The 42,634-nt window shown below is 63.3% G+C and carries 41 protein-coding genes, 1 tRNA gene and 1 other RNA gene; 17 read left to right on the forward strand and 26 right to left on the reverse strand.

What is annotated here, in order from left to right; all coding sequences use genetic code 11:
• Positions 1-177: 177 nt before the first annotated feature.
• Positions 178-942, forward strand: coding sequence for a DeoR/GlpR family DNA-binding transcription regulator (locus A3728_RS16335; protein WP_067925961.1), 765 nt, complete (start codon positions 178-180; stop codon positions 940-942).
• 186 nt (positions 943-1,128) lie between these two features.
• The gene (locus tag A3728_RS16340) at positions 1,129-2,076 is read left to right on the forward strand and encodes a hypothetical protein (protein ID WP_067925964.1); all 948 of its coding nucleotides are present in this window, start codon (positions 1,129-1,131) and stop codon (positions 2,074-2,076) included.
• 113 nt (positions 2,077-2,189) lie between these two features.
• Here the strand turns inward: A3728_RS16340 and A3728_RS16345 are convergent.
• The 14 genes from A3728_RS16345 to A3728_RS16410 form a co-directional block, all read right to left on the reverse strand.
• Positions 2,190-2,279: transfer RNA gene (locus A3728_RS16345), tRNA-Ser, on the reverse strand.
• 47 nt (positions 2,280-2,326) lie between these two features.
• The gene (locus A3728_RS16350) at positions 2,327-3,046 is read right to left on the reverse strand and encodes an alanyl-tRNA editing protein (protein WP_067925966.1); all 720 of its coding nucleotides are present in this window, start codon (positions 3,044-3,046) and stop codon (positions 2,327-2,329) included.
• Positions 3,043-5,424: a DUF3772 domain-containing protein gene (locus A3728_RS16355; RefSeq protein ID WP_067925968.1), complete on the reverse strand. Its 2,382-nt coding sequence runs from the start codon at positions 5,422-5,424 to the stop codon at positions 3,043-3,045. Before A3728_RS16355 ends, A3728_RS16350 begins: the two co-directional genes overlap by 4 nt.
• An 8-nt stretch (positions 5,425-5,432) precedes the next feature.
• The gene (locus A3728_RS16360) at positions 5,433-6,467 is read right to left on the reverse strand and encodes a cysteine synthase A (protein WP_067925970.1); all 1,035 of its coding nucleotides are present in this window, start codon (positions 6,465-6,467) and stop codon (positions 5,433-5,435) included.
• A 19-nt stretch (positions 6,468-6,486) separates the two neighbouring features.
• The gene (locus A3728_RS16365) at positions 6,487-7,614 is read right to left on the reverse strand and encodes an NUDIX domain-containing protein (RefSeq protein ID WP_067925973.1); all 1,128 of its coding nucleotides are present in this window, start codon (positions 7,612-7,614) and stop codon (positions 6,487-6,489) included.
• Positions 7,615-7,618: 4 nt separating this feature from the next.
• Positions 7,619-8,059, reverse strand: a complete 441-nt coding sequence (locus tag A3728_RS16370; RefSeq protein WP_067925976.1) for a TrgA family protein — start codon at positions 8,057-8,059, stop codon at positions 7,619-7,621.
• 25 nt (positions 8,060-8,084) lie between these two features.
• Entirely contained in the window at positions 8,085-9,296 is a 1,212-nt protein-coding gene (locus A3728_RS16375; RefSeq protein WP_067925979.1) for an SAM-dependent methyltransferase, read from the reverse strand.
• 75 nt (positions 9,297-9,371) lie between these two features.
• Positions 9,372-10,796 carry a cryptochrome/photolyase family protein gene (locus A3728_RS16380; RefSeq protein ID WP_067925981.1) on the reverse strand — a complete coding sequence of 475 codons (1,425 nt, stop codon included), beginning with the start codon at positions 10,794-10,796 and terminating at the stop codon, positions 9,372-9,374.
• A gap of 118 nt (positions 10,797-10,914) precedes the next feature.
• Positions 10,915-12,141: an aminotransferase class V-fold PLP-dependent enzyme gene (locus tag A3728_RS16385; protein ID WP_067925983.1), complete on the reverse strand. Its 1,227-nt coding sequence runs from the start codon at positions 12,139-12,141 to the stop codon at positions 10,915-10,917.
• 75 nt (positions 12,142-12,216) lie between these two features.
• A complete protein-coding gene (locus A3728_RS16390; RefSeq protein ID WP_067925985.1) occupies positions 12,217-13,860 on the reverse strand; it encodes a BCCT family transporter in 1,644 nt (547 codons plus the stop codon).
• 235 nt (positions 13,861-14,095) lie between these two features.
• On the reverse strand, positions 14,096-15,085 hold the full coding sequence (gene acuI / locus A3728_RS16395) for an acryloyl-CoA reductase (protein ID WP_067925989.1): 990 nt from the start codon (positions 15,083-15,085) through the stop codon (positions 14,096-14,098).
• Between the two features lie 78 nt (positions 15,086-15,163).
• Positions 15,164-16,267, reverse strand: a complete 1,104-nt coding sequence (locus A3728_RS16400) for a dimethylsulfoniopropionate demethylase (RefSeq protein ID WP_067925992.1) — start codon at positions 16,265-16,267, stop codon at positions 15,164-15,166.
• 31 nt (positions 16,268-16,298) lie between these two features.
• Positions 16,299-17,006: a DUF1326 domain-containing protein gene (locus A3728_RS16405; RefSeq protein WP_067925997.1), complete on the reverse strand. Its 708-nt coding sequence runs from the start codon at positions 17,004-17,006 to the stop codon at positions 16,299-16,301.
• Between the two features lie 3 nt (positions 17,007-17,009).
• Positions 17,010-17,798 carry a DUF2182 domain-containing protein gene (locus A3728_RS16410; protein WP_067926007.1) on the reverse strand — a complete coding sequence of 263 codons (789 nt, stop codon included), beginning with the start codon at positions 17,796-17,798 and terminating at the stop codon, positions 17,010-17,012.
• A 79-nt stretch (positions 17,799-17,877) separates the two neighbouring features.
• On the opposite strand from A3728_RS16410, the gene A3728_RS16415 reads away from it, so the two are divergent.
• From A3728_RS16415 to A3728_RS16435, 5 genes are all read left to right on the forward strand, one after another.
• Positions 17,878-18,615, forward strand: coding sequence for a FadR/GntR family transcriptional regulator (locus A3728_RS16415; protein WP_067926009.1), 738 nt, complete (start codon positions 17,878-17,880; stop codon positions 18,613-18,615).
• A 264-nt stretch (positions 18,616-18,879) separates the two neighbouring features.
• Entirely contained in the window at positions 18,880-20,925 is a 2,046-nt protein-coding gene (locus A3728_RS16420) for an ATP-binding protein (protein ID WP_067926011.1), read from the forward strand.
• A 21-nt stretch (positions 20,926-20,946) separates the two neighbouring features.
• Positions 20,947-21,292, forward strand: a transfer-messenger RNA (tmRNA) gene (ssrA, locus tag A3728_RS16425).
• Positions 21,293-21,337: 45 nt separating this feature from the next.
• Positions 21,338-21,931, forward strand: a complete 594-nt coding sequence (locus A3728_RS16430) for a CIA30 family protein (RefSeq protein ID WP_236628094.1) — start codon at positions 21,338-21,340, stop codon at positions 21,929-21,931.
• Between the two features lie 111 nt (positions 21,932-22,042).
• Positions 22,043-22,531 (forward strand): SspB family protein, encoded by a 489-nt coding sequence (locus A3728_RS16435; RefSeq protein ID WP_067926012.1) that lies wholly within the window; start codon positions 22,043-22,045, stop codon positions 22,529-22,531.
• A gap of 6 nt (positions 22,532-22,537) precedes the next feature.
• On the opposite strand, the gene A3728_RS16440 is transcribed toward A3728_RS16435, so the two are convergent.
• Positions 22,538-23,092, reverse strand: a complete 555-nt coding sequence (locus tag A3728_RS16440) for a hypothetical protein (protein ID WP_067926017.1) — start codon at positions 23,090-23,092, stop codon at positions 22,538-22,540.
• Between the two features lie 154 nt (positions 23,093-23,246).
• On the opposite strand from A3728_RS16440, the gene fumC reads away from it, so the two are divergent.
• From fumC to A3728_RS16455, 3 genes are read left to right on the forward strand one after another with little or no spacing between them, the layout of a single operon-like run.
• Positions 23,247-24,641: a class II fumarate hydratase gene (gene fumC / locus A3728_RS16445; RefSeq protein WP_067926024.1), complete on the forward strand. Its 1,395-nt coding sequence runs from the start codon at positions 23,247-23,249 to the stop codon at positions 24,639-24,641.
• Positions 24,638-24,829: a DUF4169 family protein gene (locus A3728_RS16450; protein WP_067926028.1), complete on the forward strand. Its 192-nt coding sequence runs from the start codon at positions 24,638-24,640 to the stop codon at positions 24,827-24,829. The genes fumC and A3728_RS16450 overlap by 4 nt, the downstream gene beginning before the upstream one ends.
• Positions 24,826-25,059 carry a ribbon-helix-helix domain-containing protein gene (locus A3728_RS16455; protein ID WP_067926031.1) on the forward strand — a complete coding sequence of 78 codons (234 nt, stop codon included), beginning with the start codon at positions 24,826-24,828 and terminating at the stop codon, positions 25,057-25,059. Before A3728_RS16450 ends, A3728_RS16455 begins: the two co-directional genes overlap by 4 nt.
• Positions 25,060-25,086: 27 nt before the next feature.
• On the opposite strand, the gene A3728_RS16460 is transcribed toward A3728_RS16455, so the two are convergent.
• The 4 genes from A3728_RS16460 to A3728_RS16475 form a co-directional block, all read right to left on the reverse strand.
• The gene (locus A3728_RS16460; protein ID WP_067926034.1) at positions 25,087-25,980 is read right to left on the reverse strand and encodes a fructose bisphosphate aldolase; all 894 of its coding nucleotides are present in this window, start codon (positions 25,978-25,980) and stop codon (positions 25,087-25,089) included.
• Between the two features lie 67 nt (positions 25,981-26,047).
• Positions 26,048-27,400, reverse strand: coding sequence for a cytochrome P450 (locus tag A3728_RS16465; protein WP_067926037.1), 1,353 nt, complete (start codon positions 27,398-27,400; stop codon positions 26,048-26,050).
• Positions 27,397-28,665, reverse strand: a complete 1,269-nt coding sequence (locus A3728_RS16470; RefSeq protein ID WP_067926041.1) for a hypothetical protein — start codon at positions 28,663-28,665, stop codon at positions 27,397-27,399. Before A3728_RS16470 ends, A3728_RS16465 begins: the two co-directional genes overlap by 4 nt.
• A 54-nt stretch (positions 28,666-28,719) precedes the next feature.
• Positions 28,720-29,472, reverse strand: a complete 753-nt coding sequence (locus A3728_RS16475; RefSeq protein ID WP_067926044.1) for a cytochrome c biogenesis CcdA family protein — start codon at positions 29,470-29,472, stop codon at positions 28,720-28,722.
• 93 nt (positions 29,473-29,565) lie between these two features.
• Between A3728_RS16475 and A3728_RS16480 the strand changes: the two genes are divergently transcribed.
• Positions 29,566-29,793 carry a sulfurtransferase TusA family protein gene (locus A3728_RS16480; RefSeq protein ID WP_067926047.1) on the forward strand — a complete coding sequence of 76 codons (228 nt, stop codon included), beginning with the start codon at positions 29,566-29,568 and terminating at the stop codon, positions 29,791-29,793.
• A 73-nt stretch (positions 29,794-29,866) separates the two neighbouring features.
• On the opposite strand, the gene A3728_RS16485 is transcribed toward A3728_RS16480, so the two are convergent.
• Positions 29,867-32,743 carry an Rne/Rng family ribonuclease gene (locus tag A3728_RS16485; RefSeq protein ID WP_067926049.1) on the reverse strand — a complete coding sequence of 959 codons (2,877 nt, stop codon included), beginning with the start codon at positions 32,741-32,743 and terminating at the stop codon, positions 29,867-29,869.
• A gap of 545 nt (positions 32,744-33,288) precedes the next feature.
• On the opposite strand from A3728_RS16485, the gene A3728_RS16490 reads away from it, so the two are divergent.
• On the forward strand, positions 33,289-33,600 hold the full coding sequence (locus A3728_RS16490; protein WP_067926050.1) for a hypothetical protein: 312 nt from the start codon (positions 33,289-33,291) through the stop codon (positions 33,598-33,600).
• A gap of 37 nt (positions 33,601-33,637) precedes the next feature.
• On the opposite strand, the gene A3728_RS16495 is transcribed toward A3728_RS16490, so the two are convergent.
• Genes A3728_RS16495 through purC form a run of 5 tightly spaced genes read right to left on the reverse strand, consistent with a single transcriptional unit; the run spans position 33,638 to position 38,459 of the window.
• Complete coding sequence (locus A3728_RS16495) at positions 33,638-34,972, reverse strand: sigma-54-dependent transcriptional regulator (protein WP_067926051.1); 1,335 nt, start codon at positions 34,970-34,972, stop codon at positions 33,638-33,640.
• Between the two features lie 5 nt (positions 34,973-34,977).
• Positions 34,978-36,738, reverse strand: coding sequence for a sensor histidine kinase (locus tag A3728_RS16500; protein WP_067926055.1), 1,761 nt, complete (start codon positions 36,736-36,738; stop codon positions 34,978-34,980).
• A gap of 36 nt (positions 36,739-36,774) precedes the next feature.
• Positions 36,775-37,443 carry a phosphoribosylformylglycinamidine synthase subunit PurQ gene (gene purQ / locus A3728_RS16505; protein ID WP_067926059.1) on the reverse strand — a complete coding sequence of 223 codons (669 nt, stop codon included), beginning with the start codon at positions 37,441-37,443 and terminating at the stop codon, positions 36,775-36,777.
• Positions 37,443-37,673: a phosphoribosylformylglycinamidine synthase subunit PurS gene (gene purS / locus A3728_RS16510; RefSeq protein WP_067926062.1), complete on the reverse strand. Its 231-nt coding sequence runs from the start codon at positions 37,671-37,673 to the stop codon at positions 37,443-37,445. The genes purQ and purS overlap by 1 nt, the downstream gene beginning before the upstream one ends.
• A gap of 24 nt (positions 37,674-37,697) precedes the next feature.
• On the reverse strand, positions 37,698-38,459 hold the full coding sequence (gene purC, locus A3728_RS16515; RefSeq protein ID WP_067926065.1) for a phosphoribosylaminoimidazolesuccinocarboxamide synthase: 762 nt from the start codon (positions 38,457-38,459) through the stop codon (positions 37,698-37,700).
• A gap of 212 nt (positions 38,460-38,671) precedes the next feature.
• On the opposite strand from purC, the gene A3728_RS16520 reads away from it, so the two are divergent.
• Both A3728_RS16520 and bmt read left to right on the forward strand, forming a co-directional pair.
• Positions 38,672-38,989, forward strand: coding sequence for a DUF1476 domain-containing protein (locus A3728_RS16520; RefSeq protein WP_067926068.1), 318 nt, complete (start codon positions 38,672-38,674; stop codon positions 38,987-38,989).
• Positions 38,990-39,111: 122 nt separating this feature from the next.
• The gene (bmt, locus tag A3728_RS16525; RefSeq protein WP_067926071.1) at positions 39,112-40,125 is read left to right on the forward strand and encodes a betaine--homocysteine S-methyltransferase; all 1,014 of its coding nucleotides are present in this window, start codon (positions 39,112-39,114) and stop codon (positions 40,123-40,125) included.
• Here bmt and A3728_RS16530 read toward each other — a convergent pair.
• Positions 40,122-41,204, reverse strand: a complete 1,083-nt coding sequence (locus A3728_RS16530) for a PA0069 family radical SAM protein (RefSeq protein ID WP_067926084.1) — start codon at positions 41,202-41,204, stop codon at positions 40,122-40,124. The two genes, bmt and A3728_RS16530, sit on opposite strands and share 4 nt — an antisense overlap.
• A gap of 193 nt (positions 41,205-41,397) precedes the next feature.
• Here A3728_RS16530 and A3728_RS16535 point away from each other — a divergent pair, with 193 nt between their 5' ends.
• The 3 genes from A3728_RS16535 to A3728_RS16545 all read left to right on the forward strand — a co-directional run.
• On the forward strand, positions 41,398-42,102 hold the full coding sequence (locus tag A3728_RS16535; protein WP_067926074.1) for a corrinoid protein: 705 nt from the start codon (positions 41,398-41,400) through the stop codon (positions 42,100-42,102).
• A gap of 67 nt (positions 42,103-42,169) precedes the next feature.
• A complete protein-coding gene (locus tag A3728_RS16540) occupies positions 42,170-42,349 on the forward strand; it encodes a hypothetical protein (RefSeq protein WP_067926077.1) in 180 nt (59 codons plus the stop codon).
• Positions 42,346-42,634 (forward strand): DUF1638 domain-containing protein (locus A3728_RS16545; protein WP_150120858.1); only part of this gene is annotated, 289 nt, incomplete at its 3' end. The genes A3728_RS16540 and A3728_RS16545, both read left to right, overlap by 4 nt.

The raw sequence follows: 42,634 nt of genomic DNA on the forward strand, positions 1-42,634 counted from the left end.
CCAGCGAAGTAGGGAAAACAAATGTTTTTCGTTTTTATTCGTTTTTGGACTAGAAACCCAAGTGGCGATTCTTGTCAAGGGATCGTTGGGCAGTGGGACGGGTTGCATTTTCCCACCTCCTGCCGATGCTAGGGACGTCGTCCGTCGGGACACATGAAACAGGATGACCCACCGCCGATGTCGCAAACCTTTCGCCACCCCGAAATCCTCGAAATCGCCCGCCGCGAAGGCAAGGTCACCGTCGAGGGGCTCGCCACGCATTTCGGCGTGACGTTGCAGACCATCCGCCGGGACCTCACCGACCTCGCCGAGGCGGGGCGCCTCGAACGGGTGCATGGCGGCGCCGTGCTAACCTCGGGCACCACCAATATCGGCTATGAGGAGCGGCGCTCGCTCAACCTCGCCGCGAAGCAATCCATCGCCCGCGCCTGTGCTGCCCGTGTGCCCAACGGCATATCGCTCTTTCTCAACATCGGCACTTCGACCGAGGCCGTGGCGCAGGAATTGCTGCACCACGAGAACCTGCTCGTCGTCACCAACAACATGAATGTCGCCAATATCCTCGTGGCCAACCCCTCATGCGAGATCGTCGTGACGGGGGGGCAGCTGCGCCGTTCCGACGGCGGCCTCATTGGAACGCTGGCCGCGGAAACCATCCGCAAATTCAAGTTCGACATCGCGATCATCGGCTGTTCGGCCCTGGATACGGAAGGCGACCTGCTCGATTTCGACATTCAGGAAGTCACGGTCAGCCAGACGATCCTGCGCCAGTCCCGCAAGACGTTCCTTGTCTCAGACCACACGAAGTTCGCCCGCACCGCCCCGGCGCGCATCGCCTCGCTCGCGGATGTGGATGTCTTCTTCACCGACAGCCCCCTCCCGCGGGAACTCGTGCAGTCCTGCCGTGACTGGGGCACAGAGGTCAGCATCGCCGAGGATTAAGGGCGGCGCGGCGAACCTTTTGGCGACCCGCGCAGGACGGCGCGAATTTGGCCCGCCACTCCGCAGGGGCCTAAGTTCCGTTCGCCCAATCAGATCCACTGTCTCAAACGTGAAGGAACAGCGCCAAGGTGCTCGCGTTGGCCCGTATCGTTGCCAAATATTTAACCAGTTAAAGGGAGAACCAGTATGCAATCCGATTTCCTACCGATCCTCCGCGCGACCGCCGCCGGTGCGGCGGCCCTTCTCGGCGCGACTACCTTGTCTGCGCAGCAGAATGAGGACCCCGGCGCGATGAGCCCGGCGCGCGGATACCTCGAGGCGCACCGCGACGTGCAGGCCCCCATCAAGCTCCTTGGCGGCCCGATCCTTACCAGCGTTTCGCAGGAGGGTGGCACCGCACATGCAGCGCTCCCCGCCCCCCGTGAGTTGGACGAGGTCGTCTTCGGCACGCCGGAACACCCCCTCGCGACCGGTGGCTTTCCCATGATCGAAGGCCTTCCGCTAGGGATGCGCGCCGAAAAGGACGGCGCATTTTCCGCCACGAAGGAACCGACCCCCTTCGGTGACAAACACCAAACCTTCAAGAATGCCCGGCTGCAACTGGATGCGACCGACGTCACCGCCACCGACGCCGCAAGCAGTGAGGACCGCGTCCAGATGGTTGCAAGCTGGGAGGACGACGAAGGCAATACCTATTCGGTTCAATGCTGCGAAAAGCTCGAGTCCGTGGGTGGCCAGCACCCCACCTTCGGTGGTGTCGTGACGAACCACATGCTGCACGGTTTTACCAGGGTGGGCACGCCGCTCTTCCCAACGTTGTTCGCCGAAGTCGGTTTCTGGGGTATGGGTGAAATCATGAAGAACGGTGAGGTCATCGACAGCCCCCGCCCGATGCACGGCATGCTGACGGAATACGCACGGACGGAGAACTACGATCTGGTCTTCGATGAGAACGTCGATCCCAGCAAGCGGTATTTCCACATCATGGTTCCGCCTGTAGTCCCTGCTGATGGCGGCGGGTTGGAGAACAAGCCGGTCAAGACCGGGTTCAACCTGCCCGAGGGCAAGGAACTGCCCTTCTGGCACGTGATGTTCGAAGACCTTGAAGTGAACGCCGAGCGCGCGGGCGAATAACCCCCGGCAATGGCAATTTTCGGCGGGGCCTGGGGCCTCGCCGGTCGCTTTTGTCGCGGCAACAAGGGTATGGGTCGACCGGGGCCGGGTCGGAAATATACAGGAAAAGTTTCTGGCGGAGCGACAGGGATTCGAACCCTGGAGACGGTCTCCCGCCTACACACTTTCCAGGCGTGCGCCTTCGACCACTCGGCCACCGCTCCGTTGGGGGGCGGTTTAGCGTGAGGCCGCACCCGAGCGCAAGCGGTAATCAGGCATCCAGATGCAGATATACACGTCGGTTCATCCGGCCCCGGTTTTCGATGCGCCCCAGGCGCAAGGAACCGATTTCACCGGTGCGCGCCACATGGGTTCCGCCGCAGGGTTGAAGGTCCACGGGGGAGTTGCCTTCGCCGATGCGGACAAGGCGGATGGCGTCCTGTCCACGGGGCGGTTTGACGGCCATGGTCTTGACCAGCTCGGGCCGTGCTTCCAGATCCGCCGCGGTGATCCAATCCTCGTTCACCCGCATGTCCGCAGAGACATGATCGTTCAGCATCGCCTCGATCGCCGCCACATCCTCAGGGGGTCCCGGCATATCGAAATCGAGCCGCCCGTAGGTGCCGGAAATCTGGCCGCCCGTCACGCCGAAGGGCAGCACCACGGAGAGCAGATGCAGCGCGGTATGCACCCGCATCATCCGGTGCCTGCGATCCCAGTCCAGCGTCTGCACCACATGGGCCCCCACGGGGGGCATGGGCACCGGCTCAGAGGGCACCAGAACGATGTCCTCCCCCGGGCCGCGCAGCGTGGTCGCGATGGGCAGGCGGCAGTTGTCCCAGTCGAGACGCCCGCTGTCGCCCGGCTGCCCCCCGCCCGTCGGGTAAAAGAGGCTCGCGTCCAGCACGATGCCCCCCTCGGGCGTGTGGGAGACCACGCGCGCGGGCGCCTCACGCCGATAGGCGTCTTCGCGGAACAGGGGCCGGGTCATGCCTTGTCGTCATCCGCGATGGGGGCGGATGGCGCATCTGCAGCGGCCTCCCCGCTGACCTGACGCGCGCGCAGGGCGTCCTGCAGCACCTCGGGGTTGCGCAGCCAGAGGTCACGCTGCGCGAAGGGAATCTCGATCCCCTCGGCGACGAAGCGTTCGGCGATGGAATGGTTGAGGTCATTCTTGACCGGCATCGTCCAGTTCACATCCCGCAGGATCGCGCGAATCTCGAATTCCAGCGAGTCCGCGCCGAAGTTGACCAGCAGAACGGTGGGCGGCGGATTCATGAGCACCATGGGATGCGCTTCGGCGATCTCGCGCAGGATGCGATCCACCTTGCGGGTATCGGTGCCATAGGCCACCCCCACGGGCACGATGACCCGGCCAACGGTGTTGCCCCGGGTGAAGTTCGTGACCGTTCCGCTGACCAGATCGGCGTTGGGCACGATGACGTCCGTGCGATCGAAGGTCTCGATCCGGGTGGAGCGTACCGAGATATCGCGGACATAGCCCATCTGGCCGCCCACCTCGATCCAGTCTCCTTCGGAGATCGGCCGCTCGATCAGCAGGATGATACCCGAGACAAAGTTGCTGACGATGTTCTGCAGGCCGAAACCGATCCCCACCGAAAGCGCACCGGCGACGATGGCGAGCGAGGAAAGGTCGATCCCCGCCCCGGTGATCGCCAGCACCGCCGCAAGGAAGATACCGAAGTAGCCAAGACCCGAAACAATGGCGTTCTGCCCGCCGATGTCCATCTTGGTCTTGGGCAGCACATTGCTGCGCAGCGCGCTCTGGATCACGCGGGTCAGGATGTAGCCGAGGGCGAAGATCACCGCGAAGGTGAGGAAATCGGTGGGCGAAATACGGGTTTCGCCGATCGCGAAGCCCCGGCTGAACTGCCCCCAAAGCTCCGCGAGGTCGCTCACCCGGGCCCCCCATGCCAGCGCCAGCAGCGGGGCGACGAGCATCAGCAGCAACATGCCGAAGAGCACCGGCATCAGCGCGTCCCGCGCCTCCGCCCCCTGCCCGGTCAGCGCGCCATAGACATCGGCGCTGAACCGCTGCAACGCCATCACGAGCCCGAGCAGTACCAGTGTCAGCACATAGGGCTGCAATATCGCCTCTCCGGCGTTGAAGTACCCGATGGCCTTCAGCACTGGCGCGGCGATGGCAACGACTACGGCACCGAGGCCCAGACCGTTCACCACCCGGCTGAAGGTCGACACGCGCGGCGTATCGTCCGGTGTATCGGCAGGAGCGGGATCGGCGTAGTGGCGCAGAATACGGCCAATCTGGAACAGGGAAAACGCGATGATCAGCGTGACCGGGTAGGTGACGACAGCCAGCGCGCCTTCGTCACTGGTGGCAAACTCCATCACGGTGCGCAGGACCACGTCGATCACGATGGCGGCAGTGATCGCACCGACGTAGAAGCGCCCCTTTTGCCGGGATCCCTGATCGACCAGCAGCAGCGCCTCGTCATCATCGCGGGAAAAGACCCGCTCCGACACCCAGCGGAACCCGAGCATCAGCGCGCCCACGGTAGGGATTAGCGCCAGCAGATCGCTGCCGCGGGGGCCGAAATAGCCGGTCATATCAGCCGCAAGCGCCAGCGCTACGATGCCGATATAGGGCAGCAGGATGCGCAGCAGCGACACCACGAAGCGCCAGATGCCCAGGCCCCGCGCGCCCTTCCGGCGCAGGCGGCCCACGATCATCGTGGCCCAGACTTGGCCCCGCAGGATCAGAACGAGGCCCAGCAATGCGGCAAAGAAGATGAGCGGCAGCTTCTGGCGAAGATCGTCTGCCGCGCGGTCGGTGGCCGGTGTCTCGGTCTGCCAGATGAGCTGCAGCCCGCGCTGCAGATGAACCAGCGCATCGTCCCAGAGCATGGGATTGAACGGCGATGGCCCCAGTTGCAGCAAGCGCGCCGCCTGCCTTTCCCGCAGGATGGCATCGATCTGCTCGATCAGGCCGTTGGCTTCCAGAAAGGCAGCCTCCGCCGTCTGGACCGGGGCGAGAAGCGTGTTCAGTTCGGCGGTCAGCTCCGCGCGTTTGGAGGCCACGTCAGGCGGTTCGGCATCGGTCTGCTCCCCTTCCGCCGGGGTGCCGAGCGCCGCGATCTGGTCGCGCAGGATCTTGATGCGGTTCGCGTTCAGCCCGCTCGCGGCCTCGAACTCCGCCCGATATTCGGTAAGCCGCTTGCGCATGGCTTCCAGCGCGGGGTCTTCGGCGGTTTCGTTCTCCACCATGGTGGCGGCGCGTTTGGAAAGCGTATCCCAACGATCCTCATCGACGCCCGGCACCTCCTGCGCCAGCGCAGGCGCCGTGCATAGCACCACGATCAGCCCAAGGGCCGCGATCAGACGGGTCATGATATGTCTCATACGTCTTCGAAGACGCCGGGTATGGAGGCAGGGGCGCGGTCCAGCCAGTCAGGCGTGGGCAATCCCTTTTCCCGCAGGAAATCGGGGTTGAAAAGCTTCGACTGGTAACGCGTGCCGAAATCGCACAGGACTGTCACGATGGTATGGCCGGGGCCAAGGTCCTTCGCGAGGCGGATGGCACCGGCCACGTTCACGCCCGAAGAGGCGCCAAGGCAAAGGCCCTCATGCTCCAGCAGGTCGAAAACGATGGGCAACGCCTCCTCATCGGGGATGTTGTAGCTGTAATCCGGGCGGAACCCTTCGAGGTTCTTGGTGATGCGGACCTGTCCGATGCCTTCGGCGATGGAGCCGCCTTCGGCCTCTAGCTCACCGGTGGTGTAATAGCTGTGCAACGCCGCCCCGTCCGGATCGGCCAGCGCGATTTTCACGCCCTTGGGCTGCAGGGCCATCGCCACCCCGGCGAGTGTGCCGCCCGAGCCCACGGCGCAGCAGAATCCATCGACCTTGCCGCCGGTCTGCTCCCAGATCTCGGGGCCGGTGGTTTCCACATGGGCCTGCCGGTTTGCGGTGTTGTCGAATTGATTGGCCCAGATCACGCCTTCTTTCGTGGTCTGGGCCAGCTCCTTGGCCAGCCGTTCTGAATAGCGCACGAAGTTGTTGGGGTTGCGGTAGGGCGCTGCAGGCACCTGAACGAGTTCCGCCCCGGCAAGGCGCAGCATGTCCTTCTTTTCCTGGCTCTGCGTTTCGGGAATGACGATGACGGTCTTGAACCCCATGGAGGCCCCGACAAGCGCAAGGCCGATCCCGGTATTGCCGGCGGTGCCTTCGACGATGGTGCCACCCGGCTTCAACTCACCCCGCGCCAGCGCATCCTGAATGATATAGAGCGCCGCGCGGTCCTTGACCGACTGGCCGGGGTTCATGAATTCCGCCTTGCCCAGAATTTCGCAGCCTGTCTCCTCGCTTGCTCTGCGCAGTTTGATCAGTGGCGTGTTTCCTATGGCCTCGGCCAGATCCTTCGCGACGTGCATGACAGCCCCCAGTGTTATTTCATCCCGATGTAGCGTTCCCCCCCGCCGACCTCAAGCGTGCGCGGTGCCGTGCAAGCCAATAGGCGGCGATAACCAGCGGGCCGTTGGCGGCCTCCTGCCGGTCGCAAAGCGCCATCAGCGCGTCGAAATCCAGAAGATGGGAGCGGATATCCTCATGCTCGGCATCGAGACCGGAAACCCCGGTCGCCGCATCAGGAAGATCCGCCAAACCTACGAAAATATGGAAAAAATCGGTCGCCGACCCTGGGGATGCATAGACCTCTGCCACGGGTTCCAGCCGGCCCAGTTCAAGGCCCGCCTCCTCCATCGCTTCGCGGCGCGCGGCCCCCTCTGCGGTCTCTCCGGGGTCGATACGACCCGCGACCGGCTCCAATTGCCAGACGGCACGATCATGCCGGGCAAGCGGGCCCATGCGCATCTGTTCGACCAGCAGGACCCTGTCCCGCACCGGATCGTAGGGCAGGACGAGCGCGGCATCCGTTCCGATGAAAACCGCCCGCTCCACCGGGGCGGACATGCCCCCGGCGAAGGTTTCATGGCTCAGATGCCATTCCTCCAGCGCGAAGAAATTCGCATAGACCCGGTCGACCCGCGCCACATCCACCCTGCCCTTCAGCGTGTTTGCGCCGTGTTTCGAACGCGCACCATTCACCTTGGCCGCCGCGCGTGCGCGGATCATCGGGAACATGCGCGCGACGGTCTCGCGGTCCTTGTGGCCCATGTAGGACATGACTTCGCGCGCGGCGTGACAGCTGAGCGCACCCCAGTCCCGCTCCCAATCCTCCAGCGACCAAGGCTCCTCCGCCGTCCAGAGACCGGGTTGCGGAAAATAGACTTGCGCCTCCGATCCGTTTTCGAGTGTCACGACCGCCAGATCATAGGCAAAGCTGCCTTCGTAGAAATCGAGCCGCGCGATATCCTCGGGCGACAGATCGCGCAGCAGCACGCCGGGGGCCCGGGCACCGGCCTGGGGCGCGATGGTGGGAAACGGGCCTTCGGCCACCCCGCGTACCTCGTGATCCGGCAGGGCCGTCGGGGTCAGGTCAAGCGTTTCCCGGCCCCGCCCCAACACGATTTCAAGCAGCGGCAAATGACGCAGCGTGCCGTAGAAAAAGAGATTTGCCATGTGATCAGCGCCAGCGGTTTCCTGCGAATTCGGTCAGGAGCCCGCTTACCACCGCCCCGATCAGAAGCACCACCCCGATCGGTACGGTTGCGATGATCAGCGCATATTCCGCGCCGATCTCGAATATCGCGGTCAGCGCTTCGAGGGGGCCGTCGTAACGGTTGCGCATGGCAAGTCGCACCATTTCGTTCGTGGCCTGAACGCCGATCCCCCAGAGCATCAGCAGAAACACCCCCGTCAGACCATTGTTGATCGCCGCCGTGGTCCCCCGGCCCGCGCGTTTGCCCATGGCGACCCAACCGACGAGAAGGCCGAGACCGATGTTGATGGGAATGAAATACCCGAAATCGGTATTCTCCGGCATGAGCGGCATGACCATCCCGGAAACCACGTAAGCCAGCACCGCCAGACAGAGCGCTGCGACCAGACGAGCGGCTGTAGGCATGGGGCAGATCCTTCGGTAGCAGCCCTCAGACGGGCCGCCTTACCGTAATCTGCGTCACATCGCAGTTTCCACTGTCAAATGTCGCAGCACAGGAAGTGAGGTAAAAATTCCACATCCGGCGGAAACGGTCATCGAAGCCCAAGGCCGCGATCTGGTCCCAGCGGTCATTGAAGGTTTCATGCCAGCGCCGCAGGGTGATGTCATAGCTCTTGCCGAATTCGATCGACCGGTCGACCACAAGGCCCGCGCGCGTCACCTGTGAGCGAAGCGCCGAGGGGCTGGGCAACATGCCGCCCGGAAAGATGTATTTTTGGATGAAATCCACACCGCGCTTGTAGACCTGCCAGCGGCGGTCCTGCACGGTGATGATCTGCAGCGTCGCCGCCTTGCCGGGTTTCAGCCGCTCGCGCAGCGTGTCGAAATAGGCGGGCCAGTATTTCTCTCCCACGGCTTCGAACATCTCGATGCTGGCGATGCCGTCATAGCTGCCACGCTCGTCGCGGTAATCCTGCAGCTTGAAATCGACCTGTCCGGATAATCCTGCCTTTTCAATACGGTTGCGCGCGTATTTGATCTGCTCTTCGCTGATCGTGAGCGCCGTTACCTTCAGCCCGCGCTCCTTCGCGGCATATTCCGCGAAACCGCCCCAGCCGCAGCCGATCTCCAGCACGTGATCGCCGGGCTGCGCACCCATCTGATCCACCATGGAGGCATATTTGGCGGTCTGCGCCGCCTCCAGCGAAAGCTGTGCGCCTTCATCGAAAAGCGCGCTGGAATAGGTCATCGTATCGTCGAGCCACAGCCCATAGAAATCATTGCCCAGATCGTAATGGTAGCTGATGTTCTTGCGGGCCTGTGCCTTGTGGTTGCGCTGCAACCAGAAGCGGAACCGTTCGAAAGTGCGCACCAATCCCATGCCGGGAAAACCGTCGTAGATCTCTTCGTTGCCCGCATGAACGAGATCCATGAACGCCTGCAGATCCGGCGTGGACCACCATTCGTCCAGATAGGCATCGCAGAAGCCCAGATCACCTTCGCGGATCAGCCGGGCAAACAGATCGTCGTTGTGGATGCGCAATTCCGCCACCGGGCCGGGCCGGGCCCCTTCGGCGCGAAACACGCGCCCGTCGCGCAGAACGAAATCCACCCGCCCGTTTTGCAGGTCTTTCGACTTGGCAAAGACCTGCGGAAAATAGCGCGGCAGGTTGTCCTGCCCGTCCGTGGTGGTGAAGATCATGTGCGCTCCCGTTGGCGTCATTTTGATTTTTCGATGAGGCGCAGCGATACTACCCGCGTGCCCCGGATAAACAATTTAAAAGTCCCGGCCTTCATAGATTTCGAGCGCCCGCGCCCGCCCTTCCGAAAGCTCCACGACGGGATCCGGATAAGGGTCGGACGGCGCCATGCCCCAGCTGCGCGGAATCGCGTCGAAATAGGCCAGCGCGTCCTCATGGGGCTTTGCGCGCCCTTCGGCAATCCAGCGCGAGACATAGGCGCGGTCCGGATCGAACTTTTCAAGCTGTGTTTCGGGGTTGAACACCCGAAAGAAGGGGGAGGCATCGGGCCCCGATCCGGCTGTCCATTGCCAGCCAAGCGCATTGTTCGCCGGATCCCAGTCGATCAGGCAATCTTCGAACCATTTCTGCCCGATGCGCCAGTCCGTCAGCAGATGCTTGGTCAAATAGCTGGCCACGATCATCCGCGCGCGGTTGTGCATCCGCCCCGTCACATACATCTCGCGCATGGCCGCATCCACGAAGCGGATCCCAGTGCGACCCCGCTTCCACGCCGTGACCTCTTCCGCTTCCCCGTCCTGTTTCCAGGGAAAGGCGGTCCATTCCTCGCGCCAGGCATCCGTCAGCAGCCGCGGTGTGTGATGCATCAGGTGATAGGCAAACTCGCGCCAGACCAGTTCCTTCAGGAAAGTCTCCGCCCCGCGCTTGCCTTCCTCCATTGCCCGCTGACCGGCATGCCAGCACTGATGGGGGCTGATTTCACCCAGGCTCAGGTTCTCCGACAATTGCGAGGTGCCGTCTTCGGCGGGCATATCCCGGGTCTGCTTGTAGTCGTCGATGATGTCGCTGATGAAATACCCCAGACGCGCCTGGGCGCTTTTCTCTCCCAACCGGACGAAGGGCCGCAGTATGTCGCTGCCGCGGTTCATGCCCGCATCCATGCGCCAGTCTTCCAGCGCATCGCTGCGCGGCCAGTCTGGGGGCGGGTTCAGCGTCTTCGGGCGCGGGCGCGGTTCCTCCACCGGGCGCTGCTTCACCGCGTTCCAGAAGGGTGTGTAAACCTTGTAGAAACCGCCCTGCTTGGTCTCCACGCTCCAGGGTTCGAACATCAGATGCCCGCCAAAGCTGCGCGCCTCCGCGCCCTTCTCCTTCAGCGTCTCCTTGATCCTCGCATCCCGGGCCACGCTGTCGGGATCGTAAAGCCGGCTCCAGTAGACCGCGCCGGCACCCGTCTCTTCCATCAGTTGAAGAATCGCCTCCAAGGCGCTGTCGTTGCGGCGCAGGATCAGCCGGGAGCCTTCCTGCGTGAGGCTTTCCGACAGGCAGGAAAGGCCGAGGCCAAGCCGCCACAGCGGCGCGACGCCCAGCGATTGCGTCAGATCGTCGAGGATGAAGACCGGAATGACCGGCCGCCCCGTATCGCAGGCGGCGGTCAAGGCGGCATGATCGCTCAGCCGCAGATCGCGCCGGAACCACACAAGTATCGGAGTTTGGTCGGACATTCACCCTCGCCTGTCGATTGAGTGGCAAACTAGCGCAAAGCCACCGCCGTCAACAGGGCAAGCCACGCGTCAGGGCCGCAAGTAGTTTCAGCGCGGTCGAAGGCACAGCGACCCACGCTTAAAGAACACGGTCCAGCGCATTGATCAGGCTGTCTATTTCATCCTTTGTCGTGTAGTGGGTGAAGCTCAGCCGCAGCACCCCCTGCGCCGGGTCCACGCCCATCGCCTGAAGGGCGCGACCGGCGTAAAAGTCGCCCCCGCCCGTCATGATCCCGTGTTCCGCCAGCCGCGCGGCGGCTTCCTCTCCGCCGCTGTTGAGGGCCAGGGCCACCGTCGGCGCACGCCCTTCGGCGCGCGAAGGCCCCAGCAGACGCAGCGAATTCCGTTCGCTTACCGCATCAAGAAGGGGCTGCAACAGTTTGATTTCATGATCCCTCATGAGGTCATGCACCTTCGCGGCTCGGGTCCTGTCGTCCGCGTCCGCTTCCCCACCATGATGGCGATACAGGGCGTCAACGTAATCGGCCATACCGGCACAGGCCGCGACCTGCGCGTGGTCCGGCCCCGCCGGGGTGAACCGTTTGTAAAGCGTGTCTCCGTTGAAGACATGCCCCTGATTGGGCAACCACGCGCCAAGCCCTTCACGGATCGCCATGATCCCCTGATGCGGACCATAGGTCTTGTAAGCGGAAAAGAGGTATACGTCCGCCCCCATGGCGCCCACGTCGGCAAATCCGTGCGGCGCGTAGGAAACACCGTCGACGCAGGCATAGGCGCCTGCGTCATGCGCGATTTTCACGATCTCCGTCACCGGGTTGATCTCTGCCACCACGTTCGAACAATGCGGGAAGCAGACCAGCCGCACCTTGTCGTCCAGCAGGGGCTTCAGATCCTCGGGGTCCAGGTGCCCGCTGTCGGGGTCGATCTTCCACTCCCGCACCTCGAAACCACGGTCCGCCAGCCGCCGCCACGGGCCGGTATTGGCCTCATGATCCTGGTTCGTCACGACGATCGCATCCCCGGGCCGCATCTTCTGCGCAAAGGCCTGCGCCAGCACATAGGTATTCTGGGTGGTGGAAGGCCCGAAGGAAAGCTCATGCGTCTTCACGCCCAGCATGGCCGCCAGCCGCCTGCGCGCCTCGTCCATCTCTTCGCCCGCAAGGCGGCTCGCCTCGTAGGGGGCATAGGGCTGCACCTTGCGCTGCGTGTAGAACCGGGTGAGCCGGTCGATGACCTGACGACAGGTGAAAGACCCGCCCGCGTTCTCGAAAAAGGCCTGCCCCTGCAGGGATGGCTCGGCGAAGGCGGGGAACTGGTCCCTCACGAATGCGCTGTTGAGTTCCATTGATCGCTCCCTCCCCCTCGCGAAAACGGGCGCCCCGCAAGGGACGCCCGCCAAGACCTTCTCATGTCCGGAAGGTCACTTCAACTCGGCACGCTCACTCTGCAAGCCCTTGAAGATGCACCAGCACATGGCCAGCAGGACCACAGTGAACAGCAGGCCCGTGGAAATCACCATGGACTGCAACGCCGCAAGCCCGCCGCCGATCAGCAGCGCAATGGCCACGGCACCTTCGAAGATGCACCAGAAGACCCGCTGCGGCACCGGCGCGTCGACCTTGCCGCCCGCGGTGATCGTATCGATCACGAGGCTGCCGGAGTCCGACGAGGTGACGAAGAACACCACCACCAGCAGGATCCCCACGAAAGAGGTGATCGAGGCAAGCGGCAGTTGATCCAGCATCTTGAATAGCTGCAGTTCCAGTGCCGCGTCCTGCGCCCCGGTATAGCCTTCGGACAGGACCTGATAAATCGCCGTACCGCCGAAGATGGACATCCAGAGCACGCAGACGATGCTGGGGATGAGCAAGACGCAGATCACGAACTCCCGCACGGTACGGCCTCGGCTGACGCGGGCGATGAACATGCCCACGAAGGGTGACCAGCTGATCCACCACGCCCAGTAGAAGGCCGTCCAGCCTTGGGAATAGTTTACGTCGGCGCGACCGAAGGGGTTCGAGAGGGCCGGCAAAAACTGGAAGTAGGCGAGAAGCGAATCCCAGAAAAAGGCGATCAAAAAGGCAGTCGGCCCCACGATCAGGGTGAAGAGCGCCAGAAGTGCGGCCAACCCCATGTTGATCTCACTGAGAACCTTTACCCCGCCATCGAGGCCGCGCAGCACCGAAATCAGCGCCACGGCGGTAATCGCGGTGATCAGCACCACTTCGGTGGTCTGGCCCATGGGCACGCCGAACAGCTCATTGAGGCCGGCATTCGCCTGCGTCGCCCCGAAACCGAGCGAAGTGGCAAGCCCGAACAGGGTGGCGAAAACCGCGATGATATCGATGATATGCCCGGGCCAGCCCCAGACCCGCTCCCCCAGAATGGGATAAAAGGCGGAACGGATCGTCAGCGGCAGCCCCTTGTTATAGGTGAAAAGCGCCAACGCCAGTGCGACGGTCGCGTAGATGGCCCAAGGGTGCAGCGCCCAATGATAGATCGTCGCCGCCATACCGAGCCGGACCGATCCGGGTTCATCCCCCGTCATGGCGCCAAGCGGGGCCCAGTCCGACCGCAGCCCATTCTCGCCCACGGTGGTTTCCCCGAAGGCAGTGGAAAAATGCGTGAGCGGCTCGGAAACGCCGTAGAACATCAGCCCGATGCCCATGCCCGCCGCGAACAGCATCGCGAACCAGCCGAGGTAGGTGTAATCCGGCACCGCCTTGTCACCCCCCAGCCGGACCGAGCCGTAAGGCGTCACGATCAACAGCAGAGCGAACAGCACCACGATGTCCGCCGCCCCGATCAGGAACCAGTCGAAGTTCTTCGTGGTAAAGGAGAACATCGCCGAGAAGGCCGCCGCCGCCTGATCTGGCAGGACGATGGTATAGAAGACAAAGGCCACGACGGCCAATCCACTGATGAGAAAGACGGGGTTGTGAATGTCCACGCCGAACGGACCGATGGTGGTTTCCACGTTGTCCTGACCGATCTCGTAATCGGTCTGGATCACCTCGGAGGTTCCGTCCGGGGCAGGTATGCCCTGTGCGGTCGTATCTGTCATGAGTGTCCCTTTCAATTCCGGGCGCCCGCTTGCCCGATTGATCCCGGACGGGGCGCACTCTGCTCCCCAGCATAGGCCAATTGACACTTGTCTCAACCGATCTGCTGAAAAGAGCACTTCGCGGGGGTCCATCACACCCCGGAAAACCACCCCGCGCCCGCACCGCTGAACGACAAAAAAGGGCGGATGCACCGTGCATCCGCCCTTTCCTTGCGTTTCAGCAGAAGGCCTGACTTCAGCCGTTGACGTCGACGACGACGCGCCCGCGAACCTGACCCTTCAGGATGTCCGCACCCAGCCCCGGCAGGTCCGACAGGGTTGCGGGCTGGACCATGGCCTCCAGCTTGTCCATCGGCAGATCGCGCGCGATACGCTCCCATGCACGCAGACGGTTTTCATAGGGCTGCATGACGCTGTCGATACCCAGCAGGTTCACCCCCCGCAGCAAGAAGGGGATGACGGTCGCGGGCAGTGAAGCACCCCCGGCAAGGCCCACCGCCGCGACGGAGGCCCCGTATTTCATCTGCCCCAGAACACGCGCCAGCATCGCGCCGCCCACGGCATCGACGCATCCGGCCCATGTCTCTCCTTCGAGGGGGCGTTTGGTTGTTTCGGCCAGTTCCTCACGCGGGACGATCCGGCTCGCCCCCAGATCCCGCAGATAGCTTTCGGTCTCGGGGCGTCCGGTCACGCCCGCGACCTCGTATCCGAGCTTTGCCAGTAGCGCCGTCGCGACGGAACCGACCCCGCCGGCTGCCCCGGTGACCAGAACCGGGCCGTCCCCGGTCTTCAACCCGTGATCCTCCAGCGCCATCACCGCCAGCATCGCCGTGAAACCGGCGGTGCCCACCGCCATGGCCTGCCGCGTATCGAGCCCTTCGGGCAGCGGTACGAGCCAATCGGCCTTCACCCGGGCTTTCTGCGCATAGCCACCCCAATGGGCCTCGCCCACACGCCACCCGGTCAACACCACCTTGTCGCCCGGCGCATAGCGCGCGTCATCGCTCTTTTCGACCGTACCGGCGAAATCGATCCCCGGAATGTGGGGATAGTTCCGCACCAGACCGCCGCCGGGCCCGATGCACAATCCGTCCTTGTAGTTGACGGTCGAATATTCGACCGCGACCGTCACTTCACCCTCGGGCAGATCCGCCTCTTCGATCTGGGTTACTGCGGCGCTGGTCTTGCCGTCTTCGTCCTTATCAACAACCAGTGCATCGAACATGTCGCTCTCCTTTCGCAGGGCGTCCCTGCTTCCAAATGGTTCAAATCCCCGCCGGAGGCTCCGGCGGTTCGGAAATTCTCAGGCCCAGAAACCGTCGCGGACGGTCGCATCGCGCGGCCCTTCGGGTGTCTGCACCTGCACCTGCGTGCCCGCATCCCAATGGGTCATCCGCACCATGCCGATGGCCACGTTGGTGCCGAAGTCCGGCGAATGCGCGGCAGAAGTCACCTGACCCACGCGTTCCCCCTTCGACGTGACGGGCCATACCCTGTCGCAGCGCGGCACCGGGTCTCCGGTGATCTCGATGGCCCGGACCTGCTGCACCGGGCCTTCCTTGGCAACCCGAAGCAAGGCATCGCGACCGATACAGCCGATCGCCGCCTGCGTGTCGCAAAACCGGCCAAGGCCGCATTCATGGGGTGTATTGTCGTCGGTCATGTCATTGCCGTAGCTGAGCAATCCGCCCTCGATCCGCTCGATAAGGTTGGGGCAGCCGGCGCGCACCTGCAGATCGCTGCCCGCCTCCATCAGCGCGTTCCACAGCGGCATGCCGATGTCGGACCCCTCCACGTAGATCTCGAAACCGCCCTGTTTGGAATAGCCCGATCGCGCAATGACGAGCGACCGGCCCTGAAAATCGAACCTGCCGAAGCGGAAGAACTTCACCTTGCCGACCGCATCGCCGAAGACCCGTGCCATCAGCGCATCGGCCTGCGGGCCCTGAACGGCCAGCGGGCTGACATCGGGTTCATCCACCAGCACGTCCAGCCGGTAGCCATAGGCCACGCCCTTGACCCAGAGCAACAGATCGCTGTCCGCGATGGAAATCCACCAGCGGTCTTCCTCCAGCTTCACCGCGACCGGATCGTTTAGCATCCCGCCGGTTTCATCGACGATAGGCACGTAGAAGCAGCGGCCCGTCTCCATGCCGCGCAGGTCGCGGGGTGTCAGCATCTGGACAAGCCGCCCCGCATCCGGGCCGCGCAGCTCCACCTGCCGCTCGCAGGCCACGTCCCAGACCTGAACATGGTCCTTCAGGTGCCGGTAATCCGCTTCCACGCTCTCAAAAACAGTGGGCAGCAGCATGCGGTTGTAGACGGTGTAGCCCTTGACCCCGGCGGCCTCGACCCCGTCGGAGAAGGGGGTGCGCCGGACCCGGCGCGAAGGTGAAATGACCGGCATCTTTAGTCCCTCCCGACGAAACCGGACCCGGTCACGGGTTCGGCCCTTTCCAGTCGATCGGGCAGATCTCGGCGGACATGCCGCCGAAATCCCAGACCCGGCCATAGTCCCGCACCCGGCTCTTCAGGCCGCGGGCCGCGATGATATCGGGACCCATCCAGTACTTGGAATTGCTGATCATCACGGGGTGATCGGGCGATTTACCCGCGATCATCTCGATCTCGCCCTGGATCTTGCGACCGATCATGATGCTGCGTTTGGTGCCCTCGCGCACGATCTCGACGGGCGCGCGTTCGGCGCCGATGATCTCGCTCACCAGCATGGTGAAAAGCCCCGTGGTGCCGCCTGCTGCCCCGCTGAAGATCTGCAGCAGCCCGTGGTAGGCCTTCTCCGTGGCCCGTTCATCCACGTATGCCGCGACCCTCCAGTTGCCCTCGCCCATGCGGCCGGGGATATCCACCAGCAGACCGATGTTGAGGCCGGACAGATCCTCGCCCTCGTAGTGGCCTTCGTCCACGGCAATGGCCATCCATGCGTGGCAATGGCCTTCGGTCGGCGGATGCGCCCCGAGGCTCACGACACAGGGGCAGAACACGGTGCAGGAGCAATTGAGGAACAATTCGCCCTTGATGGCCCATTCGGTCGGACTGTTGCGATCACGTTTGGTGCTGGGCATGCGCTGGTCGATACGCGCGCTCGTCTTCAGCCGGTCCGCCTCCGGTTTTTTCTTGGTCGCCATCTGTTATCCTCCTGCGATCAGGGGCCAGCCTGCCACGGCGCCAGCGCCGATGATCAGGGCAACGCCCATGGGTTTGATGATGTAATGTCCGATCTGCGGCAGCTTTTCGAGCACCATGACAAGGGTCGCCAGCCCCATCCATGCAAGGTTCATGACACCGCCGGCAAAGCCCAGCAGCATAAAGCCCCAGCAGCAGCCCACGCAGAAGCTGCCCAGCCCCAGCCCCATGCGCAGCCCGCCCGCGAAACCGGTGCGCCAGTTGCCCAGAAAGTAGAAGGTGGGTGAATGGCACACGCCGTGGCAGGCCTCCTTCGCGTGGGTGAACTGGTAGAGGCCGACCGCCGCCAGCAAGGCCACGGCGCCCCAGCGGGAGGTCGGTATGCCCAGCATGTCGATCGCGCCGAGATCGAGCAAAAGCAGTTGCAGCGCCGCGATCCCGGCGGCAAAGGCGACCCAGATCGCGAAATAGCCCAGAAGCACGCCCAGCCAGCCCGCGCGCGTGCCGGTGGCGCTGACCATCAGGTCCTCGTAAGAGCGCAGCGTCGGTACCATGGTGGGAAGCATCATCGCCGCCATCATCACCGCCCACATCGCGAACAAGGGCCCGAAGCGCGCCATGGGCATATCCATGTCCATCGCCGGGTTCATGCGCCGCATGGCCTGTGCCATCTCGCCGGGCAGGCCCAGAAGGCTTATGTCCATCTGCATGGCCATACCGTAAAGCATGACCCAGGCCATCAGGATGACCGCAAAGAATGCCAGCCAGAGACCGGATCGCAGAACGTGATTCATCGGGGCGGCCTTTCGACTCGGAACTTGCAGATGTAATGTCAGACAATTAGAGTTCGGGCAAACGTTAAATGTCATACATATGAAAGAAGGCTTCGTGAAACAGCTCGACTTGCCGGCCCAGATCGCAGGCGCGATCCGCGATTCCATCGTCGAGGGACGGCTTATCGTGAACGAAAGGCTGCCCTCCGAGGCCGAGCTTGCCGACAAGTTCGACGTCTCCCGCCCGACCGTGCGCGAAGCGCTGAAACGACTGGCCGCCCAGTCGCTGATCCGTACCCAGCGCGGCGCCACCGGCGGCGCATTCGTCGCCAAGCTGAGCTTCGAGGCCGCGCAGGAACAGCAGATCACAACCTCGACGCTGCTCATCTCCATGAACGATGTGCATTTCGAAACCGCCTGCGAGGCGCGCTTCACGCTTGAGCGCGCCTGCGCGCCCCTGGCCGCCGAACGCCGCACGATGGATCAGGTGATGACCATGCGGAAGGAAATCGACCATCAGGCCAGCGCGGGCCTCAGCGATGAGGCATTCTGCGCCTCCGACGTCACCTTTCATAGATCGCTGGTGGATGCGGCGGCCAACCCGATCCTGAGCTACCAGCTCGCCGGGGCGGTCGAGGCCATGCAGCCGCTGATGAACATGATCACCTTCAGCGCACGGGACCGCGCGCGTATCGTGGCCCTGCATACCGATATCACCGATGCGTTGGAGTCCCGAAATGGTGCAGCCGTGACCAGCGCGCTCACCGGGCTGGAAGCGGAAACCCAGACGCTTGCCCGGACGGTCTTTGCCGCCCGCACAAGACCCGTCTCATCCTGAAGTCCCTAAAGGCAAACCAAAATATTGCCGTGGCAAAATTTCACGCACAAGTAGCGCATTCGGGCCACAGGTCAAGAATTTGATACAGCTTAGGGTAATATGGGGCTGTAAATGTTACGCCTCGGGCCGCAATAGTTAACGAAAGCGCCTGCATGAATCGGAATGCCGGGCGTCAATAAGGCAGTATGACGCAGAACAGGCGCGTGAGGAAAATCGTTGCGCATATCTCAATGGGCCAAAATTGGGCAAACCCTACCTGAACGGATGACACAGGCCGTCGTGTTGACGGCTGTCGGGCTGGTGATGCTGATTTTCGGGCACCGGGTGGAGATGCTCGCCTATGAAAATTACATTCAGAAGCTGAGGACGGACGTAACTCTCGAACTGGTGGAGGTGCGCGAACGGATCGAAGAGGAGGTCTTCCAATCGATCCTGGATCTTCGGGAACTTGCGGCGATCATCGGCGAAACGCCGGACCTTGGGGTTGCTGAATTCAACAGGAAAGCAGCTGAATACCTCGCCAAAAATCCGCAGGTGATCAACATCGCCGTCGCGCCGGATCTCGTGATTTCCATGGTCTATCCCCTTGAAGGGAACGAAAGCGCGCTGGGTCTGAATTACCGCGACAACGAAGCGCAGATCGAACAGGTTGAGGAAGCCATGCGCACCGGCAAAGGCGTGCTGACCGGGCCTGTGAATCTCGTTCAGGGCGGCCGGGGGGTGATCCTGCGGCAACCGGTTTTTTTGCCGCCCCTGCCAGAAGCACCCGGCGTTCCGCGCCCCTGGGGCATCCTGTCGATCGTGCTGAATTACGATGATTTCCTCGTAAGTCTGGGTGTTCCCGAACTGCAGGAACGTTTCAACCTGCTGCTTATCGAGCCCGGGAACGACGGCAAGCCCGAACAGATCATGCTGGGCAGCCCTGATGAAATGGGGGCCGACCCCATCCGTCTGAACTTCGATTTTCCCTTCGGGCAATGGGAGCTTTGCGCCACGCCGAAAGACGGCTGGCCGCTGACCCGTCCCCGCTATGAGGAACAATGGCTTCTGCGCTTCGCCTTCATCGCCCTCACGCTGCTGGGCATAAGCTATATCATGCGGCTCGCGGCTAAACGGCGCGCCGCAGAGGTGCGCCTGCGCAACGGGATCGAGGCGCTGGACCATGGTATCGTGATGTTCGGGCCAGACCGGCGGGTGACGCTCTATAATCGCCGCTACCTCGACATGACGGGCAGCGAACAGAAGGTCGAAGTCGGCACCCCATATCAGGAGATCATGCGTGAGAACCTGCTGGGTGGCGTCGTACCCGAGGCCGTGGGCCATGAGGACGAATTCATCACGGACTGGCTGGAACACCGGGTTCTGGAGGGTGGCGCCGATACCGAACAGCATCTGCACGACGGGCGCATCATAAAGACCTCCGATCGGCTGATGGAAGACGGCAGCATCGTTGGCCTGCGGCTCGACGTAACGGAGATGAAGAAGGCGCAGATCGCGGCGGAGGCGGCCAATCAGGCCAAGACCGACTTCATGGGCGTTCTGAGCCACGAATTGCGCACCCCCATGACCGTCATCCTCGGCCACGTCCGGCTGGGCCGCAACTTCGACAGAATGGGCCCCGCCCGCGAATTGCGCAAAGCCATCGACGAAGGCGTCACCGATCCAGCGGAGCTGAGCGAGCGGGTGGATGCGGTTTTTGCGCAGGTTTCGCGCACGATGGAAACCCTAGAGCGATCGGGCGACCATCTGCTGACCCTCATCAACGAGGTGCTCGATTTCGCTAAGATCGATTCAGGCAGCCTTTCGGTTTCGGCAGAGCAGACGGATGTGGAAACCGTGGTGAACCCGGTGGCCGATCAACTGCGCCCGATGCTCGAACAGAAAGGCCTCGCCTTTAATTTGAAGATCGAACCGGGCAGCCTGACGGCCGATATCAAGCGCGTACAGCAGGTGTTGATCAACCTCATCGGCAATGCCTCCAAGTTCACCGATAACGGGTCTGTCACGCTTGCGGCGCGGGTCACGGATGATGACGTGAACTTCGATGTCACCGACACCGGTGTCGGCATCCCGGCCAATGAAATCGACAGGGTGTTCGAACCTTTTCATCAGGTCGATGGCACCGCGACGCGCAAACATGGGGGTACGGGCCTTGGCCTCGCCATTTCACGCGATATCGCGCAGGCGCATGGCGGCAGCCTCAGCGTGGCCAGCGAACCGGGCAAGGGCAGCACCTTCACCCTCAGCCTGCCGCGTCAGGTCTGCGCCGCCGTAAGGCTGACAGGCCGCCCCGAACTGGTGGCGGAATAGACCGCCTCCCCCACGCCGCACCCCCTTGCAATGAATCGGGGTGGGACCTATATTTCCCTTGTCCTTCGGGACTATGGACATAAACGCGCTCGTAATAAGCGGATCGGACCCGGGGGCGGTACCCGGCGGCTCCACCAACATCCTTCATTTGGGGATCATGGGGCCGAAACAGGATCGACGAACGTCTAAAGGTGTTGCTTTGTCCCGGTGAGTTACCACCGTTATCGGTACAAAATGTACAATTGCAAATGACAATCGTGCTCCGGTCGCCGTTGCTGCGTAAGCAGTAACTAGACCGAAATCTAAGTCCTTGCGCCTAGCAGCGTAAGGCGGGGTTCGCAGGCACCTGGCAACAGAAGCCTGCACTTTATCTTCCTGCTTGATTCCCGGTTCTTCGCGCTAACATTGACGCATGGCCGCCTCTTCCCTTTCCTTCCTGTTTCGCAGCCTCATCGGGGCCGGTGCTGTCACCGCCGCCACCATGTGGGCCGTCCGCGCCTTTGCCGATCAGTCCTCCGGCAGCGGCACGCAGCCGATCGCGACGCAGTGGGGTTTCGTGGCCGACAGGGTAATGGGCGGCCTTTCGACCGGCAGCGTGGAGCCTGCGCATATCGACGGGCGGGAGGCCATGCAGCTTCGCGGGAATATCTCGCTCGAAAACGATGGCGGCTTCATCCAGATGGCGACCGATCTGGGACCTGAGGGCGCGCTGCTGGACGCGACCGCCTTCACCGGGATCGAGATCGACGTTTTCGGCAATGACGAAACCTATGAGTTGCGCCTGCGCACCGACGATCTGACGCGGCCTTGGCAATCCTACCGCCATGTATTTACCGCCGAACCGGTCTGGCTGACCCTGCGCATTCCCTTTGCCGATTTCGAACCCTACCGTACCGACGCGCCCTTTGATCCGGCGCGCCTGCGGCGGTTGGGCGTCGTTGCGGTCGGGCGCGCGTTCGAGGCCGAGGTCGCGGTGGCGGGTCTGCGTCTTTACCGCGACCGATAGGGCCGCGCGCGGTCCCGGCCTACCCGTACGCTCGCTGTGCCATACTGCCCCTTTCCTCTGCCACTCAATACGGTATGTTGGGCTTGAGCGAGCGTCCAACCGGAGAGCCCCATGAGCCGCAGCATCGATTACGGCAACCTCATGCATGACGCGATGCGGGGTCTGATCCGCAAAGTGCTGATGGATGTTGCCGAACGCGGCTTGCCGGGCAACCACCATTTCTTCATCACCTTCGATACCGCGCATCCGGATGCCGAACTGGCCGACTGGCTGTCGGACCGCTACCCCGGTGAGATGACCGTGGTGATGCAGCATTGGTACGACAATCTCGAGGTCACGGACGAAGGCTTTTCCGTCACGTTGAATTTCGGCGACGCGCCGGAGCCGCTTTATATCCCCTATGATGCGATCCGCACCTTCGTCGATCCTTCGGTCGAATTCGGCCTGCGCTTCGAACAGCAGGAGAGCAGCGCTGCATCAAAGGCCGAGCCGCAGGAGAAGGAGCCGCGCCCGCTTGTCCACGAGGATGAGCTTGAGGTCGCGGAGGAGGACGATAATCACGATGCGGAAATCGTCTCGCTCGACAGTTATCGCAAGTAACGCCTGCTACTGACGTTCGAGGAAAGTCTCGATGCTGCGCGAAACCTCGCCGTTGCGCACGGTCTGGAACCGCAGGTCCAGCCCACCTTCCGTCAAGGTGCGGTCGAACTGTTGCAGGTCATATCCGCCGCTGTCCTCCACGGTCATCGAATAGACGGTCAGCGTATCGCCCATGAGGCGGGCCCAGACAAAGGGTTCGCCCTTCATCGGATCAAGTTGCACGGCATTACCGAAGACGTCCCGGCCCATGGCGGCGGCATATATCCCGGGCCTTTCCGTGGGGCGAAACTCGATCTGATAGGTTGCCGTGTTGCTGCCCCCTTCCCGCTGGGTCACCGCATGCCATTCGACCGCGAAGCCGCCGTCGGAGGTTTCAAAGATCTCCACGCTCATGTCGCGCGGTACCGGGGCCCCTTCGGCGTTGGGAATATCAGCGGACCCGCTATAGCTTCCAGCAAAGCGCGACACGTCCGCGACGGCGGCAGTTGCGAACACCGGAAGCGCCGCAAGCCATATCAGGCAGAACGCCATGACCCGCTTTTGAATCGCCTTTTCCCGCATGATGTCTCCTCCTCCGGCTTGGGCGCATCGCCCCTGCGCCCCGATAGTCATTCTGTGGGGCGAGCTTTGCAAGCGCGGTGCCGCCCGCGCATTCTGTTGCAACGCAAGCGCCCCGAAGATACACCGCAGTCAACCTTGACGATGGAGCATTCCCATGGCCGACACCCGTATCGAAACCGACAGCTTTGGACCCCTCGAGGTCCCGGCGGACAAATACTGGGGGGCGCAGACGCAGCGCTCGATCATGAACTTCCCCATCGGCTGGGAAAAGCAGCCCATCGCCATCGTCCGCGCCCTGGGCGTGATCAAGAAAGCCTGTGCGCAGGCCAATATCGCCCAAGGCACGCTGGACGATAAACTGGGCGATGCCATCGTTAAGGCCGCCGGCGAAGTGATCGACGGCAAGTTCGACGACAATTTCCCGCTGGTGGTCTGGCAGACCGGGTCGGGGACGCAGTCCAACATGAACGCGAACGAAGTCATCGCGAACCGCGCGATCGAGATCTTGGGGGGCGAGATCGGCAGCAAGGACCCCGTCCACCCCAATGACCACGTGAACATGGGGCAATCGTCCAACGATACCTTCCCCACGGCCATGCATATCGCTACCGCGCGCACCGCGCATGACGTGCTGATCCCCGGCCTTCAGAAACTGCACGACGGGCTTCAGGCCAAGATCGACCAGTTCGAGGGCATCATCAAGATCGGCCGCACCCATACGCAGGACGCGACGCCGCTGACGCTCAGCCAGGAGTTTTCGGGCTACCGCCATCAGGTCGCCATGGGCATCCAGCGGGTGCGGGACGCCCTGGGCCGCATCTACGAACTGGCGCAGGGCGGGACGGCCGTGGGAACGGGGCTCAACACCCGCGAAGGCTGGGCAGAGACGGTGGCCCACAATATGGCCGAGATCACCGGCCTGCCCTTCGTCACCGCTCCCAACAAGTTCGAGGCACTGGCCGCGCATGACGCCATGGTGGAGATGTCAGGCGCGCTCAAGGTGGTGGCCGTTTCGCTGTTCAAGATCGCCAACGACATCCGCCTTCTGGGCTCCGGCCCCCGCTGTGGTCTGGGTGAGCTCATCCTGCCGGAGAACGAGCCGGGCAGTTCGATCATGCCGGGCAAGGTGAACCCCACCCAGTGCGAGGCGCTGACGCAGGTCTGCGCCCATGTGCTGGGCAATGACGCCGCCGTAGGCTTCGCCGGATCGCAGGGTCATTTCGAACTGAACGTCTACAAGCCCATGATGGCCTACAACGTGCTGCAATCCATGCAGCTTCTGGGCGATGCCAGCGTGGCCTTCACCGACAACCTGATCGACGGATTGCAGGCCGATGCCGACCGGATCGAAAAACTGATGCGTGAATCGTTGATGCTGGTGACGGCGCTCGCGCCCGAAATCGGATACGACAACGCCACCAAGGTCGCGAAGACGGCGCACAGGAACGGCACCACCCTGAAGGAAGAGGCCATCGCCCTCGGCTTCGTGGATGCCGAAACCTTCGAACGCGTGGTGCGGCCCGAGAACATGATTGGCCCGAAGTCATGAGCGCGCCCATCAACCTCAACAAGATCAAGAAAGAGCGCAACCGCGCCTCCCGCCGCGCCCGCGCGGATGAGAACGCGGTGCAGTTTGGCCAGACCAAGGCGCAGAAAGACTTGCTAAGGGCGCGGGCCGAACAGATCGCGCGCAATCTGGAAGGTCACAGGCTGGACACCGACAAGAAAGAAGGATGACGGGCAGGCCCGTCAAACATTCGGTGACCTTGCGGGGTCACCGGACGTCCATCTCGCTCGAAGCGGCGTTCTGGGACGAATTGCGCAAGATCGCCGCGCGCAGGGATCTGCCGATCAATGCGCTGGTGGCAGAGATCGACGAAGCGCGAGAGATGGATACCGGGCTGGCCTCGGCGATCCGGGTTTACATCCTGTCGGACCTGCGCGCGCAGGTAGCGGAGCGGGACTGACCCCGCTTCGCCCTGCCCCGCCGCCGATCAGGCGATGGAGGCGCGGTAGATCTTGTCGATATTCGCACCCAGCGCATCGTCGAACTCGGCATCCGACATCTTGACGTTCAGCCCTTCGGTCAGCGCCCGGCTGAAGCTGGCGATCATCTTGTGGTTCTCGGCCAGTTTTTCGCAGGCTTCCGCGGTCGAATAGCCGCCCGACAGCGCCACGACACGCAGGACGTTGGGCATATCCGCCAGCGCGTCATAGCGGCCCGGCACATCCGGAATGGTCAGTTTCAGCATCACCATCTCGCCTTCCGGCAGGGCGCGGATATGCTTGAGCAATTCACGCTCCAGCATCTCTTCGGCTTCGTTCTTGGAGTTTGAATCGATGCTGACTTCGGGTTCGATGATGGGAACCAGACCTGCCTTGCAGACCGCCTTGGCCACCTCGAACTGCTGGGCGACGACGGCGCCGATCCCGCTTTCGTTCGCCTCGTGGATGACCGAACGTTCCTTCGTTCCGAAGATACCGGCCTTTTTCGCGCGTTCCAGCAGAACATCAAGCTCCGGCATGGGCTTCATCAGCTGGACGCCGTTTGCCGTATCCTTGAGGCCCTTGTCGATCTTCAGGAAAGGCACCACCCCCCGGTCCTGCCAGAGCAATTCAGCCACCGGCTTACCGTCAATCTCGGCATCCATCGTCCGCTCGAAGAGGATCGCGCCGATCACCTTGTCGGATGTGAAATCGCGGGATTTGATGATGCGGGCGCGCATGTCGTGCATGGCGGCGAACATCTCTTCCTCGCCGTCGTAGTCTTCGGACGTCACGCCATAAAGGCCGAGCGCCTTGGGGGTGGAGCCACCCGATTGATCCAGTGCCGCGATGAACCCCTTGCCCGTTTCCATCTGCTGCTTCTGTGTTTCGTCAATCGTCATGGTTGCCCCGTACTACCTGATTCCGTTCCGCATCTGTCTAATTCAATCGCAGCCGCGATGATAGAACCTACCGGCGTTCGAAACGTAACCAGATGCCCTTGTCTGACCGAACCGTCAGATGCGCCACGGGAACGGGGCGGCGGCCTTCCACCGGGTGGACCGAAAAATCGCGAAGGATGCGCGCCAGCAGCAGGGGGCCTTCGATCATGGCAAATCCTGCCCCCGGACAGACGCGCGCGCCCGCGGAAAAGGGGATAAACGCCTCGCGCTGGCAGGTCTGGCCGTTGGGGGTGCCCCAGCGGGCGGGATCGAACCCGTCAGGGTCTTCCCACAGGCGATTGTGGCGGTGCAGGTGCCACGGGCTCAGCACGACCTGCGCGCCCGGCTCCACCTTCCGCTCGCGGAACTCTTCGGGGCAGGTCGTTTCCCGCACCATCATCGGCACGGGCGGGTAAAGCCGCAGGGTTTCGCGAAACACATCGCGCGTGTCCTTCAGGCGTGAGATGAGCGCGAAGTCGGGCCGGTCGAGCTGTTGCGCCTCTGCTGCGACACGCGCCTGCCAGTCGGGATGCGTGGCAATCAGGTACAGCGCCCATGCAAGGGCCGAGGCGCTGGTTTCGTGCCCCGCGAGAAAGAAGATCGCGACCTGATCCACCATTTCGGGCGTATCGAACTTCTCGCCGCTCTCGGGGTCCGCCGTCGACATGATCTTGGTCGCAAGATCGTCGGGCGCGGTGCCGGCGGCGATTTGCGCCATCCGTTCGCGCGTGAGATCGGTGATCAGCCTGCGGATGCGCTTCGCGGCCCGCCGCGTCGCGCGGGAAAACAGCCGCGGCATCCAGCGCGGGAGGGGGATAAAGGCCCCGAGGTTGAGCAGCGGCTGGCTGCGCTGATAGGTCTTGAACTCCGCAAACACCTCCCGCGCGATGCGGTGTTCGATGGGGATCGAAAACAGGGTGCGAAAAATCACGTCCGCCGCGGCATGGCTCGTCTCCGCTTCCACCTCGACGGGGCGTCCGCAAAGCGGCCCGATCCGCTCCACCGCCGCATCCGCCGCACCCCACATGGCAGCATAGGTTTCCCGCAGGCGCCCGCCCTCGAAGGCCGGGTCGATGATCCGGCGCTGCCGCTTCCACCTGTCGCCATTGGTTAGAAAGACCGAGTCCCCCAGCAGCGGGCGCAGACCTTCGCCGATACGGTCGGATTTGGGGAAATCGTCAGGCCGCTCGCGCAGGACCGTTCTGACCAGTTCGGGCTGATTGATCATGTAGCTGCGGAAGAACGGCGTACGGAACTCCGCCATCCACGCGCGGTAAAGCCGGGCGGGCTGGGCCGAGAGGATATCGCTGCGAAAGAGGCGCGCATACTGGAAAAGCGACACCTTCTCGGCGCGCGAAGGCGGCTTCGGCGGCTGGGTCATGCCGCGACGGAGGTGTATTTGCTGACCGCCCGGTCGATGCGTGAGCGGGAGGGCGCGCGCCCGGCATAGCGCGCCGCCAGCGTCTTCGGCCCTGCCGTGATCTGGAAGTAGTCGTAATCCTTTGGCCGGTCGAACGCGCAGAGATACTGGAAATGCAGGCGGAAAAACCGCCAGCGCAATTCCTTCCAGCGTTCGCGCGAGAGGCTTTGCGTAAACGCCGCCGAAAATACCAGCGGCCAGCGCTTGTTTTCCGGCGCCACACCCGACACCGCGACCGGATCGCAGAGCGCAAAGGCACATCCGTCCCCCGGGGCCGTGACGTCCACCCACGTCAGTTCGTCGCGCGCCGAAAGATAACGCAGATCGTTGCGCAGCCGCTCCGCCCGGGGCAGGAACGAGACCATCGGCACCACCTGCCCCAGCGACAGGAACGCCAGGGCCGGGCCATCCTGCGGCAACCGGCCATCGCGCAGCAGGTCGGCAAGGATGGAGACCGCCAGATGCGCGCCGGAGGAATGGCCAACGATCAGCACCTCCTCCACGTCATCGCGCATGGCTTCGGCGATGTCGTCGGCGAACCGGGCCATCCGCTCCTCAAGCTCGGGTGGATTGGCCCCCATGGAAGCCGCCGAATAGGCGTAATCGTGCATCAGGTAATAGGCAAAGAACTTGCCGTCCTTGCGCTTGAACCACGACAGCACGGCCCAGCCCGCGAGCACGCCAAGCCCCAGCGTGACTGCCAAAAGCAGCAGGCGCCCNGCCCCCTTGACATCACCCCCCAACGCGCTGAGGCCGAACACCAGAACCGTTTGCAGGACGCGATGCACAGCCCAGCCCACCAGCAGGGCCAGCCCGAGTTGCAAAAGCAGCATCCCCACTGGATAGAGCGCCGCGATGACTGGCCCCTTGCGCAGCTTCATCAGCCGCCAGAGCGCGCCGGACCCGATATAGGCCCAGGCCGTGCGCAGCAGTTGCAAATAGGTGGCGGGGATCGAATTGCTCATGCTGTCGCGCACGATGTCGGACCAGACCAGAACCTCGACATCGCTGCGGACCTGCCGATGCTCGATCATGGCCTCGACTGTCCAGCCGTAGTTGCGCGGGGTCTTGCGGGGTTTCAGCGCCAGATCGTAACCGCTGATCCCGGCCTGCGCGCGGCCTTCCTTGCGATAGAGCTCCCGGTAGCGCCGGGGATGAATGGGGTCGTAGCCGGGGATGTAGAACACCCGGCGCCGCCTGACGGTCTGATCCCGATTCTCTGCCATGCCGTTCCCTGCCTTGCGCGCAGTCTAACGGCCCTTTCCGGCGAGAGTAAGGCGTCAGCCGAGGCTGCCGAGCGCGGGGAAGTTTTCCAAGAGCCAGAAAGAGAAGGTGCTGAAAGCCCCCGTGACCAGGGCAAGTCCCACGATGATCAGCAGAATGCCCATGATACGCTCGATCAGCTTCATGTGAGGCTTGATGCGGTTCATGAAGCCAAGCGCGCGGGTGATGAACATGGCCGCCAGAAGGAAGGGAATGCCCAGCCCCGCGGCATAGATCCCCAGCAAAAGCGTACCCCGCGCCACGGAAGCCTCCGACGCGGCGAGCGACAGGATCGCGCCCAGTTGCGGACCGATGCAGGGCGTCCAGCCAAAAGCGAAGGCCAGCCCCAGCAGATAGGCCCCGAAGGACGACCCGCCCTGATCGCCCGCCTCCAGCCGCGCCTCCTGATCGAGGAAGGGCACCCGGATGACACCGAGGAAATGCAGCCCGAAGACAATCACCACGAGGCCCGAAATACGCGCGAAAAGAACCTGATTTTGCAGGAAGAACGCCCCGAAGGCCGAGGCGGTGAACCCCAGCAGCAAGAACACCGTGCTGAGCCCCAGTACGAAGAAACAGGCCGCGACCACGGCGCGGGTGCGGGCGGCGCGCTGGCTCGACATGTCGTTGAGGGACACGCCGCTCATATAGGCGAGGTAGGGCGGAACGATGGGCAGCACACAGGGGCTGAGGAAGCTGATGACGCCCGCCACCAGCGCCACGAGCATCGCGGGAAGCAGCCCCGCATCGATGATTTCTATGCCAAACATGGTCCCGGGTTAGCCGGAATGACGCCCGCCGTCACGTGCCAGTTTGTCACAAGGCTGTGGACGGCTTGAAACAACTGTCCTATCTCCGCCTGCATGACACGCCATGATCTCGATGCCACAGGGCTGCTTTGCCCCCTGCCCGTTCTGAAAGCACGCAAGCGTCTTATGGCGCTGGAACCGGGCGATTTGCTGGTGCTGCGGTCGGACGATCCGGCGGCCATCATCGACGTGCCGCATTTCTGCGCGGAGGCCGGGCATGCCCTGCTGTCCCAGCGGGATGAAGCGGGCGTCGCCATCTACGAAATTCGCAAGGGCGGTTGAAACGCCGTCGCGGTCGAGCCTTCCGGCAAAACTGAAAGGGCGGGCCATTGGCCCGCCCCTGTTGTTTCGGGCCTCAGCCCCCCAGTGACCACCAGCCGCGCCGCTTGGGCTTTGGCTTGGTGTCCGCCTCCGGTTCGGCTTCCGCCGCCGGTTCGGGCGCGGGTTCCGGTTCGGGCGTGGCCTCCGGCTCAGCTGCCGGTGCCGCTTCTGGCTGGGGTTCTGCCGGGTCGATGGAGCGGATCTGCGCTTCGGCCACCGGTTCGGGGGTGGCTTGGGCCTGCGTCGGCTCCGACGTCACGGTCTCAGCCGGTGCCGGGTCGGCTGCGGGTGCCGCATCCTCGGAAGCGGCAGGCGCATCCGTATTCTGCGCCTCGGCATCCGCCTTTGCGGGCTTCGCCTTGCTGCTGCGGGACCGGCGGGCGGGCTTCTTGGGCTTCTCCTCTTCGGATGAAGCCTCTGCAGAAGCATCCCCCTGATCCGCCGTTTCGTCGGCGGCGTCGGACTTGCGCTTGCGCGAGCGTTTGGGCTTGGCCTCTGCCTCTGCCGGGGTGGCCTCCTCGCTTTCTTCGGTCTTCGGCTTGGCGCGGGACCTGCTGCGGCTTGTGGGCTTCGCCTTGGGCTTGTCGCCTTCAGCGGCATCCGGCGTCACTTCGGCGTCATCTTTCGGAGCCTCCGCCGCAGTCGCATCACCCTGCTGCTTTTCAGCGACAGCATCCTGCTTGCGATCGGGTTCGCCGCGATCTTTCGACCCACCGTTGCCGTTGTCGCCGTTCTGATCCCCGTTCTGATCGTCAGACTTGCCACCACGACCCCGCCGACGACGGCGGCGCCGCTTCTTGGGCTTCTGTTCGCCGTTGTCACTATTGCCGCTGTCGTTGTTGCCGTTGCCGTTGTCATCTTCGGCATCAGCGGCGTCTTCGTCCGTGCTGTCGGCTTCATCCTCGTCGATCTGGTCCATCAGCGAGGTATCGACGGACACCACATGGGCAGGTGCCACCGGCACGCTGCGCGTCGCGGTCTTGAACTTCTCCATCGAGAAGTCGGGGCTGACCAGATGGGGGTCGCCCTCGATCCGCACGGAAAGGCCATAGCGCTGTTCGATCTGGGCGATATGTTCGCGCTTCTGGTTCATCAGATAGTTCGCGATGCCCACCGGGCATTTGATCAGCACTTCGCGGGACCGGCGGCGGGTACCCTCCTCTTCGATCTGACGGATGATCGACAGCGCGAGGTTGTCGTCCGACCGGATCAGCCCGGTGCCGTGGCAGGCCTGACAGGGCTGCGTCGTCGCCTCGATCATGCCGGGGCGCAGGCGCTGGCGGCTCATTTCCATCAGGCCGAAGCCGGAAATGCGACCCACCTGAATACGCGCACGGTCGGTCTTGAGCTTTTCCTTCATGCGCTTTTCGACGGCGGCGTTGTTGCGCCGTTCGTCCATGTCGATGAAGTCGATCACGATGAGACCGGCGAGGTCGCGCAGACGCAACTGGCGCACGACTTCGTCCGCCGCTTCGAGGTTGGTCTTGAGCGCGGTCTGCTCGATCGAGCCTTCTTTGGTGGCCCGGCCGGAGTTCACGTCGACCGCGACCAGTGCCTCGGTCACGCCGATCACGATATAGCCGCCCGAGGGCAACTGGACCGTGGGGTTGAACATGCCGGAAAGATAGCTTTCCACCTGATAGCGCGCGAAAAGCGGCAAGCCTTCGGAATAGAGTTTCACGTTTTTCGCATGGGACGGCATGATCATCTTCATGAAGTCCTTGGCAATGCGGTAGCCGCGCTCGCCCTCGACGAAGACCTCGTCGATCTCGCGGTTGTAGAGGTCGCGGATCGACCGTTTGATCAGGTCGCCTTCCTCGTAGATCTTCGCCGGCGCGATGGATTTCAGCGTCAACTCGCGGATTTGCTCCCACAGGCGCTGAAGGTATTCGTAGTCGCGCTTGATCTCGGCCTTGGTGCGCTTGGCACCCGCCGTCCGCACGATGAGACCGGCCCCCGTGGGCACCTTGATCTCGTTCGCGATCTCTTTCAGCTTCTTGCGGTCCGCCGCATTCGTGATCTTGCGGGAAATGCCGCCGCCCCGGGCGGTGTTGGGCATCAGCACGCAATAGCGCCCGGCAAGGCTGAGATAGGTCGTCAGCGCCGCACCCTTGTTACCGCGCTCTTCCTTCACGACCTGCACCAGCAGGATCTGGCGGACCTTCACGACCTCCTGAATCTTGTAGCGGCGCGGACGCGGCTTGCGGACCGGGCGGATGTCTTCGCTGTCGTCTTCCTCGGCGACGGATTCGATGCTTTCGTCCTTGCGGGCGGCATCGGCGACGCTGCTGTCGTCTTCGTCGTCATCATCCTCATCGGAATCGCCGTTTGCCGCGCGGTCTGCCCGCCCGGATGGCTTTGCGTCCGTGTCGTCCGATCCGGCATCCGTATCGTCTTCGGGTTCCTCGACCGGGGTCTCTCCGACCCGCTCCATCGGAGAAGACCCTTCTTCGGTCTCGTCATCCTCTCCCAGATCGACAGTTTCCATGCCCTTGATCTCGGTGGAGGTCACCGCATCGTCGGCGTTGGTATCTTCGGCCTTGCTGCGTGAGCCGCGGGAACGGGTACGCCGCTTGGGCTTTTCCTTGTCGTCGTCGTCGTCCTTGGCGGCCTGTGCCTCGGCATAGGCGCGCTCTTCCTCCAGCAGGGCCTGCCGGTCGGCGACGGGGATCTGGTAGTAGTCGGGATGAATTTCCGAAAAGGCGAGGAAACCGTGGCGATTGCCGCCGTAGTCAACGAAGGCCGCCTGCAGCGACGGCTCTACGCGGGTTACCTTGGCGAGATAGATATTCCCGGCGAGCTGGCGCCGGTTCTCGGATTCGAAGTCGAACTCCTCGACCTTGTTTCCGTCCACCACGACCACGCGCGTCTCTTCCGCGTGGGTGGCATCGATAAGCATTTTCTTAGGCATAAATCCATTGTGCACAGACCGGCCGGCGGGCCCCCGGGGGGTGCCTCGCGCTGCGGGATGTGTCTTGTCAGGGCGACGAGGGACGCGGCAACAGGCAAGGCCGTACCGGCTCTTGTCTGTTCGCTCATGGCATCTGCACGCGTCATCGCGGTTCTTCTCCGACGCGGTACGGGGGGTACACCCTCGTCCGCATCCATTCATTAGCTGCGCCTTGTCGGGGTATCCCTCGCAAAGTGTCAGCGGTTCTTCGGCCGTCACCGGCCCAATCGGTCCGACCCGCAACCCATGCGGCTGCTGCGATCGGCGAAACTCTCACTAGTCGGCCCGCGTTTGGCGCGCGGCACGACCTCGGACTGCAGTTAAGGGGTTTGGGGTGCGAAAGACAATGGTCAATCGCTTATGAGGGCCGGAATGGCGAAAATGCGGGGGCTCGCTTGACAAGCGGAAGGGCCTTGGAAAAAGTTCACCGAAGGGCGCAGAACGCACCCTTTTGCTCGATATTTCCATCCGCAACGGATGGCTCCCGCATATTGAAGGACTGCCCCATGCCGCTTTTCACCCGCTCGATTTCCGCCCTTGCCCTTTCGCTCGGAGGGCTTGCAGGGTGCGATGAAATGGCGTTGGCGGACGATCCGGCGGCACTGGCCGAACTGCGCACGCATAAATCCTGCATCGCGGCGGTAGAGCAGCATACCGGCGTTAGCGGCGGCACGATCAACCGGACCATCCCCATCGTCGAGACGAACCAGTATGTCATCGACCTGCCGGGCGGTGCGCCGAAATGGACCTGCTACACCGATGCCGAAGGCAAGGCGCGCGAATTGATCCTGACCCGGCTGGGCACCTCTGCAGGCTGACGCCGGCGCCCATCTGGGCACCGGCAGCCCGGCACAGTCAGAGGTAATCTGACCGCTGCAAAGCGTATTTCGCCATCTTCTCGTTCAGGGTTCGGCGTGGCAGGCAGAGTTCGTCCATCACGCTGGCAATGGACCCCTTGTGGCGGCGCATCGTGTTGTCGATCAGCATCCGTTCGAACGCCTCGACATATTCCTTGAGCGGCTTGCCCTCGGTCGTCATGACGGGCTGCATGTCATCATGGTCCGACATCAGAAGGGAGGCGATGGTGCCCGAACCCCGGCGCGATTGCAGCACCGCGCGTTCCGCCACGTTGATCAACTGGCGCACGTTGCCGGGCCAGGGCGCCTGCAGAAGCTGGGCGGCCTCCTGCGCGCTCACCTGGGGCGAGTCGCAGCCATATTCATCGGCAAACTGCTCGCTGAGGCGGGTAAAGAGCGTCAGAATATCCTCCCCCCGCTGGCGCAGCGGCGGCACGGTGATACGCAGGGCGGCAAGCCGGTAGAAAAGGTCGGATCGCAGCGCGTCCTCCGACGTGCGGCCAGCCTCCTGAAGGTTGGAGATGGCGACGATCCGGGTTTCTGCCGGGGTGCCCTGTTCGTTGATGACGCTCAGCAGCCGAGCCTGCAGTGTTTCGGACAGCGCCTCGATGTCTTCGAGCACAAGTGTCCCGCCGCGGGCCTCTTCGATGGCGGGAAGCTGCGCGTCCTCGGGCTGCATGGGGCCGAAGAGGCGCTTGGACAGCGTGTTTTCTTCCAGTGCGCCGCAGCTTACCAGTACGAACTTCTTGCCCGCCCGGCTGCCCACCGCATGCAGCGCATGAGCCACCAGCGTCTTGCCGGTGCCGGTTTCCCCGTCGATCAGCACATGACCGTCCGCCTGACCGAGATCAAGGATATCTTCGCGCAACCGCTCCATCACCGGGCTCTGACCGATGAGCTTTTTCATCAGCTGGCCGCCATCCGACAGTTCGCGGCGCAGCGCGCGGTTGTCCATGACCAGACGGCGGGCATTGGTCGCCTTCTTGGCCAGTTCGCTCATCCGGTCGGGGTTGAACGGCTTTTCGAGGAAATCGAAGGCCCCTACCCGCATCGCTTCGACGGCCATGGGCACATCGCCGTGGCCGGTGATCATGATGACCGGCAGCGCGCTGTCGCTGCCCATGAGCTTTTTAAGAAACTGCATGCCGTCCATTCCCGGCATCTTGATGTCCGAGATGACGATGCCGGGATAATCGGGACCGAGAATCTTGAGCGCATCTTCAGCGCTGGCGAATGTTTCGGTGTCATACCCCGAAAGCGCCAGCCACTGGCTGATGGATTGACGCATATCCTGTTCGTCGTCGACGATCGCGATTTTCATAGCCTGAGCCATTGTCTTTACTCCGCCGCCTGGGAGGCGGTCCCTGTGCCCTCTATGGGCAATTGCATTTCGAAGACCGCGCCGCCGTTCTGGCCATTCCGCGCGGTCAACCGACCCCCGAGATCGTTCACGATCCCCGAGGAAATGGCCAAGCCGAGCCCGACGCCATCGCCGGGTTGCTTGGTCGTGTAGAAGGGTTCGAACAGCTGATCGAGGTTTTCGATCCCCGGACCGTTGTCCCGTACCGTCAAGGTCGCCGTCTCTCCTGCTGAAAGTATAATGTCCACCTGCGGATTGCGTTCCGATTTGGTGGCATCCAATGCGTTGCGCAACAGGTTGACCATCACTTGTTCGATCCGCATGCGGTCCCCCGTCACGATGACGGGCTGTTCGGGCAGGATCCGGCTGATCTGGACCTGCCGCTGGCGCAACTGTGGCTCCATCATGGATAGGGACGAGGCCAGCGCAGCACCCATGTCCACGGGGGAGAACGCCTCCTGCCCCTTGCGGGCATAGGATTTGAGCTGCCGGGTGATGGCACCCATCCGCTCGATCAGGTCGTCGATACGGCCAAAGGAGGACAGTGCCTCCTCCGGGCGGTTGCGGCGCAGCAAAAGGCGCGCGCCGGCAAGATAGGTCTTCATCGCGGCGAGCGGCTGGTTCAACTCATGGCTGACGGCGGCGGACATTTCGCCCAAGGCGGCCAGTTTGCTCGACTGTTCCAGCGTCTGTTCGGCCACGGCGAGCGTTTCCTGAACGCGCTTGCGCTCCGCGATTTCACGCTGCAGCGCCTGATTGAGCGCGCGCAGCTTCGCCGATTCCCGCTGGAAAATGGCAAGACGGCCTGCGGTGCGGCGGCTGAGGGCGTAAAAAGTCAGCGCCAGCAGAATGGCAAACCCCATCACCTCCAGCGCCAATACGCCGTTCACCTTTTCGCGGACGGATTCATAGGTGGTAAAGCTGACCATTCGCCAGCCACGGAACGGGATGCGGTTTTCCAGCCGCATCACCGCCTCGCCCTGCAGATAGGCATCCGGCGGCAGGGCCGTCCAGTCGGCGGTGGCCTTGATCGCGCGTTCGATCGCGTTTTGCGGCGTATGATTGGCCAGTGCTTCCTTTTCCGTCAGCCCACGCCAGCGCGGGGCGGTGGCCAGAATGATCTCCCCATTGCTTTCCGTTACGATCACGGCATCGGAAATACCGGCCCAGGCGCGTTCGAATTTCTGCAGGTCGACCTCTGCCGCGATCACGCCCAGCGTGGTGCCGCCTTCCTGAATGCGGCGCGAATAGAGAAACCGGTAGCCTGCGCTTTCTCGCTTGATCACGCTGAAGATCGTGGCGTTGGAGCGGATGGCATCCACGAAATAGGGCTCCGACCGATGCTGGGAGCCGAGGCGGTTGCGGTCGGTCGCGGCCACGATGCGTCCGTCGATGTCGTAGAGCATGAGGGAGGCGGCCCCGATTTCTTCCACGAAAGAGATAAGCCGCTGGGTGGAAAGCGAATAATCCGCCGATTGCAGGGCCGCGATCAGCGTCGGATCACGCGCCAGCAGTTGCGGCACGATGGCGTTCTGGCGCAGTTCGGCCAGCAGATTCCCGCTGTAGAGTGCTATCCGCAGTTCCGCCCGGTTGCGCGTGCTGTCGGTGAACCGGTCGGTCAGCAGCTTGTTGGTGACGGAGATCGTCACCGCCGCGACGACAAGCAGGAAACCCACAGCCAGACGCACCCGCCAACCGACGGTCGTCCGGGGCCCAGCGGAGGGTTGTGATGTTTTCATGAGACCAATCTACGCCCCGGGGCGGGTCTACTCAAGTCAGGCGGCGACAAGCGCCCCGGCCAGCGCCGCAAAGAGCGCCTTGCCGTCGGTGCCGCCATGGGCCGCATCCGCCGCCCGTTCGGGATGCGGCATCATGCCGAGAACCCGCCGGTTTTCCGACAGGATGCCCGCGATGTCATCCTGCGCGCCGTTCAGCGGACGGGAATAGCGGAAGGCCACGCGATCACTATCGCGCAAGCCTGCGAGCGTGTCGGGATCAGCGAAGTAGTTGCCATCGTGATGCGCCACGGGAATGGCGATTTCCTGCCCCCGGGCATAGTCGGCAGTAAACGCGCTGTCGGTGGTTTCGACGCGCAGGCCCACGGTCCGGCAGATGTATTTCAGACCCGCGTTGCGCAGCAGCGCCCCGGGCAGCAAACCGGTTTCCGTCAGCACCTGAAACCCGTTGCAGACCCCCAGCACATAACCGCCCCGCTCCGCATGGGCCGCCACGGCCCGGCAGATGGGGGAATTGGCTGCAATCGCACCGCAGCGCAGGTAGTCGCCGTAGGAAAAGCCGCCCGGCACACCGACCACGTCGATATTGTCGGGCAGGGCGCTGTCCTTGTGCCAGACCATCGAAACCTCGGCCCCGGCGGCGCGGAAGGCCACGGCCATGTCGCGGTCGCAGTTCGATCCGGGAAAGACGATGACAGCGGCGCGCATCAGCCCATCTCCACCGCGTAGGATTCGATCACAGTATTGGCGAGCAGCTTCTCGCACATGGCGTTTACCTCGGCCTCGGTGGTGCCGTCTGCGAGGTCCAGTTCGATGACCTTGCCCTGCCGGACCCCGTTGACCCCCGCAAAGCCGAGCGATCCGAGCGCATGGCGCACCGCCTCCCCCTGCGGATCGAGCACTCCGTTCTTGAGCATGACATGCACGCGAGCCTTCATGGATCGTCCCCTTCGTTCCGGGTCTCAGTTGATGAGCGTGGGCTTGGTAATCGGCGCCGCGTTCTTGGGCATGACACCCAGCCGCGTCGCCACTTCGGTATAGGCGTCAGTCAGGGAACCGAGATCGCGGCGGAACACGTCCTTGTCGAGCTTCTGACCGGTTTCCATGTCCCACAGGCGGCAGCTGTCCGGGCTGATCTCATCGGCCACGATAAGCCGCTGGAAATCGCCGTCATAGACGCGCCCGATCTCGATCTTGAAGTCCACAAGGCGGATCCCCACGGCCATCATCACCCCGGAGAGGAAATCATTGACCCTGAGCGCGAGGCTCAGGATGTCGTCCATGTCCTGCTGGCTTGCCCATCCGAAGGCGGCGATATGCTCCTCCGTGACCAGTGGATCACCAAGCGAATCGTCCTTGTAGCAATATTCAACGATCGGGCGCGGCAGTTGTGTGCCCTCGTCGATGCCCAGGCGTTTGGACATTGATCCTGCGGCGAAATTACGCACGATCACTTCCAGCGGAATGATCTCCACCTGCCGGACAAGCTGTTCGCGCATGTTCAGGCGGCGGATGAAATGCGTGGGCACGCCGATCTGGTTGAGTCCGGTCATGAAAAATTCGCTGAGCCGGTTGTTCAGCACGCCCTTGCCTTCGATCACGTCTTTCTTCTGCGCATTGAAAGCGGTCGCGTCATCCTTGAAATACTGGACGATCGTGCCCGGCTCGGGACCTTCGTACAGGATCTTCGCCTTGCCTTCGTAGATCTTCTTGCGCCGGGCCATGGGCGTCCTTTCCGCTGGGGCCGGGGAAGCTCCCGCGGCACTTGCGCACCTCATAGTGCAAGCCCCCCCTTCCTGCAAGCAGCCCGGTCGAGGGTGGCAGAACGCATGAGGGATCAACCTCCGGTATTACCGAGACCTGCAGGCTCACCCTTGTACAGAGCGCGCGGACACCGCATATCCAAAGGGAAGACACCGGACGAAGGAACCCCGCCATGACCACATTCGACGATCGCGAACGCAGTTTCGAGAACAAATTTGCCCATGACGCCGAGATGCAGTTCAAGGCCGAGGCCCGCCGCAACAAGCTCTTGGGTCTCTGGGCCGCGGACCTTCTGGGCAAGACCGGCGACGAGGCAGCCGCTTATGCCCGTGACGTCGTCAAAGCCGACTTCGAGGAAGCCGGGGACGAGGACGTCTATCGCAAGGTCTCCGGCGATCTGGGCGACAAGGCCGATGAGGCTACCATTCGCGGCAAGATGCTTAGCCTGATGGCCGAGGCGAAGGCCCAGCTGATGGCCGAAATCGATTAACCCGTCGCGGGTGGCCGCGGGCCACCCTCCCCCCTGCCCGCCTCATGACGAGTTGCGGCGAATGCGCTTGCGCTCCCGCGGCGCTTCGTGAAATCAGGCGCAAAACACGTCAGGAGCGCATCATGTCCGACATTCTCAACGAATTGCTGGCCCAGCGGGGCGTGCTGCTGGCCGATGGCGCCACGGGCACCAACCTGTTCAACATGGGGCTGATGTCCGGTGACGCGCCCGAATTGTGGAACACCGACGAGCCGCAGAAGATCATCGCGCTTTATCGCGGCGCGGTGGACGCGGGCAGCGACCTGTTCCTGACCAACAGCTTCGGCGCCAATGCCGCGCGCCTGAAACTGCATGAGGCCGAGAAGCGCGTGCATGAACTGAGCCGCGTGGCGGCAGAACTGGGCCGCGAGGTGGCCGACAAGGCGGAGCGCAAGGTGATCGTCGCCGGTTCCGTCGGACCGACTGGCGAGATCATGGAACCCGTGGGCGCGCTTTCCCATGCGCTGGCGGTCGAGATGTTCCATGAAACGGCGGACGGGCTGAAGGCCGGGGGCGCAGACATCGGCTGGCTGGAAACCATCAGCGCGCCCGAAGAATACCGCGCCGCTGCCGAAGGTTTCGCGCTGGCGGGCTTGCCGTGGTGCGGCACCATGAGCTTTGACACGGCGGGCCGTACCATGATGGGCGTCACCAGCGAAGCGATGGTCGACATGGTGCATGCGCTCGATAACACGCCGCTGGCCTACGGGGCGAACTGCGGCACCGGTTCGTCGGACCTCTTGCGCACCCTGCTGGGCTTTGCCGCGAAGGAAGACAAGCTGCCGCTCATCGCCAAGGGCAACGCGGGCATCCCGAAATATCACGACGGGCATATCCACTACAACGGCACCCCCGAATTGATGGCAGATTATGCCGTGATGGCCCGCGATTGCGGCGCCAGCATCATCGGCGGCTGCTGCGGGACCATGCCCGAACACCTGCGCCACATGCGCGAAGCGCTGGACACACGCCCCAGGGGAACAGCACCCGAATTGCCTGAAATCGTCGCCAAACTGGGCGATTTCTCCTCCGCCAGCGACGGCACGGACGGCGAAGGCCCGGTACGCGCGCCCCGGCGCGGACGGCGGCGCGGCTAGAACAGGCTGAGCTGCGCGGACTCGGGCTTCGGCGGGCGGAACAGATCGGTGCGCATGGGGGTGGCCCTTGCGTTCAATCCCAGCCGCCGCACGGCCACGTCGAAGCGCCGTGCGATCAATTCCGCATAGGGCCCTTCCCCCCGCATCCTGCGGTGCCAGGCCGAATCGTATTCCTTGCCCCCGTGCATTTCCCGCAACCGGGCCATGATCCGTTCTGCCCGGTTAGGATAATACTGCGCCAGCCAGTCCTGGACCAGCGGCGAAACCTCCCGCGGGAGGCGCAGCATGATCCAACTTGCGTGGCGCGCACCCGCTGCCTGCGCATCGGCAAGGATCGATTCCAGCTCCGGGTCCGTCAGCGCGGGGATGACGGGTGAAACCATGACCCGAACCGGCACGCCGGCCTCTGCCAGCCTGCGCATGGTCGCCAGACGCCGGGCCGGCGCGGGGGCGCGCGGCTCCATCAGGCGCGACAGCGCCGCGTCACGGGTCGTGACCGACAGGCCAACGCGGACTAGCCCCCGCCGGGCCATGTCCGACAGGATGTCGATATCGCGTTCGATCAGGCTGCCCTTGGTCACAATGGCGACGGGATGGCCCGCCTCGGCCAACACCTCCAGACAGCGGCGCATGATCCCATGCCGCTTTTCGATGGGCTGATAGGGGTCCGTGTTCGTCCCGATGGCAATGGGCGCCACTCGGTAGCTGCGCGCCGCCAGTTCGCGTTTCAGCACCTCCGGTGCATCGGGGCGTGCGACCAGCCGCGTTTCGAAATCCAGCCCCGGAGAAAGGCCCAGATAGGCATGGCTGGGCCGGGCGAAACAATAGACGCAGCCATGCTCGCACCCCCGGTAGGGATTGATCGAACGGTCGAAGGGAAGGTCGGGCGAACGGTTGTAGGTGATGATCCGCCGCGGGCGTTCCTCTGTCGTTTCGGTGCGCAGCATCGGCAGGGGCTCGTCCTCTTCACGCTGCCAGCCGTCGTCCACGACTTCCCGGCGGTGCCGCTCGAACCGGCCCGCGTGGTTGGTGCCCGCCGCACGACCGGCGATCCTGTATCTGCGGTCTTCGAAATCCATGAAGAAAAAATAGAACATTGCGCGAACATCGACAAGAGCATGCAGTGCGCGCCCTTCACTTCCCCGCGCCGATGGCCCTATCATGGCGGCGCCCACGTCGCGCAAAGTTCGGCCAGTGTCGCAAACTGTCTGACCTGCGCGTATGTAACGTGACAAAAGGACGCGAAAGCGATCCCGCGCAAAAGGAACGGCCATGTCCGAAGAAGACGAAATCATCCTGTCGGAACTCGACGACGAGGAACTTGTTCAGCAGATGTTCGACGACCTTTACGACGGTCTCAAGGAAGAGATCGAGGAAGGCGTGCGGATTCTGCTCGAGCGTGGCTGGGCCCCCTACGACATTCTGACAAAGGCGCTGGTGGGCGGCATGACCATCGTCGGCGCCGACTTCCGCGATGGCATCCTTTTCGTTCCCGAAGTTCTGCTGGCCGCCAACGCGATGAAAGGCGGCATGGCGATCCTGAAGCCGCTGCTGGCCGAAACCGGTGCGCCGCGGGTCGGCAAGATGGTGATCGGTACCGTGAAGGGCGACATTCACGACATCGGCAAGAACCTCGTGTCGATGATGATGGAAGGCGCCGGGTTCGAGGTCGTGGACCTCGGTATCAACAACGCGGTGGAGAAATACCTCGAAGCGCTGGAAAACGAGAAGCCGGAAATCCTCGGCATGTCCGCCCTGCTCACCACGACGATGCCTTACATGAAGGTCGTCATCGACACGATGGTCGAACAGGGGATCCGCGACGACTATATCGTTCTGGTGGGCGGCGCCCCGCTGAACGAGGAATTCGGCAAAGCCATCGGCGCGGACGCCTATTGCCGCGACGCCGCCGTTGCGGTGGAAACGGCCAAGGAATGGGTCGGTCGCAAGCACAACGCGATGTCCTCTTCCGCCTGAACCGGATAGGCGGGGGGCTGCAAAACGCGCCCCCCGTGCTTACCTTGGCAAGAGAAGGAGACGCATCATGCCGATACTCTATCTTGTCCTGCTCATTGCCGGTGTCATCTTCGCGGCCGGGCTAACCGTCTGCGTGGCGATGTTCGCCGGTGCCTCCGGCGGGGGCGCGTTCCTCGGCGTCTGGGCCGTGCCGCTCCTGCTTCTGCTCGCCCTTGGTGTCTACCTCATGCGTCGGCGGTCCGGATGACACTGTCCGATGCCACCCTCACGGATCGCGGCCTGCCGCTCGAAGCCGAGACTGGGCGCATCCTGCTGATCGCCTGCGGCGCGCTGGCACGGGAAATACTGGATCTGAAGGCCGCGAATGGCTGGACGCATCTGGACCTCACCTGCCTGCCCGCGAAATACCATCTCTACCCCGAAAAGATTACCGATGCCGTGCGGGCCGCCGTGGCACGCCACCGCGACAGCTATGACGAGATCTTCGTGGTCTATGCCGATTGCGGGACCGGCGGCACGTTGCAGGCGGCCT

Source organism: Sulfitobacter sp. HI0040 (genome assembly GCF_001634885.1).
Taxonomy (GTDB): Bacteria; Pseudomonadota; Alphaproteobacteria; order Rhodobacterales; family Rhodobacteraceae; genus Sulfitobacter.

What these genes read in the sequence shown, in the direction of transcription:
- A3728_RS16335 (WP_067925961.1), top strand. Translation starts at nt 178, where the DNA reads ATGTCGCAAACCTTTCGCCACCCCGAAATCCTCGAAATCGCCCGCCGC.
- A3728_RS16340 (WP_067925964.1), top strand. Translation starts at nt 1,129, where the DNA reads ATGCAATCCGATTTCCTACCGATCCTCCGCGCGACCGCCGCCGGTGCG.
- A3728_RS16350 (WP_067925966.1), bottom strand. Translation starts at nt 3,046, where the DNA reads ATGACCCGGCCCCTGTTCCGCGAAGACGCCTATCGGCGTGAGGCGCCC.
- A3728_RS16355 (WP_067925968.1), bottom strand. Translation starts at nt 5,424, where the DNA reads ATGACCCGTCTGATCGCGGCCCTTGGGCTGATCGTGGTGCTATGCACG.
- A3728_RS16360 (WP_067925970.1), bottom strand. Translation starts at nt 6,467, where the DNA reads ATGCACGTCGCGAAGGATCTGGCCGAGGCCATAGGAAACACGCCACTG.
- A3728_RS16365 (WP_067925973.1), bottom strand. Translation starts at nt 7,614, where the DNA reads ATGGCAAATCTCTTTTTCTACGGCACGCTGCGTCATTTGCCGCTGCTT.
- A3728_RS16370 (WP_067925976.1), bottom strand. Translation starts at nt 8,059, where the DNA reads ATGCCTACAGCCGCTCGTCTGGTCGCAGCGCTCTGTCTGGCGGTGCTG.
- A3728_RS16375 (WP_067925979.1), bottom strand. Translation starts at nt 9,296, where the DNA reads ATGATCTTCACCACCACGGACGGGCAGGACAACCTGCCGCGCTATTTT.
- A3728_RS16380 (WP_067925981.1), bottom strand. Translation starts at nt 10,796, where the DNA reads ATGTCCGACCAAACTCCGATACTTGTGTGGTTCCGGCGCGATCTGCGG.
- A3728_RS16385 (WP_067925983.1), bottom strand. Translation starts at nt 12,141, where the DNA reads ATGGAACTCAACAGCGCATTCGTGAGGGACCAGTTCCCCGCCTTCGCC.
- A3728_RS16390 (WP_067925985.1), bottom strand. Translation starts at nt 13,860, where the DNA reads ATGACAGATACGACCGCACAGGGCATACCTGCCCCGGACGGAACCTCC.
- acuI (WP_067925989.1), bottom strand. Translation starts at nt 15,085, where the DNA reads ATGTTCGATGCACTGGTTGTTGATAAGGACGAAGACGGCAAGACCAGC.
- A3728_RS16400 (WP_067925992.1), bottom strand. Translation starts at nt 16,267, where the DNA reads ATGCCGGTCATTTCACCTTCGCGCCGGGTCCGGCGCACCCCCTTCTCC.
- A3728_RS16405 (WP_067925997.1), bottom strand. Translation starts at nt 17,006, where the DNA reads ATGGCGACCAAGAAAAAACCGGAGGCGGACCGGCTGAAGACGAGCGCG.
- A3728_RS16410 (WP_067926007.1), bottom strand. Translation starts at nt 17,798, where the DNA reads ATGAATCACGTTCTGCGATCCGGTCTCTGGCTGGCATTCTTTGCGGTC.
- A3728_RS16415 (WP_067926009.1), top strand. Translation starts at nt 17,878, where the DNA reads ATGAAAGAAGGCTTCGTGAAACAGCTCGACTTGCCGGCCCAGATCGCA.
- A3728_RS16420 (WP_067926011.1), top strand. Translation starts at nt 18,880, where the DNA reads ATGACACAGGCCGTCGTGTTGACGGCTGTCGGGCTGGTGATGCTGATT.
- A3728_RS16430 (WP_236628094.1), top strand. Translation starts at nt 21,338, where the DNA reads ATGGCCGCCTCTTCCCTTTCCTTCCTGTTTCGCAGCCTCATCGGGGCC.
- A3728_RS16435 (WP_067926012.1), top strand. Translation starts at nt 22,043, where the DNA reads ATGAGCCGCAGCATCGATTACGGCAACCTCATGCATGACGCGATGCGG.
- A3728_RS16440 (WP_067926017.1), bottom strand. Translation starts at nt 23,092, where the DNA reads ATGCGGGAAAAGGCGATTCAAAAGCGGGTCATGGCGTTCTGCCTGATA.
- fumC (WP_067926024.1), top strand. Translation starts at nt 23,247, where the DNA reads ATGGCCGACACCCGTATCGAAACCGACAGCTTTGGACCCCTCGAGGTC.
- A3728_RS16450 (WP_067926028.1), top strand. Translation starts at nt 24,638, where the DNA reads ATGAGCGCGCCCATCAACCTCAACAAGATCAAGAAAGAGCGCAACCGC.
- A3728_RS16455 (WP_067926031.1), top strand. Translation starts at nt 24,826, where the DNA reads ATGACGGGCAGGCCCGTCAAACATTCGGTGACCTTGCGGGGTCACCGG.
- A3728_RS16460 (WP_067926034.1), bottom strand. Translation starts at nt 25,980, where the DNA reads ATGACGATTGACGAAACACAGAAGCAGCAGATGGAAACGGGCAAGGGG.
- A3728_RS16465 (WP_067926037.1), bottom strand. Translation starts at nt 27,400, where the DNA reads ATGACCCAGCCGCCGAAGCCGCCTTCGCGCGCCGAGAAGGTGTCGCTT.
- A3728_RS16475 (WP_067926044.1), bottom strand. Translation starts at nt 29,472, where the DNA reads ATGTTTGGCATAGAAATCATCGATGCGGGGCTGCTTCCCGCGATGCTC.
- A3728_RS16480 (WP_067926047.1), top strand. Translation starts at nt 29,566, where the DNA reads ATGACACGCCATGATCTCGATGCCACAGGGCTGCTTTGCCCCCTGCCC.
- A3728_RS16485 (WP_067926049.1), bottom strand. Translation starts at nt 32,743, where the DNA reads ATGCCTAAGAAAATGCTTATCGATGCCACCCACGCGGAAGAGACGCGC.
- A3728_RS16490 (WP_067926050.1), top strand. Translation starts at nt 33,289, where the DNA reads ATGCCGCTTTTCACCCGCTCGATTTCCGCCCTTGCCCTTTCGCTCGGA.
- A3728_RS16495 (WP_067926051.1), bottom strand. Translation starts at nt 34,972, where the DNA reads ATGGCTCAGGCTATGAAAATCGCGATCGTCGACGACGAACAGGATATG.
- A3728_RS16500 (WP_067926055.1), bottom strand. Translation starts at nt 36,738, where the DNA reads ATGAAAACATCACAACCCTCCGCTGGGCCCCGGACGACCGTCGGTTGG.
- purQ (WP_067926059.1), bottom strand. Translation starts at nt 37,443, where the DNA reads ATGCGCGCCGCTGTCATCGTCTTTCCCGGATCGAACTGCGACCGCGAC.
- purS (WP_067926062.1), bottom strand. Translation starts at nt 37,673, where the DNA reads ATGAAGGCTCGCGTGCATGTCATGCTCAAGAACGGAGTGCTCGATCCG.
- purC (WP_067926065.1), bottom strand. Translation starts at nt 38,459, where the DNA reads ATGGCCCGGCGCAAGAAGATCTACGAAGGCAAGGCGAAGATCCTGTAC.
- A3728_RS16520 (WP_067926068.1), top strand. Translation starts at nt 38,672, where the DNA reads ATGACCACATTCGACGATCGCGAACGCAGTTTCGAGAACAAATTTGCC.
- bmt (WP_067926071.1), top strand. Translation starts at nt 39,112, where the DNA reads ATGTCCGACATTCTCAACGAATTGCTGGCCCAGCGGGGCGTGCTGCTG.
- A3728_RS16530 (WP_067926084.1), bottom strand. Translation starts at nt 41,204, where the DNA reads ATGGATTTCGAAGACCGCAGATACAGGATCGCCGGTCGTGCGGCGGGC.
- A3728_RS16535 (WP_067926074.1), top strand. Translation starts at nt 41,398, where the DNA reads ATGTCCGAAGAAGACGAAATCATCCTGTCGGAACTCGACGACGAGGAA.
- A3728_RS16540 (WP_067926077.1), top strand. Translation starts at nt 42,170, where the DNA reads ATGCCGATACTCTATCTTGTCCTGCTCATTGCCGGTGTCATCTTCGCG.